The sequence below is a fragment of the Acidobacterium sp. S8 genome (assembly GCF_009765985.1).
In the GTDB taxonomy this organism is placed as follows: domain Bacteria; phylum Acidobacteriota; class Terriglobia; order Terriglobales; family Acidobacteriaceae; genus Alloacidobacterium.
This window is the reverse complement of record NZ_LMUM01000028.1, coordinates 57,672-101,456: the sequence shown is the minus strand read 5'-3', so window position 1 is coordinate 101,456 and position 43,785 is coordinate 57,672. Positions and strand designations below refer to the sequence as shown.

Here is a 43,785-nt window from a genome sequence, read left to right as displayed (position 1 = left end):
TCCTGCCAGTCTCGAAAAAGTAGCGGACCTCGTTGCGATCCTCTTCGCAGTCTTCGATGGCTCCATCCATGGGCGAAGCGGTCCGGATAATCTCGTCGGTCTGGTCGACTGAGAGCAGCTGTTCTGTAGTGTTTGGCATGTCTTCAGCTTCACTTCTTCGAAGCCGAATAACCACGACTTTTTACCGCCTTTTATGCGGTCTTAGAAGGCTGCGCGCTGCGGCCTGAAGGCCTCTGCGTGGCTTCGCTTGCATCGATGCGGCACGACAGGGCTCTCGCCGTCCTGCATTAGCTCAAAGGGCGCCCGCCGCTGCTGTGGTGGCGTCCAATACTCGATCTGCTTTCCGCACCCAGGACACCTGCACATGCCATTGAAGCGGTAGCCAGCCAGTTCAATCTGATTGAAGATTCGTGGGAAATGCATGCCGATTATTGTAAGCAGGGTGTCGAGTGTGACCGGCTGTGGAAAACGCCGAAAAGTACGCGTTTAACATCGACACATCGTGAAATCAAAGAAAACAGCCAAGAACGAAGAACCCAAGAAGGGCGAAGTCAGTTTGAACATCCTCTTTCCCGCTTACCTCGCGGAAAAGCTGGAAAAGATCGGTTTAGAGAATGGATTGGACCACGTCAATACGCTGCGATATCTGGTCGCCACTTATGAACTGAAGTCAGCGCCGCGCGCCGCAGCATCCGATCATGCGAAATAGAGTCGATCCGAAATCATTCAACCTGTCGACGCCCTGCCCTGAGTGCTCGGCCGTCGAGGGGCTGGCAATGAGATAGAGCGCTGAAACGTCGATGCTCAAATTCGTCAAATTGACGAGTTTGATGTTCTCGTACACGCGAATAAAACGTTCCGCTGTCGGTATCGACCAACCGAATTCACTCTTCAACCACGGCAACCACGCGCCGTGCGGCAACCGCCCTTTCACTTCGCTGAGCCACTGCCCGATAACCAAAAGCCAGCAAACAATGGCTCTGGCGATGGTCTATCCCGACACAGAAAGTGGTGCAGGTCGTGGAAATAAAAGCAAAGCTAAAAAAGCTGCCGAAACGGCAGGTTTTAGTTCGCGTCGCTTGAACGAAGCGCGTAGCGTTCTTCGTTATTCGCGAGAACTCGCAGAATCCGTTCTCATGGGCGTGACACCGCTCAACGAGGCACTTGCGGCGGTACAGCAGCAGCAGCAGTACCAGCAGTCTGATGAAGCGAAGCTCACCAACCATTCACGGCGTGACGTGCTATCGATTCCGGCGTTGGCTCGCGATGACTGTTGCAGCGGTGCTGTACGACCGGAGACGTGCCAGTGGGCATCGCGTCGTAAGCTTGGCGCTGTTGCCCTGGCGGTCGCCAGAATTCGATGGCTTTGTTGCAGCCCTGACATACGTTCTGGCCTTCGAAGACATACCGAGCCATCTGCAGCTGATTGTTTTTTTGCCGGAAAGTGCATGCGCGGAATTTTAGCTGCGCGCACCCCGAATCGTCCAAGCGTCGAGTGTTAATCCACCGGAACCTTCAGTGCCAGATGCGCGCATTGTGCCGCGAACACAGCTGCGATTTCATCGCGTCGTTGAATCGCTTTGCGCACCAATCGGGCCTGAACCTTGATCGCTTTGCTGAGGGTGTATCTGGGGTTCTCCGCACGACTCGCGACGAATTCCTGCTCGGCGCGCTGGCAGATTTTAGCGTGACGGTCTTCATACCGCTGACGGTTCGTGATCATCTGCCTCGCCTTACCATGCGCTGATTCGGCGCGCCAGCTGCCCGCTCTGCCTTGGCTGCCAGACGTTTCAACTCGGCAATCACTTCGCGATCGTCGTCGACATTGCTCTTGATCGCCTGAATAACCGCGGCCTGATTCATCGGAAATGTGACGATGCTGCCTTCCCACAAGCGCAACTCCTTCAGGTAGCGAACACTGCCCTCGACCGAGTCCTGAACGATGTCATACCCAATGCTCAAACCGCGAATGATGCCGCTCTTCAAAAGCTGATAGGCCGCCACTGCTGTCGGCAAAGCGAGCAGCAATTGCCCTTGAACGCTCAGGGCGTTTGGACCGTCATTCAGCGTGAGCGTACCGATTGGCTCATCGGTCTTATGCTGCCATAACAGTGGGACCTGTGAGCCTTGGTTCGCAATCGTCCTTGCAAACGCGCCGGGAACGATGATGTCGCCGCCGAGGTCCTGATTGTTATAAACCGCAAGCAGCCCTTCGAATGAGCCGTCTGGATCGTCGCCGCCGTCGAGCGCTTTCACTTTGAATTTGAAATCACGTTTCAGCATGAACTAACTCCCATGACACTACCGCGGCGAAAACCCGCTGCCGTTCGTCGGCGCGCTCAGCGACAATCCTTCGAACGAGCCGGTGACATAGGAACCGGGACGCTTTACGATTAGTGCCAGTCTTTTTTCAGCCCTGATCGCGACAAGGTTTTTGACAAAGAAATCCTGATGCTCTGTCGAAATCTCGACCTGCATTTCCATCCGGTCGCGAATCTCTGAAGCAATCGGCGAACCGTTTCCGACCAAAAACGTATGCTGTGCAATGGACACGGTGCTAACCACCTGTAAGCCAAACAGACTCGGCGATACAACCGTCTGCGGGTCGCCGAGAATGTATTGACCAAACGAGTTTTTCAAAAGCCGCATGCTCGTCCAATCGACAGGATTCAGGACAACGAACGTCGGAGGCAACTCCTTCGCGATGGCGATCTGTCCAATGGCTGCGCCGATGGTGTCGAGCGCGGTCGCGCCTGTTGTTGGCAGAAGACTTGGGTTGAATACCGTACTTTGCGGAATCAAACCATGCAAATGCTCGCCGGTTCCATCACCGGAAAGCAGCTCAAGCTCTTCGCAGAGGTTAACGTAGTAAGGCAGTGTGCTCTGGATGAATGCCATCAGCCCATCCAGATCATCAAGAACCTGTTTCGAAGCAGGAAGCCATGTCGCAAGCAGCTTGACTCGTTCGCTCCCTGAAACGAAGTTGAATGCGTTTTCAGGTTTCAAGCTCGCTTCAGGAACTGGCGAAGCAAGCTGCGGCAGCGGAGGAGCAACATGCACGTAGTCGACGATTTGCATGCTGGTCGGCGCGCTATAGAGCAGATCGCGAATTGTTAAGGCCTGTCGAGCTTCCGGCGTGATCCCTGGCGATCTGTCGATTGGCATAACGCCGGTCGTCATCGCGCCGAGCGCCGTCTCAGTGAGGGTCGCCTTGCGCTGCAAAAACTCCTGCATCGCAACGTCTTTGAATTGAAGAACGGCCTTGCCGCTCTTGTCGTGCTGGAGGCGTCTCAGGCTATCGCAGTCCTCCATCGCTTTCCGGAACGCGCTGCCGTTGGCGAGTGGTGACACCAGACGCTGCGAGGCTTGCAGTGTCAGATCAAGTGCATCGACCTGCTTTTGAAAGCCGCCGAACTTCTGCTCGATGCCGTCGACGCGCTCGCTGATCCCGTCAAGCTTGCCATCGAGACCGGTAATTGCTGACTTAAGTTCTGTTTCCATTGGGTGACACTCCTGAGGAGGAATTTCACAAGCGCGCTTGTCGCGGCTGTGTGCGTGAATGTTGGTATTCAACGGATCCGAGGACGAGTGTCTTTGAGACGAGTCGCACACGGAGTGTCGAGAAGATTATGCGCCCTACTCCGGCAAAAGTTCCAGCAGTTCGTCAGCTCTCTGCTCATCGGCCTCGTTGAACGAGTCGACGCGATCATCGAAATCGCGATTGCAACGTTCGCGGAAGGCGAGCCGCAGAGCGTGGTACAGATTGACGAGCGCTTCACCTTCGCGATGCAGATCCGCTGCCATCACTTCAATGAGTCCCGCGTGAGCAGTGAAGGCAGCAATCCTTCGGTCGTAGTAGGTAGCCATGGGCTTCTCTCAGTTCATCTTTGCCCGGTCCGGCGGGTTACGTTCCTCCGGGTTGCTTGTGAGCTTCAGCAGCATATCTTCCAAGCTGGCGATGCGCTGTTCGTGTGCGATTGACTTCTGTTCGTGCGCGGCCACATCCGAGCGCAAATCACGCACGGTTGTGCTCATTGCCATCAAGAGCCGATTCCAAAGGTCTAACTGTTCGGCGCTCACAACCACCTGCTGTGGCTGCTGCTGTTCAGGATTGGTGTTTTCATTTTCCATGTCGGGCATCTCCTTCAAGAATGTCGGCAATCAACTTTGCGATCGGATCGAGACTTTCGTCGGTCCGCTTCGGAAATCCACGCAGCCGGATAATTGCCCGGCCATGCTTCGTGATTATGATCGGTTCGCCTCTCGCAGCACGCTTTAGCAACTTCGAAAACTGATTCCGCGCTTCTGCAACGCCGATTCGCATTCAAAACCTCGTCAAAAACTGGCTATTTTTTCAGAAAAACTCTAAAACTTGCGATTTTTCGTACGCGGGTGCCGTTGTGGTTCCGGGGGTCGGTCCTTAGAGATTTGAGGTACCCTCCCCCCCTGCTTTGCCTGCTGATCGAAAGCATATGGGTGTCCTCCTTTCGGTCGATGATTGCGTTCACGGTGGCTGCTACGCTCGACCAACCGCAGCAGTCATCTGTTGATCAGCTTCTTAAGCTCTCCCTCGATCCAATCTTGAATCTCTACTAGCTCGAGCTTGATCACTTGCTCTGGATTCCATGGACGCTTTTGTTTCGTGTCGTTGTGCTCCTTCCGGCGGCGCTAGTTAGGACGTCCAGTTCGTTCTCGAACCAGTCGATTATCTTCACCAGATCGTCTTTGTTGACGTTGTCCGGATACCAGATGCGCGCATTCCGGCGTACATTGCTTGCTTTTCTCTTCCTAGTAAGCTCCTTTCGCAAGTCGGAGATAAATTGAACAATTGATCGTAGTTCTCGCTGGAACTCCTCCAGCGCTAGCCTGCAATTCGTGCACAGCGCGTTCGGTGTTGAAGTAATGCGCGGCGTCGATAGCCTTTTCTTCGGCGACGGACCGCTCACCTGCTTTGCGGCTTCGCGCAATGACACCTTGCCCCTGATAACTTCCTTCAGTAACTCTGGCTGCTTCTTATCGACAGTCAGAACCTGCTGCACTTTGCGTTCAGAGACGCCTAGTTCTTTGGCTAACTTCGTGCGGACTGCTGGTGCGCGTTGCGGCTTCGGAACGGCTTGTGATCGATTGGTCACAACCCGCTTTGTCTTTGGTCCACCGTGTACTTTGCCAGCCACGACCTGGTTTAGTTTCGCCGCTTCGGTTTCTTTATGAAGCCGCGCTGCAATGACAAAAGTGATGTGCTGATCTTGCGTTAGGTCGCGGCGCTTTTCATTGACTGATTCGATCCAGTCAGTAACCGTCAGGTCGCCGTGATAGATAGAACGCCATTCAACCTGCGGCGGCGTGAGGTTGAGTGCCTTACATGCTAAGACTCGATTGCGCCCGTCAATTAGTTGTTCTGCATGAACAACGATGGGAACAACAACGCCTTTCTCGCGAATATCGTCACGAAGTCGAGTAAGCGCTACCTCATCCATAAGCGGAAGTAGGTCACACACCGGATGTACCGGCATCCCGTAGTCATGCGCTTGGATATCATTCATCGCTGCACCTCGACCGCGCGTGTCACCGCGCTGCCGCTTCCGCTGCTGCCGTCGTCTCGTTGCGATTAGGACTAAACGGTGACTCAACTTTTTGAGTAACCGTTTTCGGGCGACCGCGACCGCCCTCTTTCCCGTGTTGGCGATTCGTGCCAGTGATCGCTGCCGCTGCGGCTGCTGCCTCGCGCTCGTGCCGATCAGGACTAAAAGGTTCCCCAACTTTTTGGGTAGCCTTGGTGCCGACCTTCTCTCCCGGCTTCGCGCGAGTCGCAGCTTGTCGCTCTGCTGCTTCCTGCTCGATCAGCGGCAGCATTTCGGTCGCGCTCATCGCTGCACCCCGACCGCGCGTGTCTCGCTGCTCCAAATCTCCAATTCATCGATCATCTGCAACAACCGCTCGCCTTCATCTGCCGGCAGCTTCTCGGCAAGCTCAAGCAATGGCAGCCCAGGATGCCGGTCTGCAATCGCATCGATGGCTGCTTCGATCGCGGCACAGCGTTCAAGCCTGCGAGCGTCTTCAGCGAGACGTGCTTCGATGCGCTCTAGGTCCGTCATTGTGGCTTCCTGTCTTCTCCGTTTGCTGCAAAGCGCTTGTAAGACGGCGCTTCCTTCGTGACTGTTACGGTCGACAGTTTCTTCGAGGAACGCGGCTCGTAGTCGCCTTTCAAAACATGACGAAAATTTCCCTTGCCGGTTTCCTTATGCGTTTTGAGCAGCCACGCGAACTTGCCCAGGTATCCGGTCGTTTCGCCGCAGAAATGCGGCGTGGCGGCCATCTGGAGAACGACGGCCCGAAAAAGATCCTGCGTAAGCCCTTCTCTCACTCGGGCTACGAACATGCGCTGGTCATGCGGGCTGAGCTCTTCACTCTTTTCCATCTCTCCGCGATGAGCGTTCCAGAACTCCTGAGCGCTTTTAAGAGAAAAAGACAAACAGGACGACGACGACGACAGTTCATCTCTCGCGCGCGTGTCGTCGTCTTTATCTCTTGCTTCAGTACTTGCTTGAGTACCCATGGTGGGTACAGGTTTGGCCTCTGATGGGTACAGGCCTATACCGATGGTGGATATAGGGCTAGGCCGATGGTGGGCATAGGGCTGTACCTGTGGTGAGTACAGGGCTGTACCTATAGTGGGTACAGGTGATCGCCACAGGTTGGGCAGCATCGGGATCGCGTCGAGGTGGAGAGTGTATGTATTAGCTTTGTTCTCTCGTGCATTGCCAGAACTCCACGAGAGCCACTTCTTGGCGCGAAGTGAGTCCACAGTGCGCTTCACGGTGGAGCGGCTGACTCCGGCCATCTTCGCGATGCGCCGCACGCTGGGATAGCCTCCGCTGCCGTCGGTTCCTCGTCCATGACGAGCGATGGCAAGCAGCACCAGCTTCTCAACAGAAGAGCAGTCGGCGTCAAGCAGGACTTCCACGGCGGAGCGGCTCACGATGCCACCCTCAGCTGCTCACCGATTTTTTTGCAGCGCGGCGCGTGGAAGCGGCGTATCGTGGATGCAGGGTTCATACTTTCACTCCCAAACAAGTGAAGTGACTAAGCCGCCGGGTTATGCCGACGGCTTTTTCATGTGCGTCTACTGTGACGAAATCGGCTGATCGATCATTGCCGTCTTTTTGGTGATCCGTGGTTGAATGCCGTTCACTGCGCCGGGATTGTCGAGCCAACGCATGAAGGCTGATCTCGGAATCAGAATGTTCCGGCCAAAGCGTAGATGTGGAATCGAACCGTCTTCGATACCCTTCCGAATTGCCTTCTCGCCAGTACCCGCAATCAAAGCGGCCTCGGAAATTTTTAGGGTTGCTCTTACCTTGTCATCTTGACGGGCTTTCATCGACCGGACCCTCCTTCATTGAAGTCGGAATAAAAAATAGCATGAAATAGTATTTCACTACAAGCTATTTCTTTCGGTGCTATTATGTGCCTGTATGACATACGACGACAAGGAACGAAACGCCACAAGTAAAGCGCTTGTCCAGCTAAGAAAACATATGGGCATGACGCAACAGAGATTCGCTGTCGAGGTATTGAAGACGGCCATCAGTACGATAGCGCGATACGAAACCATCACTCCGCCGGAAGGGGATGTGCTGCTGCGTCTCTCGAAGGTCGCAGACGAAAACGGTCGGCCCGACCTGGGTGCGAAGTTTCTAGCAATTTACGTGGAAGAGTTCTCGAAGAAACTCGGCGGCGAACTGATCATGGTCCCAAAGACAGAAAGCAGAATTGAGCACGGCTACGTGGTCAAGAAGCTCGAAGGACAGAAACAGCTGCTGTTTATGCAGCGCGCGTTGCTGGTGCTGGGCGCTTTCGACTATTCGGGCGATCCGAAGATCAGCAAGGCTGCCGATGAGCTGTTGGACTCTATCGGAGACTTCGCACAACGTTGTATTCCGAACCCCATCGTCCACAAGCTCACGAACGCTATGACGGCCGCTGTAGCGCATGGCGTCCCAACTCAGAAGGCCATCGGCAAAACCAAAAAGAAAGGAACGAAGAAGTGAAAGGCTCAATCAGAAAAACCAAGTTAAAAGGCAAGCGCATTTCGTGGGCGTATGTGATCAACGTCGGCCGGGACCGCGAAGGCAAGCGCAAGCAGGTTGTGCGCAGCGGATTCACGACCGAACATGAAGCAGAAGCAAAGATGCGCGAAGCGATTGCCACTTTCGAAAAGGGTCACACTGTCCAGAGTGACTCGCGAACGTTCGAATCATTTTTCACGTCATGGCTGAAGCAACACGGCGCTGCTCACTGGGGCAATATGACCGCGGAACAGAACGCGAAACGTGCTGGCTACGCCATCCGCATGTTCGGCGATGTACCCATGCAGAAGCTCACTCCGCAGCGCATTGAGCAGGACCTGCACACGTTGCTGACGAGAGGCGGAATCAAAACGAAGGATCATCCCAAGGGCAGGCCGCTGTCACCGAAGAGTGTGCGCGAGATAGGTGCTCTTATTTCGCAGTGTCTCGATAAGGCGAGACGATGGAAACTGATCGAGAGCAACCCGATGGAGGATGTCGACCGACCCGCCGCACACAGGAAGGAAGTCGAGATTCTGCAGCTCGAGGATTTCGAAAGACTCTTGCAGCGAATCCGCGGCACTCGATACTACGCATTCTGCGTGTTCGCTGCTGACACTGGTTGCCGGCGCGGTGAGCAGCTGGCGCTCAAGTGGTCTGATATCGACCTCGAGACAGGAATGGTCACCATCTCGAAGGCGCTTTCGCAGACAAACGTCGGACGGGAAATCAAAACTCCGAAGTCGAGGAAGAGCCGGTCGTTCCGAATTTCAGAAGATACGCTCACCATCCTGCGTGAACATCGTGAACAGCTCGAGCTCGAAAAAGAGATGTACGGCGAAGACTACCAAAACAACAATCTGGTGTTTCCGACTCCCGAGGGCGACTACTACCAGCCCAATCAGGTCACCAATCGCATCAGCGCCTTCATGAGAGAGGCTGGCGTCAAGGGATCACTGCACAAGCTGAGACACCTAAACGCGTCAACGATGTTGAGCGAAAAAGTGCCTCTCCCGATTGTGAGTAGAAGGCTCGGTCACGCGAACAGCCAGATCACTTTGAATGTCTATGCGCACGTAATGAAGGACGACGATATGACCGCTTCTCTGGCTTGGAATGGAGTCACTTCCGGCATCATTTCGAGGACGAGAAAACCGGCAGAGAATGGGAGTTCCAAGGGAGCGCTAGTGACATTTAGTGACATCAAACGTCCCAAGTTGGCGTAAGTTATTGAATTTAAACACGAAAGATGGTCGGGGAGAGAGGATTCGAACCTCCGACCCCCTGGTCCCGAACCAGGTGCTCTACCAGGCTGAGCCACTCCCCGAACGTGTGGCAGACAGTCAGCGCGAAAAGCGTCCTGGTGAGCGCCTTTCTTTATTGCGCGAACTTCATCCAGTTTATCAGAAGATTTACTTCAGAAGTGCATCACGTCTCGCTTACCGGAAGATACCGACGTCCAACAATCCTGTACTTATTGGAGAGTACACGTGCGATGGCCTCGGCATAGGCAACATGCTCCTGTTCGAGAATGCGAGCGGCTAGCGTGTGTTCATCGTCAGTATCGACTACCGGTACAGTCTTCTGCAGAATGATGACCCCATGATCGAGCTGCTCATCGACGAAATGCACAGTGCAGCCTGCGACTTTGACTCCATAAGCAAGAGACTGTCGCTGAGCGTCAAGGCCAGGAAACGCAGGCAGCAATGAAGGATGAATATTCAGGATGCGCTGCGGAAAGCTGGATACAAATTCCGGCGAGAGCAGGCGCATGTAGCCCGCAAGGCAGATCAGATCTACGCTGTGCTCGCGCAGACAAGCAATGATTGCAGCATCATGCTCTGCGCGTTTGCGCCCGCCGGCTTCGATCGCAACTGCATTCAGGCCTCGTTCGCGTGCCGCCGCAAGCCCAGGGGCATCGGCTTTATTCGAGATGACGACTGCGATTTCGGCTCCCGGTAATTTGCCACCCGAGATAGCGTCAGCGATGGCAACAAAATTTGAGCCGCGCCCGGAAAGAAGAATTCCAAGGCGCTTGCGCGCACTCACTGATAAATCACCTTGCGATCACCCTTAACCGTCTTGCCGATGACATAGAACTTTTCATTTGCCCGCTCCAGCATCGACTTTACCCGCTTGAACTTCTCTGCAGGGACCACGGCAATCAGGCCGATGCCAAGATTGAAGGTGCGCAGCATTTCGTCCTGTGGAACATTACCGAGATCGCGCAGATGATCAAAGATGGGCAGAACCGGCCAGCTGCCAAGGTCAATTTGAGCGGAAATACTCTTCGGCAGTATCCGCGGCAGGTTTTCCGTAATACCGCCGCCGGTGATGTGGGCCATGCCGGTGACGTAGTCGCTTGCAGTAAGTTTCTTGATGATACTCAGGTAACTGCGGTGAGTCTTCATCAAAGCCACGCCCGCCTTTTCTTTGAGCGCATTCACGTATTGTTCCGCCTTATATCCTGCGACCTCAAAAAATAGCTTGCGAGCAAGCGAATAACCGTTCGTGTGCAGGCCAGTCGAGGGTAATCCGATCAAAACGTCGCCCACCTGAATGCTGGCTCCGGTGATAATCTTCTCGCGCTCTACCACGCCTACGATAAAGCCCGCCAAGTCGTATTCACCGTCAGAATAAAAGCCCGGCATCTGCGCAGTTTCGCCGCCGATCAAAGCGCAACCGTTGGCGCGGCAGGCCTCGGCCAGTCCGCTGACGATCTTTTCCGTGACTTCTCCATCCAGCCGGCCAGTAGCAAGGTAGTCGAGGAAAAAGAGAGGAACCGCTCCCTGCACGGCAATGTCGTTCACGCAATGATTCACGAGATCAGCACCCACCGTGTGATGAATACCCAGTTCGAAGGCGACTTTCAGCTTGGTACCGACCCCATCGGCGCTTGAAACCAGCACCGGCTGCTGATACTTGGTCGTATCCAGCTTGAAAAGGCCGCCGAAACCGCCGATTTCGCTTAACACATTCCGGGTAAAGGTTTTTTGCGCCAGATATTTAATTCGTTGCTTGGCGCGGTCGCCGCTGGTGATGTCAACTCCGGCATCGGCATAGGTGACTGGAGAGTGGCTCATGCTGGATTTCTGCTCTGACAAGGCAATTCCATTCGACAAGGTATTAAGACTGGAAAAGCCAGTTTAGCATCCGCCCGGCTGCCGGAGGCCGGGTTTTGGGCGAGGATTCTGGTCTTATCGGCTGCGCAATCCCCAAAGCGGGTGTCGTGATTTGTCGCACATTTGTCTCGGAAAAATTTACCGGGTAGCGCACCTTTATGGATACGCTTAGTGGAGCGCTTCCTGCGCTACTGGAGATTCTCTTGAAACAGTCACTGGTGACCCGCTCTGCAATATTCGCTGCACTACTTGCTTTGGCATCCGCACCCGCAGTGGCCCATGCCGCCAAATTCGGACCCGGCGGCGGTATTCCTTGCCCCATCGGTCAGGGTGGCAAGAATGGTTTTGGACCTGGCGGCGGTATTCCAGTTCCTATTGGTCAGCCAGGTAAAGGTGGTAATTCGTTCGGACCCGGCGGTGGTATTCCTTGCCCTATCGGCCACGGAAAGGGTACAAGACTTTAAAAGATGTTCCATTGTCTAAAGCTTCCCCCCGGGGCGCGCATTTTCTCTATTCAGGATCACTGAAAATGCGCGTACCATGCCCCTATGAAAGTGTCGCTGTTGGATAATGCGCTGTGGGCAGCGAGCTTCGCGGGGAATGCTGTTCTGTTTTTTGTTCTGATTTTCCGCGAGAGATGGCGACAGTTTCCCATTTTTACAGCGTGGATGGGCTATTACGTCATTGAGAATATTGTCGCTTATCTCATCCTGAGCTTTAATCCGGTCTTTTATTCCACAGTTTATTGGGTGATGTTTTCTCTCGATTTTCTATTGCAGATTGCCTTGATATTTGAGATTACCCATGTTGTATTGCGGCCGACCGGGAGTTGGGTGCAGGATGCGCGATCCACCTTTCTTTTATGGGGGTTGGCGGGGGCGTTCCTTGCAGCAGGTCTTACAATTGCTGTACATCCGCTGGTCCATCGCTCGGCTGACACATGGGGAATTCGCGCTTTTCTTTTTACCAGCCTGCTGTTCTGCGAGCTTTTTCTCGTCATGCGGGTTTCTGCACAGCGGCTCGGTCTGGTACCCAGAAACTACGTGATGAGCCTCGGAACCGGGTTGACTTTATGGTCTCTCGTATCAGTTGGGGTCGACGTCGCGCACAGTTATTTTGGGGCGGCGCATGTTGCTGATTTTACGATGCTTGAACATATCCGAACATCAGCCTACATCCTTGCCGTGATGTATTGGATCGCCACCTTTTCAGTCGCCGAGCCGGAACGAAAGCCTCTTTCTCCGGAAATGCAGAATTATCTTCTTGCTTTACATGCACGGGTTCAATACGATTCTACGCAGGTTAGCAGTGCTCAAAATTCTCGCTGAGAGCTGGCCGTGACTTCAATATTTCTTCTTTGTTTCTTTGTTTTTCTCGCCGGCGGCCTGATTTATACTCAGGTCAGCGTACAACGTCTACGTTCTGTTTCATGGGACGATCTTGTGGCTCGCATGCAGCCGCTGCATGCTCGTGGCCTGGAGATTGTCGCTCTGGATAATCTTCAGCCAAAAGCAAATCAGGTCAAGTTAGAACCCGAGCATCTCTGGGGTCTTGTGGGCGGCATGGAAGGCCTGCGCTGCATGCGCCGGAATGCCGATCTTCTGATCGCCCTTGCGGCTTATGTACAGCGCTGGAACTTTGAAGAGGGCGTGATTGTCACTGAGCGTATGCGCCACGACGCCATGCAGCTGAAGCGCGCCATCTTCTGCCTTCGCTTCGACATGATGATTCGCCGTAGTCACATTCGCGCACCTTTCTATATTCAGCAGGCCGCTTCTTCTTATTACCTTATGACGCGTCGGGTGCTTGCGTTATATGAGACGAGCCATGCTGGCTTGCTTCCTCGTTTAGCTGAAGTGATGTAGTTTCTGCAAATGGATAGCATCACCCTATACTGATCGGGTGATGCCTGTTTCCCTCAAACGAAAAATCCAGCGTTCTACTGAACTACAGCAACGCGCCGAAAGGCTCTTTCCCGGCGGTGTTGATTCTCCTGTGCGCGCTTTTCGTGCCGTAGGAGGACATCCTCCTTTCGCAGTCAAGGGTGATGGAGCCTATCTCTGGGACGCAGATGGGAACCGGTATATCGACTACTTCGGCTCGTGGGGACCCATGATTCTTGGGCACGCCTTTCCGCCAGTCGTCGACGCGATTCAACAGGCTGCGGCCAGGAGCGCCAGCTTCGGTGCTTCTACTCCTGCTGAGGGCGATTTGGCTGAACTAGTGGTTGAGGCTTATCCGTCGGTGGAGAAGCTGCGCTTTGTCAGCTCGGGAACGGAAGCAACCATGTCGGCAATCCGCCTGGCACGGGCTTTTACCGGACGCGATTATGTCATCAAGTTTGAAGGCTGTTATCACGGCCATTCCGACGGGCTCCTTGTGAAGGCTGGTTCCGGAGTGGCAACGTTTGGGATACCCGGATCTGCTGGGGTTCCTAACGACGTTGCCCGTTATACACTCGCGTTGCCTTTTAACGATATTTCTGCCGTGGAAGCGGTTTTTGCCGAGCATCGCGGCGAAATTGCGTGCATTATTCTTGAGCCAATTGTGGGTAATATGGGCTGCGTCCCACCCGCGTCCGGGTATTTGGAGGCTCTCCGCAAAATCACCAGGGAAGAGAATGCTCTGCTGATCTTCGATGAGGTGATGACCGGCTTCCGGGTGGCTTATGGTGGAGCGCAGGAGCTGTACGGCATCCAGCCGGATATGACGACGCTTGGCAAGATCGTGGGCGGTGGTTTGCCCTGTGGCGCTTTCGGCGCGCGCGCGGAGATCATGGATATGCTGGCGCCGCTGGGTCCGGTCTATCAGGCAGGAACGCTAAGCGGCAATCCGCTGGCGATGGCCGCCGGCATTGCGACGGTCGGCTATCTGAAAGAGCATCGCACGGAGGTATATGCCAGGCTCGAAAGCCTCAGTGCCGCCGTAGCTGATGGTGTTGCCGCGGAAGCAGCCAAAGCGGGTGTGCCGCTCACGACGAATCGCGTTGGAGCGATGTTTACCTGGTTCTTTACGCAAAACCATGTGACGGATTTCGAATCGGCTTCCACGTCGGATACGGCGGCGTTTGCCCACTTTCATAACGCCATGCTCGACCTCGGCGTGTGGCTGCCTCCTTCTCAGTACGAGGCAGCGTTTTTGAGTGCCGCCCATTCGACGGATGATGTCGAAATTACCATTGCTGCGGCAAGGGAAACTTTCGCGGCTATCGTCGGATGATGTGATTGGGGGGTATCCCCCGGTCTTTTGTACGGAGATTCTTTATTTTCTTTGATTTAGACTGACTCCTGTGTACGGAGATCATTTATTTTCAAGAGTTTGCGCATAACGAAGAGGTGTGATCCGAAAAGGTCACACCTCTTATTCTTATTTTATCAATTTATCCGATAATTCTCTGCAGACATAAGCTATTGATTTTACAATGCTTATCCGCCACTACCACTTGACAAAGACCAAGCGTCCACGGTCACGTAGCGGATGCCTGAAGATTCGGATAGCAGCTGAGCGGTAGCTGCTACGGAATGGCTGCGGTCCTGGCCGATTCCGGCTTGTCCGCCGTCATGCAGGAGCAGGTTGGAGCCTGCTCCGTTCCGCCGATTGCGACGGATGCCCTTTTGCAGATTTGCAAGGACCTGCCCGGCGGTCGTTGGCTTCCAGTCGTATCCCATGGCGTTCCACAGCACCGGAGTCAGTCCCAGCTCGCGCGCGGTACGGAGAACGTCAGGACGGCGTGCTCCGTGAGGTGGTCGAAAGTAACGGACTGGCTCTCCCAAAGCATCTTCGATGGCTGCATTGCAGGCGGTTAATTCGTCACGCACACGCTTTGGCGATTGAAAGAGAAGCACCGGATGCGTCGTGGTATGGTTGCCGACGAGATGTCCTGCGGCTCGGATGGAGCGGGCTATGTCTGGCCGCTGGCGAACAAAGCGGCCTATCAGGAAGAAGGTAGCGTGGACGTTGTTACGCGCGAGGACGTCAAGCAATTGCTGCGTATAGGGGTCGTTCGGGCCGTCATCGTAGGTCAGGGCAAATTCATTGGGGTCGCCGCCCCCGATAATGGCTTTTCCGAATATCTGCGAGGTGGGCCACATGGCTGCGTAGGCGTAGCCTCCGGCCGCGAGCGTGACCGCGGCTCCGGCTGTGGCGATGGTAGCGAGCATTGGGTTTAGTTTAGCCTGTTACCGAAAGGGAAAGGTTCGAGTGGCATCTTCCCGAGTAGCATGATATTTTCGATTTTTATTCGCCCAAGAGATCTATGATGGCCAAAACTTCAGAAAAACCGCGTTTTATCGCCCTGGAAGGGCCGATTCGTGTCGGAAAGTCGTCACTGGCACGCATGCTGGCAGGAAACTTAGAAGCCCAGCACATTGTTGAGCCGGAAAATAATCCATTTCTCGATCGCTTTTATGGGGCTGAGTCGGGGATGGCGTATGCTGCGCAAATGTGGTTCCTGATGGAGCGGTACGAGCAGCTCAAACCGCTCAAGAACGCCAAGGGCACGATTGTTTCAGACTACATATTTGAAAAAGACAAGCTGTTTGCGTATGTGAATCTCAATGACGCAGAACTTGCTCTGTATAACCGCTATTACGAGATGTTTCGCGAACAGGTGCCTGCGCCGGATCTCGTGATTTATCTGCAGGCCACGCCTGAGGTGCTGAAGCAGAGGCTGAAGCGCAAGGGCGCGGCTGGTGAGCGCGACATCAGTGACGAGTACATTGAGCAGATTATCGCTGCTTATGAGCATTTTTTCTTTCACTACTCGGCGAGCGATCTGCTGGTGGTAAGTACGTCGGATATCGATTTTGTGAATAATCCCAAAGACCTGCAACTGCTGATGAAGCGGCTGTCGGAGCCTATCAAGGGGAAGCAGTATTTCTTGCCCCTGGGTGAGAATGCTGCCGGTTGATAACAGGAGAACTACAGGTCTTTTGACTGAGCTCCCTCCGGTCGCTTCGCTCAGGATGACAACGTTTTTCGAGGATTGAATTCATGCTTTCCCACCCTTTAGGGAAGGGCGCTGCGGGTTGATCTACTTATTTTGACGGATTCTCTAGAAACATGAAGCGTTTTTGCGAAGTGATATATTTCATGGATTCTTCCTCCCGTTGGTCGTCAGAATGACGGCATGAGAAAATGGGCAAACAAAAAGGGCGCGAAGATCGCGCCCTTTTTACTGAATTACAGATTGCTTAGGCCGCTGCGGTTTTGCTGAGTGCCGACTTTGCCTGCTCGACGAGAGCGGTAAAGCCCGGCGCGTCGTTGACCGCGATGTCGGCGAGGATCTTGCGATCCAGATCAACACCGGCCGTCTTGAGGCCATGGATGAACTGCGAGTAGCTGATACCGTTCTGCAGGGCGGCAGCATTGATGCGCACGATCCAGAGGGAGCGATACTGGCGCTTTTTCTGCTTACGGCCGCTGTAGGCAAATTTCAGGCCGCGTTCAACGGCTTCCTGGGCTGCCTGGTAGAGCTTCGATTTTGTGAGGAAATAACCACTCGCGCGCTTCAGGATCTTTTTGCGGCGGTCATTGCGTTTTGTTCCACGTTTTACGCGGGGCATTGCTTTGGTTCTCCTTTGCGTGTTTCGTTTAGCGGCTGGAGGCAGGAGGCTCGGGATATCCCGGCTTTAACCTCTTCACTCGCTTTCAAACCTGAATCGCTCGGCCATTGCTGGCCGGGGCCCCAACCGGAACGCTTTACCGGGGAACCTCATTCCCGAGGGAATGGATCAGGCGTATGGGATCATGCGGGCTACCTTCGCGTAGTCGGCATCCGAGACGTAGGCGGTGTGAGCTAACTTCCGCTTGGTCTTGGTTTCCTTCGACGTGAGGATGTGGCGCATCTTGGACTGACCGCGCTTGATTTTGCCGGTGCCAGTCTTTTTGAAGCGCTTGGCGGCGCCCCGATGTGTCTTCAATTTGGGCATGGTTTTCCCTGCTTAGAAAAACAGTAAGTACAACATCACCCAGTATACGGGAAGTATCGGCTTTCTGCTACCGGAAGGGATGCCGAACCATTCACATTTCGTTTACATTTAATTCTATGACGAAAGCGTCGAAAGTGGACCTGGTGGGCGTCGGGTTGAACGCCACGGACACACTTATCCCCCTCACTACCTTTCCCAAGGCGGGTGCCAAGATTGAATATCGCACGGCGAGCGTGCTGCCCGGCGGGCAGGTGGCTACGACTGTGGTTGCCTGCCAGCAATGGGGGCTGAAGTCGCGGTATATCGGCAAGCTTGGCGATGACACGGCAGCAACACTTCACCAGGAGGCATTTGCACGGGCCGGGGTGGAGTCGCACCTGTTGATTGTTCCGGGTGGCGCGAGCCCACAGTCGCTGATTCTGGTGGACAGCGATGGCGAGCGGACGGTGCTCTGCCGCCGCGATGAACGCATGGTGCTGCAGCCGGGCGATCTGAAGCGTGAATGGGTGGTACAGGCGCGGGCTCTCCATGTGGATGGCCACGACACGGCGGCAGCGACACTGGCGGCGCGGTGGGCACGCGAGGCGGGGATTCCGGTGATTGGCGATCTGGACGAGCCGTATCCCGGCGTGGAAGAGCTGCTGGAGAACATTGACTACCTGATTGTGAGCCGCGATTTTCCTGTTCGATTGATGGAAATGGATGATCTGGAAGATGCGCTGCGCAGTATGCACGAGCGTTTCGGCTCCGTTCTGGCGGCGGCGACACTGGGGCAGGATGGCGTGCTGGCGTGGGATGGCAAGGAGTTCCATCACGCGGCAGCTTATTGCGTGCCGGTAGTGGATACGACGGGCGCCGGAGACATCTTTCATGCCGGGTTTATTTACGGCCTGCTGCAGGGCTGGCCGCTTGAGCGGCAGATGGATTTTGCCTGTGCGGCGGCGGCGCTGAACTGCATGGCATCGGGCGCGCGCGGCGGGATTCAGCCAGTTGAGGCGATCGAGACACTGATGGCGACGGGAACGCGGTATCGGGCGGCCTATTATGTTTCGGACCGGATGCGGTAGGGGTTTTGCGAGCCATCTATCTGCCAGCCTAAAGTTCTACCTAAAAATTTCTGATTGTTTCGCTGTTGCAGCGCTTCGATGATGGCTTTGCGGTGGATGCTAGATTTATCTTCGCGATGAAACGACGGAATTTTCTCAAGTCAGCTTTACAGGCAGGCATGGCGGCAGGAATTGCTGAGAACGCCGCCGCACAAATCACAGACAGCAAACAAAACGGCACGCCAGTGCACAGCGAGATGCCCTCCACCCTGATCGGGCCCGAGGCGGAGGCCGGATATTTTTCCGAAAAGCGGATGCATGCGGCTCTGGGAACGGCGGAGCTGAGCAGGCCTACTGATATTCAGGTGGTGGTCTATAACTTTCCAAGCTGGCATGCCTCACCGTATATGGAGGCGCGCTTCGGCAAGGGCTGGACTGAGTTTGATGCGCTGCGCAATGCGCGGACGCTCTTTCCTGGACACACGATGCCGCATTATCCGCTCTGGGGGTATTACGACGAGGCCGATCCGGCGTGGGCGTCGCGGGAGATCGATTTGGCTGCTGATCATGGCGTGGATGTCTGGCTGATTGACTGGTACTGGCATAACGGAACGCAGTTCTATCAGGAGCAACTGGAGCAGGGATTTTTAAAGGCTGACAATCGCGCACGATTAAAATTTGCCGTGATGTGGGCGAATCATGATTGGAAGAATGTATATCCAGCCCGTTCACCGAACGATGCTGCGATTCTGCTGGCGCAGACGCATTCGATCGAGGATTTTGAGAAGGTCACGAATTATTGCGCGGAGCACTATTTCAATCAGCCGAATTATTTCCGCATCGATGATGCTCCACTCTTTGCCATCTTTGACGCGGGCAAGCTGGTAGAGCAACTGCAGGTAGACGGGACGCGGCGTGCTTTGGATCGCATGCGAGAGCGAGCCATGAAGCTTGGATTTGCGAAGCTGCATCTGCAGGTCTGCAATGGATATGACCGCTATGCGAAGCAGTTGAAGCAGCTTGGCTTCGATAGTGCGACGCAGTACGGTACGTTTGGCTGGACCTATGGATTAAAGCCGGCTGGATCGCGGATTCCTTATGGCGTGGGGGCGGCGGAGGGGATTGCTGCCTGGAAGAAGATGCGGGAGACGCTGGAAGTCCCGTTCTTTCCCTGCTGCTCGGTTGGATGGGATGACAGTCCCCGCTTTGGGGAGTTTGCTGCGATTGCCATCAACCGGTCGCCAGATCAATTTGAGCGCGTAGTGCGCGCAGCTCGGCATGTGGTAGCTTCGGATGCCCATACAAAGCTGGTGTATGTTGCCGCGTGGAATGAGTGGACCGAAGATCACGTACTGTTGCCGGATTCTTATTGGGGATACAGCTATTTGGAGGCACTCCTACGAGCGGTGAAAGATTAGCCGCCTGTAGCAGATACATTTTCTTGCTCTTCGGGCAGATGCCACCTATTCTGTGCAGGCGGAGGAAAGACCTGTGGCGCACGCAATCTTCATCAGCTATCGCCGTGACGATACGGAAGGCGAAGCTGGACGACTTTTTGACGATCTTACGCGGGCTTTTGGCGGAGACGCCGTTTTCATGGATGTGGCCGGTATCGGACCGGGAACGGATTTTCGTAAGGCGATTGATGACAATGTCTCGAGCTGCGGGGTTCTACTGGCGGTCATTGGACCGGAGTGGACGACGATTACGGGATCAAGCGGTGAGCGGCGGCTTGACGATTCGAATGACTATGTAAGGCTGGAGATTGCTTCTGCGCTGCTACGCAATGTTCCGGTCATTCCTGTGCTGGTACACGATGCGCGCATGCCACATGCTGACCAGCTTCCAGACAATTTGAAAGACTTCGCGTATCGCAATAGCGTCGAGATCACGCATGCGCGGTGGAATTCAGATGTGCAGCTGCTGGTTCAGGCGCTGACGCAGTATGTGCACGCGACAAAGGCTACGGAGACCGATACTGTTCATGCGACAGTGCCGGTACAATTGCCAGCGCCTCATCCAGCTGCGGACGCCGCCCCGGCGAAGAGAAAATCGAAGATGCCGCTAATTGCCGGAGCAGCCGCCTTAGCTGTAGTCGTCATCGGCCTGGTTATCTTCTTTGTGCTGCATAAACCGTCCGGCGGATCGGCGCTCAACGGACACTGGACCGATACGAATCCGAATGGGCTTGGCTCAGTCGCGGAGTTAGACATTTCGGGTGAAGGGAATCAACTCGCCGTTCATGCGTGGGGTGTTTGCAAGCCGGCTAATTGCGACTGGGGCACACAGAATGCCACGTTCGATGGACAGACGGCCAAGGCGACCTGGAGCTTTCTGTCGAATGACAGCGGACAGGAAAAAGGCCGCGTGGCCACGTTGTCGATCTCGGCAGGAACCGACGGGAAGCTCAATGTGACGATCAACAACGCGTATGCTCAACGCCCCGGGACAGTTCACCAGTTTGAATTCGTGCGTGCACAGTAGCGGGTTCGTTAGAGATCAGTGCGCCTGCCCGAGCTTGTAGGCTGCGGTTGCCACTGCAGATAAAACGCCAGCCAGGGCTCCCAGAAGTGCCCAGAGCTGTCCTACCTTCAGGCTTCCGAGAAGGTCTTTGATAGAAAGCTCTGCTGCGGAGACGGCAGGAGGCGCAGCAGGGGCGTTCTGAGCTTCGGTGCAACGGGCTTTCCAATCACTGAAGACCTGCGCGAATTCCGACGAAAGCAGTGATGATTGATTTAAGTTCACGTGCTGGACCCACCAATCGTATCCAGTCTGGAGAAGGCCTTCGAGTTTCAATCCGTTTTCGACGAGGACGAGCAAAGGGCGATGTGTTGCGTAAGCCAGGGCTGCTTCGATCTGGTTCCAGACGGTTGGAAAATTGATCTGCGAGAGTTCGGTTGCGTCTGGACTGCCGCGCTTTTCTGAACCCTTGTCCACATGGATACGCTCGAAAGCGATGACAATGGCACCGGCGCACTCCTGCATGCATTCGGTTACGGTTTTCAGAGGCTGATCGTTGCGAAAGTAGTTTCTGCCGATGGTGCGTGGTTCGAGTCCCTGGGCGTGCAGGTAATTTTCAACTGCCGTAACGAAAGCTTCCTGCTCGGGGGTGAAGGTCTTTCCCACGCTGATGAAGATAGGTTTTAGCATGACGGTCTCTCTCGGAGATCATGGATAAAGGGTGGCGATCACTTGGTCGTTCCTTGTGTTTTAACGCTTTGTTGTTGAATATTGGTCCACTGCGAATGCTCCTGTGAAACCAGGGATTCGACACGCTCAGCAAGCATGGCATCGGGTGTCGCAGCTTCAGCATAAGGCCCGGCATGGCTCAGGTAGAGGTACTTTTCGTGCTTGAGGGCTTCGGCAGTCGAGCGGTAGTTGGTCCAGTTTTCCTGGTACTGATTCAGGTGCAGGATGCCTTCGAGGATCGTGATGAGAACGCCGAGTGCACCTGTAATCAGGACCAGATGAGGCTTCAGCCAGTCGAAGGGCAAACTGCCGAGGAAGGGGATTAAAGCGGCGGAGAGAATCTCGGTAACTTTAATCCGCTTGAAAGCGCCACGCATTTTGCGGCTCTTGCTGCCGTACCAATTGATCTGGTCTTCGAGGCGCCCGAAGGCCGGAGTATCGGGAAGAGCGGCAGGGTTAGCCATTGGTGACATTGCTTTGCGATGTTAAGCCGCTCTCAAAGAGATCTGTCTCGGCCTGGCGGCGGCGCAGCAGTCCTGCTACGACCTGGCCTCCGGCGTGATCCCAGGCATCGAATTGGGCGGCAGCGGCGGTGAAGTTGCCGGCGTTGAGCTCTCTGAGAAGAGTGGACCCGGCGAAGGCTCCGCGACCGAGGTTGAAGACGAAATCAACGAGGGCATCGAACTCTTCCTGAACGAGAGCGATACTGACGACTTGATTCACATAGGCGCATGCGGCGGCTACATCGCTCAATAACAGGGCATCGGCCTGATCCTGGGTAATGGTGAGTCCTGCGGCAACGCCGCTGCCGGTGTGTCCATAGCCGATTGTCCATACGCCGACCTGATCCTGATAGGCGGTGTACTCGCAGCCTTCGAACTGCTCGGTGAGTGTGAGCCCATCTTTGCTGTAGGTGAAATTGTTGACGCTCATGCGTGATCCTTTCCGCAAGGGTTTGTCACTATGGGGGAAGTTGGCAGCCAGCATAGCATGCTGGTGAATGGTGTGCTATCGTCTTGCGATCGTATCCTTAGTGTCTGTTTAAGCAGCCTCTGATTGCCAAAAAGTTGTGTCGGTCTTCTTTCCGGTTAGGTTTCGGTGCTCAAACACGCGCGTGAATGAAGGGGGAATCAAAACTGACACATGAAAAATGCGGAGAGCATTAGCATTTTGCTCATCATCTGTTCTTTACTAACGATGAAAGGTACAACGTGTACGCAGCGTTTTTGCTGGCTGAGTGCATCGAAGTATCCGGTATCCCCTCAATGAAGGATCTGTGACATGGCGACCAATCCGTACAACCCAGCGCCGGAAAAATACCTTGTAGCGTTTGTGATTGAAGGCGACGACGTCTTCAAAGTCACGATTGATAATGTTGTGCAGGCCGCTAATGGCGCGGGCTCCGCAGCATTTGAAGGCGTGGCGAAGCTGAAAGCTGCAGTGGCATTGTTCCAGTTAACCAACATCCATAACGAACGTCCGAATGAGCTGCGCAAAATGGCGCGCGAACTGGCTCAGGAGGGCATGCAGTTGTTGGCGAGAGCCAGTACTGCGCCGCGGCTCACGGCTGCTCCTGAAAGTTCAGTAGCGTAGCGCCTGTTGATAAAACAGGATATTGCTCATTTTCTTCTTTTTTCCCTGCCTGATCCGCCGTTTGCGTGAGGGTGCCGAAGCGTGCCCGCGCATGGCCACGTCTCGATACATACGAACGAAATTCATAAAGAGAGATTGCCGTTTTGTGGAGTGATTTTGAGTCTGACGTTGTAGAAGGCCGCTATTCGCTGGGGAAGCTGGTGCGTTCCGAGGGAAGATGCGGATGGTTTGAGACGAAGTTCGATGAGCAGCCGGCTGTCATCAGCCTGACCGAGTCGTTGAACGATGAAGCGGCGTTGCTGGAAAGGCTGCGGGCTGCGGAGAAGGTCAAAGACAGGAACGTTGCCGCGATCCTGGAAGCGGGGACTACGAGCCTGCGTGAAACGCCGCTAGTGTATGCGGTGATGGAATTCACCGAGGAAAATCTGGACGATGTGCTGCGAACTCGCGCTCTGACTGCGGAAGAAACAAAGGAAGTTGCCGAGAGCGTGGTGGGCGCACTGGTTGCGATTCACAAAGAGCGGCTGGTTTGCGTGCGTCATGAAGGCGAACGCATTGAAGCGGCGAGCGTACTGGCGGCCGGCGACACAGTGAAGCTGCGCAGCGATCACCTGCTACTGATTGCTCCGGATGCTGCTTTCACACAGCATGCCGCGCGTGATGTGCAGGGACTGGGTAGTTTGATTTACCAGTGCTTGACGCAGCGTGTTCCCCGGCAACCACTGGATGCCAGCGATTCTTCGCTGCAACAACTGCCGCGTACGTTTGTACAAGTGGTGCGGCGGGCGTGGAGCGGGCTGGCGACACTGGATGAGATTGCCGCTTTGCTGCGTCCTGCTGTTGCACCGGCGACATCTGCGCCTCCTGTACGGCCTGCCACAACTGAGAAGCAGGAAAAACCCGTAGTGGCGACGGCGCCGGTGGCGAAGCCTGTGGTGAAAACCGAGGCTGTGCTGGAGGACGAGCCGTTGCCTGCGCGTAGAAGCCTGCCAAAAAGCACGGCATGGATCGTGGGCGGCTTTGTTGTGCTCCTGCTGATTGTGGCGTTCGTCGTGCATGGGATGATGCACAGTTCCGAAGCTCCGCGGCAAATTGTGGTGGCGCCTCCGGATGCGGCTCCCCTGGCTTCATCCACTCCTGAGAAGACGGTGACCAAAAAAGCTGCAGTTCCGACTCCGGCGCCCGCTGTCCCGGTCGCGGCTGCACCGGCTGCTGCGTCGACGACAGGGAATTGGCGGGTAGTGGCGTACACCTATAACCACCAGGATCAGGCGGAGCACAAGGCGAAAACGATCAACGATAAGCACTCTGATCTGCAAGCCGGCGTCTTCTCGCCGAAGGGGAATGGAGCGCCGTATCTGGTGACTCTGGGGTCGCCCATGGAAAAGGAAGATGCTTTTCGATTGCGAAGTAAGGCGGTGCATGAGGGATTGCCGGGCGATACATTTGCGCGAAATTATTCGCACTGACGTCGTAATGAGGGGGTCATCCAAGCGCGAATATTTTTCTGAGATCCTTCGCGCCTCGGCTCAGGATGACTTCGATTCTCTGGATGTTTAAGGACAAAAGGGGCGCGATTTCGCGCCCCTTTTCAATTGCGAGATCGAATTACGACTGCGCCGTGGTGGTATTCGGAATGGCTCCCTGCGCAACAGGCGGTTTGGGAGCGGCTGGCCTCTTCGGCGCTTCCTTTTTACCAGGAGCAAGAATTGCGTGAAGCGTCGTGCCTTCCATGCGCGGCATGAACTCCACTGAGCCGGCATCGCCGATGTCCTGGATGAGCCGGTTGATGATCGCGTACCCAAGCTCACGGTGGGCCATCTGGCGGCCTTTGAAACGCAGCGAGGCTTTTACCTTGTCGCCTTCAGTCAGGAAGCGGACAGCCTGATTCTTCTTCGTCTGATAGTCGTGCTCGTCGACGGTGACAGAGAACTTGACTTCCTTGACGACAATAATTTTTTGTTTTTTACGCGCAGCTCGCTCGCTCTTGTCTTTCTCGTAGAGAAATTTGCCGTAATCCTGGATGCGGCAGACAGGCGGGACTGCAGTGGGTGAGACTTCTACCAGGTCGAGACCGCGCTCGCGCGCAATCTTCAACGCGTCGAATGGCACCATGATGCCGAGCTGCTCGCCCTTGTCGTCGATCACGCGCACTTCACGGGCGCGGATTCTTTCGTTGATACGGATAAACTGCTTAGCCGAACGTTTATCTAACTGTGCGATGGTTTTCCTCCAAAGTTTGTGGCAGCGCCACGTACCTACTCAGTATAACAAGCGGGCCCATTATTTTGAGATGCTGCTTGCAGGCAAGAAGAATCAGGGGAAAATCGACGAGATTTTAGATTCAGCCCCATCCCGTACCTGGCCTTAATTTTTTACCGGGTTCGCATAAAGACCGGCTTCGCTTAAGCCCGTGACCTGCACCGGAATAGTGTGATTGGGCGGGCAGAGCGTTGCAACCTCTATTTTGATGAAATTACTGGAAATCGCTGGGGTGGTATCCCGGTGACCGCCCTTGAGTGTGACGGCTGTCAATTTTCGTCCGATAAAGCGCTGGCGGAACGCCAAATTCTTCTGATCGGCGAGAGAACGAAGGCTCGCCATGCGTTCCTCGACTATGCGCCCCGGAACAGGCGGCATGGCCGCGGCCAGAGTTCCGGGACGCGGAGAAAATGGAAAAAGATGCAGATATGTCAATGGCTGTCTGGCGATGAAGTCGTAGCTTTCCTGAAAGAGCGCATCGCTTTCGCCTGGGAAACCCACCATGACATCGGCTCCGATGGCGGCATCGGGCAGCAGATTGCGAATCTGCCGTATTTTCTCCGCGTAGTGCCAAGGACGATAGCGCCGGTACATGCGCCGGAGGATCGTGTCAGATCCTGACTGCAGCGGCAGGTGCGCGTGATGGGCGAGGCGCTCCGGATACATGGCGTAGAGCGCGAGCAGCTGCGGCGTCCAATCCATTGGTTCGATAGAGCTTAGGCGCAGTCGAGGCAGCGCGGTTTTCTCAAGAATGGCGGCGACCAGATCGGTGAAGGGGTGTACGGGCTTCAGATCCCGGCCCCATCGGCCGAGGTTAATGCCGGAAAGCACTAATTCCTGTCCACTGTTGGCGACGAACCGCTGGACGGAGGAAAGGCATTCCGTCAGAGAGACTGACCGGCTGGGTCCGCGGGTGTCTGGAATGATGCAGAAGGAACAGCGGTTGCCGCAGCCATCCTGCACCTTCAGATTTGGCCGGGTCTGGCCAGCGTCCTCGGCAAAGGGGAGCGTCGCCAGATCGGCATGGGCGAAATTTTCGTCGGCGAGGACCGGAATGTTGTTGACGAGACGGGCGAGCGGGATGAAACTCGATGGTTCTGTAATGCCTGGCGCAACCAGAGACTTGTGGCTGTTACCGATGACCGCACTTACGCCATTTAACGCGACAAGCTCCTCGGGGGCGCGCTGAGCATAACATCCAGTTACCACAATTTTTGCCTGCGGATTCTGGCGGTGAACGCGGCGAATGAACGCCCGGGCCCCGCTATCAGCGTCTGCGGTGACACTACAGGTGTTGACGATGACGACATTTGCCTCAGAAAAGCCCGTGGCAGGGCGCAGTCCGCGCTGGCGCAGTCCGGAGGCGATGGCTTCGCCGTCCGAACGGCTGGATCGGCATCCAAAGTTCTCGACATGGTATTCTGCCACGTTGTTTAGTGTAACAATGGCAGCTTGGCAGCCCCTCATGTAAGCTGACAAAACGTGGTTTGCGGTCGGAGCTGTATTCTTTTCCCAGATGTGAAGTAAAGGTTAGGAGTGTGTATGAAGCGGCGCATTTTATTGGTAGACGATGAGGTTGCGATTCTGCTGACATTGAAGGCGGTGCTGGAGATTCATGGATTCGAAGTAGAGACAGCGGCCTCAGCGCGGGAAGCAAAATCGAAGATCAAGAACGGCACCTACCATATGGTGATGACCGACATGCGCATGGAAAGCGAAAGCGCAGGTCTGGAAGTGGTACAGGCGGCGAAGAAGGCTCCGTATCAGCCGGCGGTTGCGATGTTGACAGCGTTTCCGATGCCCGGTTCAGACTGGCGGGAGCAGGGCGCTGACGAGATGCTGGTGAAGCCGATGAATACGCAGGACCTGCTGGTGCAGATCGAGGCCCTGCTGGTGACGCACGAGGACAAGAAGCGCAAGGCGGAAGACAAGGGCCTGGAGCTGGTCGGCGCATCTTCCGAGGCTGAGCCCAAAAAGAGTCGTCCTCCCGCGCGCAAAGCAGCAGCCGCGCGCTGATCCCTAGAATTCAGCGAAACTCTAAACTTACAGAACTGCCGGTGGCTGAGCAGCTACCGGCACGATCCGTTTACGCTGAAAGCACTCACGGCAAAGCACTGGACGTCCCTGTGTCGGTTTGAAAGGCACGGTCGTCTCCTGGCCGCACTCCGAGCACGTGGTACGTGTTTCCGCGCGCACGGAGGAACCTCCGGCAGCGCGTTTGGCTTTGCAGAGCTTGCACCGTTTGGGATCATTCCTGAATTGCTTGTCATGAAAAAACAGCTGCTCACCGGCGGTGAATACGAATTCATTCCCGCAATCGACACATTTAAGAATTTTATCGACGAATTCCATCTCGCGTTCCCCAGTCGCGCTGCAGAGCTACCGCAGCAGCGGCTCAGTACCCAATTCACAGGCATAGTGAATTAAAGCTACGAATCGTAGCGATTAACCTCGGACAACAATAGGAAAAAGGGGCCCGGCCGCGGTGAGGAGCGGCGACTACCGGTTTTTCAAGGGGAACCGGTATGACGTACCGAGAGGCACGCCGATGGGACTGCGACAGGTCGTTCTTGAAGTTCAGCCCCGCCATAGTAACTCATGACGGGGCTGCAATGTTTGAAAGAGGTGATTAGTCCTGTTCTTTGCGAGCTTTTTTACGATTCCGCTTGCGTGCCAGCGCCTCTTTTACACGACGCTTTTCACCGGGCTTTAGATAAAAGGAGTGACGCTTGACTTCCTTGATGATGTCCTCCTGCTGTACCTTCCGCTTAAACCGGCGTAACGCATTTTCCAGCGGCTCGCCTTCCTGCACACGAACCTCTGCCAACTGAACTACACCTCCAAACCGACCCAGTTAGGGTTCCTCTAGAATATCAGGGTTTGATATCGGATTCTCCTAATAAGTTAAATGCTTTAAATTGAACAGCTTGTGAGTGTCTTGATTCATTAAGACAGGCCAAGACGCTGGGGAAATTCATCCAAATCGAAGTCTTCCGGGAGGCTGGCGCGCTCATCGACTATGCTGCGCTGCCAGCGCTGAAGCAGGGCATGGGCAATCAAAATGAGAGCTGCAGCGATGAGAAGATGCCACAGCCTCTGCTCCATCCAGAAACCCGCGTCGACAACTGTGAAGATAAAAGGCCCGAATAATGCCAGGAAAGCTCCCGCATAAAAGGCCAGGTTTCGTTTGGAGTAGATCAAAGGCACGGTAAACGGCACGGATAAAAAGCGGAGAAAGAAGATGTCGACGAGCAGGAGGCAAAGTCCCTGGGCTACGAGCAATTGCGCGGCGATGGGCAAAGCGGCCGGAAAAAGCGAAGGGCTGAGCAGCACAATCACAAGCAGGGTGGCAACGGTGAGGAAGATGGTTCGCAGCAAAGTCCACCGCAGTGTGGCGGCAATGTGGTTGCGGTCAGGCCGGGTGCCGATGGCGGAAAACAGCCAGCTCGCCTTCAACTCCACCGGTGAAAGAAATGCAGCTTTGAGGCCGGAGATGGCCAGAAATGCCACTACCGGAATGGTGGAACGCAGGCCGTAGCTGGAAAAAGCAAGAGCGATGTGACCGTTATGCTGCTGGAGCTGAATGGTAGTGGCCAGCAGGAGGGCAAGTCCGGCGCCTCCGTAGAGCGAGAGATAGACGCGGTGGTGCGGGGCTTGTTTCAGCGTCTGGCTGACAAAGTGATAGACGGCCCGCTGCGGTGGCCGAAGGATGAGAATCTTGTGCAGGATATAGTCCTTTGCCTCGGCGATGCGGTTGCGCCCGGTTTTCTGTACGAGGCCTTCGATAGCCCGGCGCATCTTTGTCCAGTAAGCCAGGGGATAGCTGAGGCAGGTAAGGGTGAGGATGATCAGCAGCGCCCATGCGCCGGTTGCCGCCAAATGGCCGAAAACAGGCAGCGCTTGTCTGCCTTCGAGAATCACCTGATACAGCCCGAGGAACCAGAAAGGCGGGAACCAGTGGGCTGTCGCATTGCCGGAGGTGAGGAGTAGCTGCAGGTTTTGCGAGATCAAGGGAAAGAGAAAGACGATGATCAGCAGGCTGGCCAGCGAGACTGCCTGCAGGAGGGGTGATATCCAGCGAAAGAGTTTTTCTCCCAACAGGCTTAACAGAATTCCCTGCAGCGAGATGAAAAAGCAGGCAGTGAAGAGACCGCCCGCTGTGATGGCGATGATATGGGCCGCCAAGTGGCGTATAAGGCTGGGCTCGTCTGCGATTAGCGGAAGAAAGATTGTGCCCAGGCAGCCGCTGGCGATGAGGAACAATCCGAGAAACTTGCCGAGTGCGGCGATCTTGGCGGTGAAAAATCTGCGCGCAGGAACGGGTAACGGCGTCAGGACCAGAATGTCGAGAAAATCGGGAAAGAGCATGTCCCACTCGAAGACAGTTCCTGCACCCAGTGCCATGCTGGCATACATGACATAGAAGTAGTGATCGCTTACGCGCGGCCAGTAACCACGCGGGGCTGTATTCGGTGGAAAGATAAAGTACGACGGAATGAGCGTGAGAGCGAACAACAATGCCGGTACTGCGATGATGCAGAGTATCTGCGCGATGCGGGTAGCATTTTCGCCTTCGAGCGAAGTGAGCGGGTTATCAAAGAAGCGGTCAAAGAAATGCCGAACCAGGACGGAGAAGCTGTCCATCTGGACAACTTCTTTCTGCACCATGTTGGCCTGCACAGTGAGTGAGAGAACGGGGTGCTCGGGTTCGTCGATTCTTCGCAAGACGTTAAGCATGGTTTGCCCTTATGACCTCGACCATTTCGCTGGCCACGGTTTTCGTGTCTTCCTGCTGCACGAGTTGCGCAAAGACTCGTTCGAGGCTGGGTAGTTGCATCAGCGAGGTCAGCTCGGAAGGCGCGGCATTGGCGCGGATATTGCCCTGCGCGATGACGATGACGCGGCTGCAGATCTGCTCAACGACCTCGAGGACGTGCGAGATATAAAGAATTGCCTTGCCTTCGGCGGCCAGAGCCGAGAGCAGGTCTTTGAAGAGGCGCGCCGAAACTACATCAAGACCGGAGAGCGGCTCGTCGAAGATGAGCAATTGTGGATTGTGCATGAGCGCGGCGGCGATGAGGACGCGCTGCTTCATCCCCTTGGAATAGAGCGAGATGGGCGAGTATCGCCAGGATTCGAGCGCCAGCAGCTTGAGCAGAGTGTTGGCTTTGAGCGCGATCAATTTCTCCGTCATACCGCGCAGACGGCCTACGAGCTGCAGGTATTCGAGGCCGGAGAGATGGGTATAAACATGCGCTTCTTCCGGTACATAGCCGAGTCTCGCACGGTAAGCCACGATGTCGTCGTGAATCGGGTGACCCTCAAAGAGCACCCTGCCGAGGTTGGGCTGCAGCAGGCCGGTAATGATCTTGACGGTGGTCGATTTGCCGGAGCCGTTGGGGCCGAGATAGCCGGTGATTTCGCCCGCCTGAAGCTGAAAACTGACGTTTTCTACGGCGGCGATGCCGCGGTAGCGCTTGGTGACATTCTGCAATTCGAGGACGGGAACAGCATTCATGATTACCCTATGTAGCAAACTACTTAATAGCTTGTCAAGTAGCATGCTACATAGGTAGAATGCCGGGCATGGGCGCAGAGGCAAAACTTTCGCATACCGCGGCGCTGATTCTGCGTGCCATCAGCGCCGGGTATATCTACGGCTTCAGCGTGATGGAGATGACAGGGCTGCCGAGTGGCACGGTGTATCCGGCGATGCGCAGGCTGGAGCGCGACGGACTGATCCAATCGAAGTGGGAGGCGGAGTCGATTGCCACAGCGGAGCAGCGGCCGCCGCGGAAATATTACAAAGTGATGCGCGCAGGGAAGGCGACGCTCGACGCTTCTATAAAGCGCTATCCGCTGCTCGAGAAGATGATTCCGCTGCCCGAGGTGGAGCACGTATGAGACGCCTCTATGCTTTGGCTCTTCGTTGTGTTTCGGGGATGGTACCCAGGAGTGAGCGGGAGGCCTGGCGTAAAGAGTGGATTGCGGAGCTCTGGCACGTTGCAGGTGAAAGCACGATGCGAACGACGGCTGCCTTTGTGGCCGGGGCTTTTCAGGATGCCTACCTGTTGCGAAAGGATCTTGGGCAGGCGCCCGAGTATCGAACACATACGCTGGCTTCTTCCCCGGTGATTTGTCTGCTCATCCTCCTGGTTGCCGCAGCGGGCAGCCTTGGAATTGCGTTTCTAATTCCCGCGGTGCGCGTATCTCTGCTGCCTGAGCCATACAGCGATGCACGCTCATTGGTGATCGTCTCGCGAGATGGCTCTTCGCACACTCCAGCTCCGAGCATTACGCTGGGCGAGTTCCGCTACTGGCAGCAGGCAGCGCAGAAGGTTTTCTCTGATCTGACGTTTTACCAGGTTGTGCGCAAGCGGCTTCATCCCGGACATGGAGCGGAGATTGAGATTTCCGTTATCCGTGGGTCGGATGGATTGCTTTCCGTATTGCAGGCGTCGGATTTCCCGGCGCGATTGCGCACGGCGGACGACGTTTCACCGAGGCTTATCTTGAGTCGTGCAATTTGGCGAGAATATTTCCACGCAGATCCGCATATTGTGGGACGCACCGTATTCGTGATGGGAGAGAGGGCAACGATTATCGGAGTCGTATCTGCGGAGGCATGGCGTCTTCCAGGTAAAGCGGACGCATGGCTGCTTGAAAACGACAGCCGGGTCAAGAGCCTTGCGCCTTCTGCCATGGGCTATGTTGCGGCGCGCATGCAGCCATCGCTTACGCGGGATACGTCAGAGAATCGATGGCATATGAGCGTGCCGCAAAAGGACGGCGATATCGACGGCTTTGGCTGCGTGTCAGTCAATCGTTATGATCGTGAGCCCTTTGTTCTGTTTGCATTTGCTGCGCTGTTAGCGCTGTTGGCTCTGCCAGCTACTACTTCCTTGCCGCTGGGAGAATATCCATACAATCCGCACCAGCAATCGTTGTCTCTGCGCTTGCGGCGATGGCTTTTCTTTACCGCGAAGATTGCATTGATTGTGCCGCTGGTGTGCTTCGCTTCACTGGATGTTGCGCAGTTGTTTTCGGACGCGCAATCGGTACAGCTCTTCGTTGCGTTTGGGGGCATGTTGGCGTCGCTGCGGTGGGTTTTGCGCGATCAGCGGCGGCGGTGCCCGGTGTGCCTCGAAATTTTGCGTCACCCGGTGCATGTTGGCCAGCCTTCTAGGAATTTCCTGGCGTGGAATGGCACCGAGCTGATCTGCGTTGTGGGGCATGGCTTCCTTCATGTGCCGGAGCTGCCGACAAGCTGGTTTGCCACGCAGCGCTGGCTCTATCTCGATGCCTCCTGGCATTCGCTTTTCCGGCCGCCGGAGGTAGCGCGCACCTGACCGCATCTTTGGCTACACTGGAGTATGCGGAGGTTTGAGCCATGATCCGTTCCTATCAGGGACATACGCCGGTGATTCCTGAGAGTTGTTACGTCGATGTTTCCGCCCAGGTGCTGGGCGATGTGGAGCTTGGCGAGCACTCGAGTATCTGGATGAATGCCGTCGTGCGCGGCGATGTGAATTCCATTCGCATCGGCTCACACTCGAATATCCAGGACTGCGCGGTGTTGCATGGCATGCGGTATGTCTATCCAGTAATTGTGGGCAATTATGTGACGATCGGCCACAATGCGACCGTGCATGGATGCACGATTGAGGATGCGTGCCTGATCGGAATGGGCGCGGTGATCCTGAATAACGCGCATATCGGCGAGGGGTCGATTATTGCGGCAGGTGCGGTGATTCCGGAACAGACGAAGATTCCGCCGCGTTCGCTGGTGGCCGGTGTTCCGGGAAAAGTGCGGCGCGAGCTTACTTCGGATGATCGTGATGAGATTCTGAAATATGCGCGGAATTATCTGGACTACACGAAGATTTATCTCGAGGAGCAGAAGAACTGGTAAGCCACTCCTTGATAAGCTGAAGTAAGGGCCTATCCGCAACAATGAGTACATTGAAAGCCGTTCGCGGCACACGGGATTTACTGCCGCCAGAAACCGAACTTTGGAATTTTGTGGAAGAGACGGCGCGCCGCGTTTTTGCGCGCTACAACTTCGGCGAGATTCGCACGCCTGTTTTTGAAGACACTCAGCTGTTTGCGCGCGGCGTGGGTGAAGAGACCGACATCGTTTCGAAAGAGATGTATACGTGGGAAGACCGCGCGCGGGCGCAGTCAGAAAAGGCGCAATCGCTGACACTGCGGCCTGAGAATACGGCTGGCGTGGTGCGCGCCTATATCGAACACAAGTTGGGTGAGACGGGGCTGCTGCAGAAGCTCTATTACATTGGGCCGCAGTTTCGACGCGAGCGTCCGCAGAAGGGGCGCTATCGGCAGTTCTACCAGATTGGCGCGGAGGTGATCGGGCCGCCGAGTGCGGGGTCTGAGTCGCCGCTGCGCGATGCCGAAGTGCTGGAGATGCTGGCGACGCTGCTGGATGAGCTTGGCATTACCGGCTGGCATCTGGAAATCAATTCTGTCGGCTCGGCTATGGATCGCCCTCGCTATGTCGCGGCTTTGCGCGAGGCGCTTGGTCCGGTCAAGCACCTGATGTGTGAGGACAATCAGCGACGGGCGGAGACGAATCCTTTGCGGGTGCTTGACTCGAAAGATCCGGGCGATCAGGAGATCATCGATAAGCTGCCGAAAATTGCGGATTTTCTGGATGAGTCGTCGAAGGCGCATTTTGCGGCTGTTTGCGCGGCGCTCAATGCCTGCGGGGTGCCGTATACGGTGAATCCGCGGCTGGTGCGTGGACTGGATTATTACACCCGCACGACCTTTGAATTTACGCATGGTGGACTGGGCGCGCAAAATGCTTTGCTTGGCGGTGGGCGCTATGACGGCTTGTCGGAGATTATCGGCGGCCCGAAGGCTCCGGGCATTGGATTTGCCATGGGTGAAGACCGGCTGATTCTGACGTTGGAAGCACAGGCGGCTGCTCGCACCAATCTGGCGGATGCTTATGTTGCGCCGATGGGTGAGGGGCTGAATCCGGCGGCGCTGAAGCTGGCGCGTGAATTGCGGCGTGCTGGATTGCGCGTGGAGTTGGGCGATGGTGGATTCCGTTTGAAGAAGTCGTTCGAAATGGGGAACAAGCTGGCGCGGAAGATTGTGCTGTTTGGTGAGGATGAACAACAGTCGGGTATCTTGACTGTGAAGGATTTTGCAAGCGGTGAGCAGGTGAAGGTGCCTCGTGCTGATATTGTCCCGGTGCTGAGAAAATAAAAGCAGGTCCTTCGACTGCACGCCTTCGGCGCTGCGCTCAGGATGACAATGATGTTTGAGTAGTGCAGTGGATACTGTGCTTCTTTGAGATAAGGAAGAAATCTTGCTGGACTTTTTAGGAACGTTGCAACGTACACACACCTGCGGCGAGCTTCGCGCTGAAGACGCCGGGAAATCTGTTGTTCTGCTTGGATGGGTCAACCGTCGCCGCGATCATGGCAATCTGATCTTTCTCGATCTGCGCGATCGTTACGGGATTTCGCAGGTGGTGCTGGATAAGGATTTGAGCCCGGCGGGCCACGCGAAGGCAGAGCAAGCACGGCCGGAGTATGTGGTCGCTGCAATTGGCAAAGTGCGGCTGCGCGGCAAGGATGTCATCAATCCGAAAATGGTGACTGGCGAGATTGAGATTGTCGCAGATAAAGTTCGCATTCTGAACGATGCGAAGGTGCCTCCGTTTTCGCCTGCGGAAGATGCGATTGGCAACGAAGAAGTGCGGCTGAAGTATCGCTATCTGGATCTGCGTCGCGCGGAGATGCAGCGCAACTTTGAGGTGCGGCACAAGATTGCACTCGCGGTGCGGCAGTATCTTTCGGCACAGAGTTTTTACGAGGTAGAGACGCCGTTCATGACACGCTCGACGCCTGAGGGTGCGCGCGATTACCTCGTTCCGAGCCGTGTGCATGCCGGGAATTTCTATGCGCTGCCGCAGTCGCCGCAGCTGTTCAAGCAGATTCTGATGATCTCCGGCTTCGACCGCTATTTTCAGATTGCGCGCTGCTTCCGCGATGAAGACCTTCGCGCGGACCGTCAGCCGGAGTTTACACAGATCGATCTCGAAATGACGTTTCCGCAGCAGGAGACGATCTTCCGTGTGGTGGAAGGTTTTCTGGCGTCGTCGTTTGCGGCGGTGGGGATTTCGTTGCCTGTGCCGTTTCCGCAGATCACCTATGACGATGCGATGCGGCAGTTCGGTATCGATAAGCCGGATTTGCGGCTGCCGGGGTTGACCGATGTGAAGGCCGCGTTTGCGGAGAGCGATCTTACAACGCTGGCCATCGATCCTGCGCTGCCGGTTGTCGCGCTGCGTATTCCAAAGGTGGGCGAGCTTTCGCGCAAGGAGCGCGACGACAATAAGCCGCTCTTCGATACGCGCAAGGGTGCGAAGTATATCGACGATTTGAAGCGGCTGGAGAAGTCGTTCCCGGATGCCGTGGTCAAGCTGCGTGAACTGGCAAAGGCCGAAGAAGGCGATCTGCTCATCATCGTTGCCGGCGATGCGGCTACGCACATCAACGCCAGCGATACGAAGGTCGAGGGAAGGCTTTCAGAACGCGAGATTGCGGTGTATTCGGCTGCCGGAAACTTCCGCGTGGAGCTGGCGAAGAAGTATGCCGATCGGCACGGTGCTTTCGCGGTCACAGATGCAGTGGTTGGCGCGGAGGAGCGCAACACCGGAATCGTCGATGGCTCGGCGGCATTTCGCCCGATCTGGGTGACGGATTTCCCGATGTTCGAGCACGATCCGGAGACGGGCAAGTGGATGCCTGCGCACCATCCCTTCACTTCGCCGCACGAGGAAGACATGGACCGGCTGGTTTCCGATCCTGCTTCAGTACGTGCGCGTTATTACGATCTCGCGATGAATGGGTTGGAGCTGGGTTCGGGCTCGATCCGTATTCACCGGCAGGATGTGCAGAAGCAGATATTTTCGGCACTCGGCATGTCAGAGGAAGAGGCGAAGGAACGCTTCGGGTTCTTCCTTGAGGCGCTGCAGTATGGCACGCCTCCGCACGGCGGTATCGCGCTGGGGCTTGATCGCCTGGTTATGATTCTGGCCGGTGCGACGAGTCTGCGTGAGGTCATTGCTTTCCCGAAAACGGCCAAGGCCATCGATTTGATGGTAGACGCTCCTACTCCGGTGAGTGATGTGCAACTGAAAGAGTTGCATATTCGCACTGCATTAAAGAGCTAGCGCTACACTGGGCAGGCTACGCCATGCTCAGACTTGCTGCATTTCTTTCTCTCTTCGTAACGATGCTTCCGCTCTATGGAGCGGAGGCATCCCCCGAAAAATTGAAGCTGGTTGTGGTCATCAGCCGCCACGGCGTACGTGCGCCGATTGCCAGCGAGATGCGTGACAACCTATATAACGCGCAGCCCTGGGCAAAATGGCCGGTTGCGCCGGGCGTGCTGACGCAGCATGGAGCGGACGCCTTGCGTTTGATGGGCTCCTTCTACCGCGAGCATTATGCGGGTCTACTTGGCGGTACTGAGTGTGACCATGCAGGTGTCTTTGCTATCGCGAACAACTCACAGCGGACGATTGCTTCGGCACATGCATTACTGGCGGGGCTGGCTCCAGGTTGCCCGGTTGAAGTGCATGCGCGACAAGGGCGGGAGCGCGATCCTCTGTTTGGGCAGGCCACTTTCAGCGATGCCGCAGATCACGACAAGTTGGCTGCGGCGATCCTGGGGCGGCTGGGCGGACGTATCGACTGGTGGCCTAACGGCTATCGGCAGCAGCTAGGTGATTTGCAGGCTATTCTTCTCGATTGCGCCGGACCCGATTGCGATAAGAACAAGCAGAAATTGCTGGATTCGCCTTCGGAGATAAAGGCTGTTCCCGACGGGGAGATTGTCAGCATCGAGACGCCGGTGAGTATCGGCGCGGATTTCGCCGAGCACTTTCTGCTGCAATACACCGAAGGTCTGCCGATGGAGCAGATGGGGTGGGGACGTGTTTCGCGAGAAAAACTGGATGATCTGATGGCGATGAATACGAGCTATCACGATTTCATTTTGCGAACGCCCTATTTTGCGCAGATTGCGGCTTCAAATGTTGCATATCGGCTGGATGCCACGCTGGAGCAGGCTGCCTCCGGTAAAAAAGATGCTGACGCGCTGGCGCCTCTCGCAGACCGCTTCGTGCTACTTGCCGGGCACGACAGCAATGAGACATGGCTTGGAGGTTTGCTGGGGCTGTCGTGGCTGTTGCCCGATCAGCCGCGAGACGCTACGCCACCGGGAAGCGGTTTTGTCTTCGAGCTGTACCAGAATACTGCGACTGGACGGGATACGGTGAGGGTCTTATTCGCGAGCCAGACGCTGGACCAGATGCGTTTTCTGATTTCGCTTGAAGGAAAAGAACAGCCGTCGCTGGTGCCGGTGTTCGTTCCCGGCTGCAGCGAGGCGGCTCCCGGGTATCCCTGCGATTTGAAGGTATTCAGCAGGATCGTGCGTGGCGCGATCGATGAGAAGTTCGTCGATCACTCGGGCAAACCGTAGAGTGCCGTGACTGAATATAGGGCGAGACCATGAATCATGCGTCAGGAACTCCCGTTCTGTTGCATTTCATGGATTCTTCGCTGCGCTCAGAATTACGGCTCTCGGGTAGGTAGCAATCGTTAGCGCAGTGATCCGAGCTTGTAGACTACGCCAGCGGTTCCGGCAAATTCGTTCTGATATGCATAGCCATAGTGCGTCGGCTGCCAGTCTGCGGTGAAGCGCACTGCCCACCTGGGATTGAGGTTGTAATCGGCCCATCCGCCGACGGCTGCGCCAAAGGCGAGCTTGTTGTTATAGATGCCAACCTGGTAAGGCTGTGCGCCCGTGTCTTTGAATCCTTCATCGAAGGAGCCGTTGGCTGCGCCGATCAGCGCGTGAAAGCCTGCGGCGTAATTCTCCCTGCGGTAAAGGCGAAAGTTTGGTCCGACGAGGAAGAGATGTTCGGACATATCGGATTTGGTTACGTTGTAGGCATTCGGAGGCACCTCGATGGTGCCGTAATAGCCGCGCGCTGAGAATTCGAGGCCGAAAAGCTGCTTGAACCATGCAGTTGCATCGCCATTCCAGCCGGTGAGGTTGTTGGCATGCACGCCTGTGCCCGCACCGGGGTTGAAGTGCGAATAGGAAAAGCCGCCGTAGAGGTCCCACCGCTGCTGATATTGCGGCAGAGTGGTGACGGGCGCTGTGGCCTGCACCTGAGCGCTAAGTACTGGGGACGCGGCAAAGGTTACAAAAAGTGCCAGGGCTGCATAGACGGAGCGAATTCTTGAAATCACGCTGCTTTTTTCAAACCTCATTCTTCAAACATCACAAAAGGCTGTAAGTATTCACGATACACGGTTAGACGGACATGTGTCAGTGCATGGAAGCGTACCGTCAATTCATCCAGCGGCGATCGTTGGGATCTTTTTCCGAGCCTTGATAGCGGCCGTCTTTGTCGAAGTGCACATCCCGGTTCTGCTTGCGCATGTAGACTTCGAACTTTTTCGCGGCGCGACGGCGCTTCCAGCGGTAGTAGTTGTTGCGCACTCCGAAATACTTTTCGCTGGTGGCGAATGCGTATCCGCGGCGCGGCGCGGCCTTGACATAGAGATAGCCGGCGAGCGCTCCGCCTAACTGAGCGAGCGCATAGACGCGGCTGGAGGAGAAGACCATGGCCACAGCAATAAGCATGTAGACGATGACGAGGTATTTCGCCTTCATCGTCATCGGCAAGGGGAAGAGCATGAATTCCATGTTGCCGTACAGAACGCCGAAGGCGACCAGCAGGCCGAAGATGCCGCCGAAGGCCCCGGTGATGGCGAAGGTATCTGCGTGCAACACGAGGCTGAGGCCGACAGCTGTAAGGCCGGCTCCGATGACGCTGGTGAAAAAGAGTTCCGCCAGCCAGCGCGGTCCGTGGATTCCCTCAAGAAAGCTGCCAAGGAACCAAAGCGAGAGCAGTTCAAGTGCGGTGCCGAGAATTCCGACATGGATGAAGCAGTAAGTTACGATCTGCCACAGGAAGCCGTGCAGGAAGAGCGGCGGAATGAGCGCGCCGAAGCGCACGACATCATTGGCAAGTGCCGCAGAGACCACCTGCAGCAGCAGCAACAGGAAGTATGCGCCGACATTCCAGAGGATCAGCGCGCGGGTGAATCCGCGGAAATCGGGAAAATTTAGTATTCCGGCAGAACGTGGCATACAGGCTGTCCTATTTTCTCAGAAATAGACAGCCAGCGCCTTTGTTTAACGCTCCGGCATGGGAGCGACTGCGGGGCTGCGGTGCCCCTCGGCATCGACGGCGCGTACCCCGAAGATGACATTGTCCTTTGAAATGGGAAGAGTGACGGCATATTCGCCGGGAGCCTGGTTACTCGGATTGATTCCTTTGTTGGTGGAAAATTGCCAGGTCGGAGCTGTCAACTCTCGCCAGACAATTTCGTATTTTGTGCCAGAAGGAGCATCGGAGCCGATCCAATGAAGCGTTGTGTTGTTATCAAGGTCTTTTGTTACGACACGCACATTTTCCGGAGCGGGAGGCGCGTAGGCCAATGTAGCCAGCGTCGCGGCGTTCAGAGCCGCGACATGGGCGACATACTGAAAATCGACGAACTTCAACAGATCACCGTATTCGATGCCGTTTTCAGTGCGCACATTCTGGTGCTGGTGGTTGAAATCCTCGCGCCATTCGGTAAAGCGGACGGCTGGAAATCCCTCCTGGTTGAAAGAAGTGTGATCGCCTCCGCGGAGGAAGCGGTCACGCCGGAATTCGAGAACCGGACGGAAATAAGCTGATCCGCTGGAGGATTTCCGGGCATTTCCGATGCCGTGATAGGTCGTACTCAGATCGAGAATCATCCGCGCCAGCTCGCGAGATGAGGAATCGCTCTCGTAGCCGAGGCCCTGGATGAGCCGCGCCTGCTCAGGCGTAGCTGGCGCCGGGATGCTCTCAGAGAATACGCGGACCAGCGATTTGTTCTGCAGCGTGTCGCCGGGCGTGGTGTTGCCCCCCACGATGTCGTTATTCAGCACGCCTTCCAGCTGCCAGCCTTCGGATTTTGCCAGCTTTGCCAGGTGGCGGCTGCCGTTCAGCCCCTGCTCCTCACCGGCAACGGCAGCGAAGATGATGGTGGCGCGCGGCTTGAGCCTGGAGAGCACGCGTGCGCATTCCAGGCTTACGGCCACACCGGAGGAGTCATCGTTGGCGCCTGGGGCGAAGCCATGCGTGTCGAGCACATCGGTGTTGCGCGAGTCGTAGTGGCCGGTGACAAGGTACATGCGTTTTGCCTGTGAGGGATCCGATCCGCGCAGAATGGCGTATACATTTGTGATCGTTGTCGGCTGCGGTACCCGGCCTTGTGGACTTTCCGTAAAGGTGTCACGTCTCACCTCAAGGCAACCGGAACAGTCAGCTGAGTAGCGTTTGAGCTCGGACTCGATCCAGTCGGCGGCGGCGCTTACACCCTGCCCGGCTGGCAGGTCCCTGGTCATGCTGGAAAGCGTGTTGCGGGTATGGAAGCTGACCAGAGTTTCGATGGTGTGCTGAACCTGCTGGGGGGAGATTTGCTGCAAAGCATGTGCAATGGCAGGATCCACGGGCGCAGGACGAATGGGCGCTCCGATGGCATCCAGATCGCGCTTCAGGTCGTCAGAAAAAGCATGAACGCCAGTTGCGGAAGTCATTGCAGTGAGAACGACGGCTATTGCAAGCGGTCTGAGACAGGCTTTCATTAGAATCTCCGGAGCGAGGGATCGTATGAGAAGAATTTGAATTCAAGGGAAACGGCTTGACGTGCGCGCGCTTCTCTTAAAAACTAACGAAGTTGCATCCTGCAATTTGTTGTAATCATCCTAATACTCCACTTGGCCTGGAGGGATTTATGCCGATTTGTCCTGAATGTGAGAGCGTACTCGATTTCGATGAGGAAGAAGTAGACGAAGGTGACGTGGTCGTCTGCGATGAGTGCGGAACCGAATTTGAAATTGTTGCCACCGATCCTCTGGAGCTTTCCAAGGTGGAAGAAGGCTATGAGGATGAAGACGAAGAAGTGGAAGACGAGGAAGAAGAATGAAGCAGTTTTTCTGTAGTCCTGCCCGCCTGAAACGTGGGCAGGTAGCAGTTTTCGCTCTAACCGCTATTTGCCTGCTGGCTCCTGCAGCAGGCCGGGCGCAGAGCAACGCAGTGCGGTCGGTCGAAGGCAAGGTCTATGAGGCGAGCGCGCCGCTGAACAGCGCAGTGGTCTACCTGCAGGACTCGAAGACGAATAACGTCAAGAGCTTCATTTCCACGCAGGATGGCAGCTATCGCTTCGGCCAGCTTTCCAGTGATATCGACTACGAGCTGTGGGCCGAATACAAAGGCAAAAAGAGCGATAAGAAGACGATCAGCTCATTCAACTCAAAAAAGCAGCTCTTTATCGATCTGCACATCAAGTAACGCGCAGTTTATTCGACGCTGCAGATCAGGCACTTGAGGTATTCCGTCTCTGGAATGGTCAGGACGACGGGATGATCTGCAGCGGCGCCGCGCCTTTCGATGAGGCGTACACGACGTCCGGCATCTCCCGCAGCCGCCGCTATGATCTGCTGAAAATCAGCCAGCGAGACGTGGTGCGAACAGGAATTAGTGACGAGTATCCCGCCGGGACGTAGCATCTTTATAGCGCGCAGGTTCAGTTCCTTGTAGCCGCGCAGCGCTCCTTCGACTGCCCGCTTCGATTTCGCGAAGGCTGGCGGATCGAGCACTATCGTGTCGTACGTGGCTTCGGATTGGCTCCAGTCGCGAAGCAGGTCGAAGGCGTTCGCCTCGATCCAGTCCACCTGTGAGTTTTTGAGCTGTGCTGCGTTCGCGGCAAGATTCTTCTCCGCAGTTTCTAGAGCGGCGCGTGAGATATCGACACCCGTAACGCGAGGACAACTCTGTGCCATATGCAGCGCGAATCCACCCTGGTAGGTGCAGATATCGAGGGCTTCTCCGTGTGCGTAGCGTGCAGCGGCGGCATAGTTTTCTCGCTGGTCGAGAAAGGCTCCAGTCTTCTGGCCAGTGTTGGCATCGTAGTGAAAGCGTAAGCCGTTGAGCTGGAAATCGGTGCTCAGAAGTGGCTGTTCAGGGTCGGCTGCGTAGAGCGGAGTTGTTGCGGGAGCGCTGAGTTGTTCCAGTTCGCGGATGCGCGGGTCGGGACGCTCGATGATCGTACTCGAGTTGAGTTCTTCCCTTACAACGTCGACGACGGCTGTGCGGGTTTCAGTGTTATCCAGTGCTTTGGCGAGCAATTGCAGAATAACGAGGTCGCCGTACTTGTCGATGATGATGCCGGGGAGTGCGTCGGCTTCGCTGAAGACCACGCGGCAGGCATTCGTTTCTGCGTTGAGCATCGGACGCCGCATCCGGATGGCATGTTGCAGGCGCGTGCGTAGCAGTTCGAGCCACTGCGCCGGGTCGATGATCTCTGTTGATATGAGACGAAGAGAGATTTGCGAGGCCGGGCTGTAAAGGGCTGTTCCAAGCGGGATGCCGCGATGATCGGCAACCGGCATCAGGCCGGAAGGCTCGCCAACAATCTGCTCGACGTCGGATTGATAAACCCAGACATGCCCGGCGCGAAGGCGGTCGGCTGCGCGCCTGGAGATGATTGCCGCGGGTGCTGCGATTTCCACCTGAGACGCGGCAGGCTGGTGAGATCGCTTCTGCTTTGCGTGTATTTCTTGTTTGCGTCCGGGCATAGTCTCATCTTCGCATGGATGATTTAACGGGAAGTTGCATCGGAATGTGGAAGATACGCTGCAGGCTGATTCCTTTATGACCGATTTGCATCGAAAGCCTATAATCAAGTATGGCAACTGCGCAAAGTGCGTCAGTGCAACCCGCGAAACCTCTCCCTGTTGCTGATCCTTTTGCGCTACGGGTAGAGAAGCTGATCGCGACCGTCCGCGCCAACCGGCCCAGCGACGATACCGAAATCATCCGTAAAGCCTGGGAATTCTGCCTGGAACATCACAAAGGGCAGCTGCGGGCTTCGGGCGAGCCGTATGTGCTTCATCCGCTGGAGGTGGCGATTGTTCTCGCGGAGATGAAGCTGGACTCTACCGCTATTGCCGCGGGCCTTTTGCATGATGCTGTCGAAGATACTCCGGTCACAACTGCCGATATCACTGCCAAGTTCGGCGAGCAGGTGGCGCATATCGTCGAGGGTGTCACCAAGATCGACAAGATCCAGTTCGCCAACAAGGAAGACCGTCAGGCAGAGAATGTCCGCAAGATGCTGCTGGCGATGGTCAGCGATGTGCGCGTCGTCCTGATCAAGCTGGCCGACCGGCTGCACAACATGCGCACGCTCGAACACCTTCCAGTAGATAAGCAGCAGATGATCGCTCGCGAGACGCTGGATATCTATGCACCGCTGGCGCACCGCCTCGGCATGGGTAAGGTGCGTGGAGAGTTGGAAGACCTAGCCTTCCGCTTTGTCGATCCTTACGCGTATCAGCAGGTGCAGGATGCGGTCGAAGAGCGGCGCAGCGAAGGCGAGCAGTTCCTTGTCGGCGTGGATGCGCTGTTGCAGGAGAAGCTGCG

General features: G+C 55.8%; 55 protein-coding genes and 1 tRNA gene (1 of these 56 cut by a window edge). 25 read left to right on the top strand and 31 right to left on the bottom strand.

All coding sequences use genetic code 11. The features are described 5' to 3' along the window. Positions 1–502: 502 nt before the first annotated feature. Positions 503–709 carry a hypothetical protein gene (locus GSQ86_RS22845; RefSeq protein WP_174239963.1) on the top strand — a complete coding sequence of 69 codons (207 nt, stop codon included), beginning with the start codon at positions 503–505 and terminating at the stop codon, positions 707–709. Here GSQ86_RS22845 and GSQ86_RS23925 read toward each other — a convergent pair. Next, positions 671–904 (bottom strand): hypothetical protein, encoded by a 234-nt coding sequence (locus GSQ86_RS23925; RefSeq protein WP_371720652.1) that lies wholly within the window; start codon positions 902–904, stop codon positions 671–673. The two genes, GSQ86_RS22845 and GSQ86_RS23925, sit on opposite strands and share 39 nt — an antisense overlap. Between GSQ86_RS23925 and GSQ86_RS23490 the strand changes: the two genes are divergently transcribed. Next, entirely contained in the window at positions 801–1,502 is a 702-nt protein-coding gene (locus GSQ86_RS23490) for a hypothetical protein (protein WP_254062337.1), read from the top strand. The genes GSQ86_RS23925 and GSQ86_RS23490 overlap by 104 nt on opposite strands. Here GSQ86_RS23490 and GSQ86_RS12270 read toward each other — a convergent pair. The 11 genes from GSQ86_RS12270 to GSQ86_RS12220 all read right to left on the bottom strand — a co-directional run bounded on the left by GSQ86_RS12270 (position 1,499) and on the right by GSQ86_RS12220 (position 7,381). Next, complete coding sequence (locus GSQ86_RS12270) at positions 1,499–1,723, bottom strand: hypothetical protein (RefSeq protein ID WP_158750236.1); 225 nt, start codon at positions 1,721–1,723, stop codon at positions 1,499–1,501. The genes GSQ86_RS23490 and GSQ86_RS12270 overlap by 4 nt on opposite strands. Continuing rightward, positions 1,720–2,283 (bottom strand): HK97 family phage prohead protease, encoded by a 564-nt coding sequence (locus GSQ86_RS12265; RefSeq protein ID WP_158750235.1) that lies wholly within the window; start codon positions 2,281–2,283, stop codon positions 1,720–1,722. The genes GSQ86_RS12270 and GSQ86_RS12265 overlap by 4 nt, the downstream gene beginning before the upstream one ends. A gap of 18 nt (positions 2,284–2,301) precedes the next feature. Next, positions 2,302–3,501 carry a phage major capsid protein gene (locus GSQ86_RS12260; RefSeq protein ID WP_158750234.1) on the bottom strand — a complete coding sequence of 400 codons (1,200 nt, stop codon included), beginning with the start codon at positions 3,499–3,501 and terminating at the stop codon, positions 2,302–2,304. Between the two features lie 135 nt (positions 3,502–3,636). Continuing rightward, positions 3,637–3,867: a hypothetical protein gene (locus GSQ86_RS12255; RefSeq protein WP_158750233.1), complete on the bottom strand. Its 231-nt coding sequence runs from the start codon at positions 3,865–3,867 to the stop codon at positions 3,637–3,639. A 9-nt stretch (positions 3,868–3,876) separates the two neighbouring features. Next, entirely contained in the window at positions 3,877–4,140 is a 264-nt protein-coding gene (locus GSQ86_RS12250) for a hypothetical protein (RefSeq protein WP_158750232.1), read from the bottom strand. Continuing rightward, positions 4,121–4,324 carry a type II toxin-antitoxin system prevent-host-death family antitoxin gene (locus GSQ86_RS23920; RefSeq protein ID WP_158750231.1) on the bottom strand — a complete coding sequence of 68 codons (204 nt, stop codon included), beginning with the start codon at positions 4,322–4,324 and terminating at the stop codon, positions 4,121–4,123. Before GSQ86_RS23920 ends, GSQ86_RS12250 begins: the two co-directional genes overlap by 20 nt. Before the next feature lie 283 nt (positions 4,325–4,607). Continuing rightward, complete coding sequence (locus GSQ86_RS12240; protein ID WP_158750230.1) at positions 4,608–5,543, bottom strand: ParB N-terminal domain-containing protein; 936 nt, start codon at positions 5,541–5,543, stop codon at positions 4,608–4,610. 22 nt (positions 5,544–5,565) lie between these two features. After that, positions 5,566–5,868, bottom strand: a complete 303-nt coding sequence (locus GSQ86_RS12235; protein WP_158750229.1) for a hypothetical protein — start codon at positions 5,866–5,868, stop codon at positions 5,566–5,568. Beyond that, on the bottom strand, positions 5,865–6,095 hold the full coding sequence (locus tag GSQ86_RS12230) for a hypothetical protein (protein ID WP_158750228.1): 231 nt from the start codon (positions 6,093–6,095) through the stop codon (positions 5,865–5,867). The genes GSQ86_RS12235 and GSQ86_RS12230 overlap by 4 nt, the downstream gene beginning before the upstream one ends. Beyond that, positions 6,092–6,979 (bottom strand): helix-turn-helix domain-containing protein, encoded by an 888-nt coding sequence (locus GSQ86_RS12225; protein WP_158750227.1) that lies wholly within the window; start codon positions 6,977–6,979, stop codon positions 6,092–6,094. Before GSQ86_RS12225 ends, GSQ86_RS12230 begins: the two co-directional genes overlap by 4 nt. Positions 6,980–7,123: 144 nt before the next feature. Beyond that, entirely contained in the window at positions 7,124–7,381 is a 258-nt protein-coding gene (locus GSQ86_RS12220; protein WP_158750226.1) for a helix-turn-helix domain-containing protein, read from the bottom strand. 163 nt (positions 7,382–7,544) lie between these two features. Between GSQ86_RS12220 and GSQ86_RS12215 the strand changes: the two genes are divergently transcribed. Then, the gene (locus GSQ86_RS12215) at positions 7,545–8,051 is read left to right on the top strand and encodes a hypothetical protein (protein WP_158750225.1); all 507 of its coding nucleotides are present in this window, start codon (positions 7,545–7,547) and stop codon (positions 8,049–8,051) included. After that, entirely contained in the window at positions 8,048–9,295 is a 1,248-nt protein-coding gene (locus tag GSQ86_RS12210) for a tyrosine-type recombinase/integrase (protein WP_158750224.1), read from the top strand. The genes GSQ86_RS12215 and GSQ86_RS12210 overlap by 4 nt, the downstream gene beginning before the upstream one ends. A 24-nt stretch (positions 9,296–9,319) precedes the next feature. Here GSQ86_RS12210 and GSQ86_RS12205 read toward each other — a convergent pair. The 3 genes from GSQ86_RS12205 to purM form a co-directional block, all read right to left on the bottom strand. Beyond that, a tRNA-Pro gene (locus tag GSQ86_RS12205) sits at positions 9,320–9,396 on the bottom strand. 101 nt (positions 9,397–9,497) lie between these two features. Next, positions 9,498–10,118: a phosphoribosylglycinamide formyltransferase gene (gene purN / locus GSQ86_RS12200; protein ID WP_158750223.1), complete on the bottom strand. Its 621-nt coding sequence runs from the start codon at positions 10,116–10,118 to the stop codon at positions 9,498–9,500. Then, entirely contained in the window at positions 10,115–11,152 is a 1,038-nt protein-coding gene (purM, locus tag GSQ86_RS12195; protein WP_158750222.1) for a phosphoribosylformylglycinamidine cyclo-ligase, read from the bottom strand. The genes purN and purM overlap by 4 nt, the downstream gene beginning before the upstream one ends. A 242-nt stretch (positions 11,153–11,394) precedes the next feature. Between purM and GSQ86_RS12190 the strand changes: the two genes are divergently transcribed. The 4 genes from GSQ86_RS12190 (at position 11,395) to hemL (ending at position 14,410) form a co-directional block, all read left to right on the top strand. Then, positions 11,395–11,655 (top strand): hypothetical protein, encoded by a 261-nt coding sequence (locus GSQ86_RS12190; protein ID WP_158750221.1) that lies wholly within the window; start codon positions 11,395–11,397, stop codon positions 11,653–11,655. A gap of 204 nt (positions 11,656–11,859) precedes the next feature. Further along, on the top strand, positions 11,860–12,519 hold the full coding sequence (locus tag GSQ86_RS12185; protein WP_158750220.1) for a hypothetical protein: 660 nt from the start codon (positions 11,860–11,862) through the stop codon (positions 12,517–12,519). Positions 12,520–12,528: 9 nt separating this feature from the next. Further along, a complete protein-coding gene (locus tag GSQ86_RS12180; RefSeq protein ID WP_254062336.1) occupies positions 12,529–13,056 on the top strand; it encodes a hypothetical protein in 528 nt (175 codons plus the stop codon). A gap of 40 nt (positions 13,057–13,096) precedes the next feature. Beyond that, positions 13,097–14,410, top strand: coding sequence for a glutamate-1-semialdehyde 2,1-aminomutase (gene hemL / locus GSQ86_RS12175; RefSeq protein WP_158750219.1), 1,314 nt, complete (start codon positions 13,097–13,099; stop codon positions 14,408–14,410). 206 nt (positions 14,411–14,616) lie between these two features. Here the strand turns inward: hemL and GSQ86_RS12170 are convergent, their stop codons facing one another. Then, a complete protein-coding gene (locus GSQ86_RS12170) occupies positions 14,617–15,351 on the bottom strand; it encodes a polysaccharide deacetylase family protein (RefSeq protein ID WP_158750218.1) in 735 nt (244 codons plus the stop codon). Positions 15,352–15,446: 95 nt separating this feature from the next. Here GSQ86_RS12170 and GSQ86_RS12165 point away from each other — a divergent pair, with 95 nt between their 5' ends. Beyond that, positions 15,447–16,100, top strand: a complete 654-nt coding sequence (locus GSQ86_RS12165) for a deoxynucleoside kinase (RefSeq protein ID WP_254062335.1) — start codon at positions 15,447–15,449, stop codon at positions 16,098–16,100. A gap of 283 nt (positions 16,101–16,383) precedes the next feature. On the opposite strand, the gene rplT is transcribed toward GSQ86_RS12165, so the two are convergent. Beyond that, positions 16,384–16,755, bottom strand: a complete 372-nt coding sequence (gene rplT / locus GSQ86_RS12160; RefSeq protein WP_158750217.1) for a 50S ribosomal protein L20 — start codon at positions 16,753–16,755, stop codon at positions 16,384–16,386. Between the two features lie 168 nt (positions 16,756–16,923). Then, positions 16,924–17,121 carry a 50S ribosomal protein L35 gene (gene rpmI / locus GSQ86_RS12155; RefSeq protein ID WP_158750216.1) on the bottom strand — a complete coding sequence of 66 codons (198 nt, stop codon included), beginning with the start codon at positions 17,119–17,121 and terminating at the stop codon, positions 16,924–16,926. A gap of 116 nt (positions 17,122–17,237) precedes the next feature. Here rpmI and GSQ86_RS12150 point away from each other — a divergent pair, with 116 nt between their 5' ends. The 3 genes from GSQ86_RS12150 to GSQ86_RS12140 all read left to right on the top strand — a co-directional run bounded on the left by GSQ86_RS12150 (position 17,238) and on the right by GSQ86_RS12140 (position 20,651). Then, positions 17,238–18,188 carry a carbohydrate kinase family protein gene (locus GSQ86_RS12150; RefSeq protein ID WP_158750215.1) on the top strand — a complete coding sequence of 317 codons (951 nt, stop codon included), beginning with the start codon at positions 17,238–17,240 and terminating at the stop codon, positions 18,186–18,188. 116 nt (positions 18,189–18,304) lie between these two features. Beyond that, positions 18,305–19,585, top strand: a complete 1,281-nt coding sequence (locus GSQ86_RS12145) for a glycoside hydrolase family 99-like domain-containing protein (RefSeq protein WP_158750214.1) — start codon at positions 18,305–18,307, stop codon at positions 19,583–19,585. A 73-nt stretch (positions 19,586–19,658) separates the two neighbouring features. Next, the gene (locus GSQ86_RS12140; RefSeq protein ID WP_158750213.1) at positions 19,659–20,651 is read left to right on the top strand and encodes a toll/interleukin-1 receptor domain-containing protein; all 993 of its coding nucleotides are present in this window, start codon (positions 19,659–19,661) and stop codon (positions 20,649–20,651) included. 15 nt (positions 20,652–20,666) lie between these two features. On the opposite strand, the gene GSQ86_RS12135 is transcribed toward GSQ86_RS12140, so the two are convergent. The 3 genes from GSQ86_RS12135 to GSQ86_RS12125 are packed head-to-tail and all read right to left on the bottom strand — an operon-like array spanning position 20,667 to position 22,289. Continuing rightward, entirely contained in the window at positions 20,667–21,317 is a 651-nt protein-coding gene (locus tag GSQ86_RS12135) for a hypothetical protein (protein ID WP_158750212.1), read from the bottom strand. A 38-nt stretch (positions 21,318–21,355) separates the two neighbouring features. Then, on the bottom strand, positions 21,356–21,820 hold the full coding sequence (locus tag GSQ86_RS12130) for a DUF4231 domain-containing protein (RefSeq protein WP_158750211.1): 465 nt from the start codon (positions 21,818–21,820) through the stop codon (positions 21,356–21,358). After that, a complete protein-coding gene (locus tag GSQ86_RS12125) occupies positions 21,813–22,289 on the bottom strand; it encodes a lysozyme (protein WP_158750210.1) in 477 nt (158 codons plus the stop codon). Before GSQ86_RS12125 ends, GSQ86_RS12130 begins: the two co-directional genes overlap by 8 nt. Positions 22,290–22,637: 348 nt before the next feature. On the opposite strand from GSQ86_RS12125, the gene GSQ86_RS12120 reads away from it, so the two are divergent. Together GSQ86_RS12120 and GSQ86_RS12115 are read left to right on the top strand one after the other, a co-directional pair. Further along, positions 22,638–22,949, top strand: coding sequence for a hypothetical protein (locus GSQ86_RS12120; protein ID WP_158750209.1), 312 nt, complete (start codon positions 22,638–22,640; stop codon positions 22,947–22,949). 143 nt (positions 22,950–23,092) lie between these two features. Next, the gene (locus GSQ86_RS12115; protein ID WP_158750208.1) at positions 23,093–24,418 is read left to right on the top strand and encodes a hypothetical protein; all 1,326 of its coding nucleotides are present in this window, start codon (positions 23,093–23,095) and stop codon (positions 24,416–24,418) included. Positions 24,419–24,557: 139 nt separating this feature from the next. On the opposite strand, the gene infC is transcribed toward GSQ86_RS12115, so the two are convergent. Together infC and mtaB are read right to left on the bottom strand one after the other, a co-directional pair. After that, positions 24,558–25,172, bottom strand: a complete 615-nt coding sequence (gene infC / locus GSQ86_RS12110) for a translation initiation factor IF-3 (RefSeq protein WP_158750446.1) — start codon at positions 25,170–25,172, stop codon at positions 24,558–24,560. Positions 25,173–25,316: 144 nt separating this feature from the next. Continuing rightward, complete coding sequence (gene mtaB, locus GSQ86_RS12105; RefSeq protein ID WP_216841128.1) at positions 25,317–26,678, bottom strand: tRNA (N(6)-L-threonylcarbamoyladenosine(37)-C(2))-methylthiotransferase MtaB; 1,362 nt, start codon at positions 26,676–26,678, stop codon at positions 25,317–25,319. Between the two features lie 75 nt (positions 26,679–26,753). On the opposite strand from mtaB, the gene GSQ86_RS12100 reads away from it, so the two are divergent. Continuing rightward, complete coding sequence (locus tag GSQ86_RS12100; protein WP_158750207.1) at positions 26,754–27,227, top strand: response regulator; 474 nt, start codon at positions 26,754–26,756, stop codon at positions 27,225–27,227. 27 nt (positions 27,228–27,254) lie between these two features. On the opposite strand, the gene GSQ86_RS12095 is transcribed toward GSQ86_RS12100, so the two are convergent. Then, entirely contained in the window at positions 27,255–27,491 is a 237-nt protein-coding gene (locus GSQ86_RS12095) for a CxxC-x17-CxxC domain-containing protein (RefSeq protein ID WP_254062361.1), read from the bottom strand. Between GSQ86_RS12095 and GSQ86_RS23485 the strand changes: the two genes are divergently transcribed. Next, positions 27,480–27,638 carry a hypothetical protein gene (locus tag GSQ86_RS23485; RefSeq protein ID WP_254062368.1) on the top strand — a complete coding sequence of 53 codons (159 nt, stop codon included), beginning with the start codon at positions 27,480–27,482 and terminating at the stop codon, positions 27,636–27,638. The genes GSQ86_RS12095 and GSQ86_RS23485 overlap by 12 nt on opposite strands. A 202-nt stretch (positions 27,639–27,840) precedes the next feature. Here the strand turns inward: GSQ86_RS23485 and rpsU are convergent, their stop codons facing one another. The 3 genes from rpsU to GSQ86_RS12080 form a co-directional block, all read right to left on the bottom strand. Then, a complete protein-coding gene (gene rpsU, locus GSQ86_RS12090; protein ID WP_129207262.1) occupies positions 27,841–28,038 on the bottom strand; it encodes a 30S ribosomal protein S21 in 198 nt (65 codons plus the stop codon). A 119-nt stretch (positions 28,039–28,157) separates the two neighbouring features. After that, positions 28,158–29,948 carry a hypothetical protein gene (locus tag GSQ86_RS12085; protein WP_158750205.1) on the bottom strand — a complete coding sequence of 597 codons (1,791 nt, stop codon included), beginning with the start codon at positions 29,946–29,948 and terminating at the stop codon, positions 28,158–28,160. Beyond that, a complete protein-coding gene (locus tag GSQ86_RS12080) occupies positions 29,941–30,729 on the bottom strand; it encodes an ABC transporter ATP-binding protein (protein WP_158750204.1) in 789 nt (262 codons plus the stop codon). The genes GSQ86_RS12085 and GSQ86_RS12080 overlap by 8 nt, the downstream gene beginning before the upstream one ends. A gap of 68 nt (positions 30,730–30,797) precedes the next feature. Between GSQ86_RS12080 and GSQ86_RS12075 the strand changes: the two genes are divergently transcribed. From GSQ86_RS12075 to GSQ86_RS12050, 6 genes are all read left to right on the top strand, one after another. After that, the gene (locus tag GSQ86_RS12075) at positions 30,798–31,115 is read left to right on the top strand and encodes a PadR family transcriptional regulator (RefSeq protein WP_158750203.1); all 318 of its coding nucleotides are present in this window, start codon (positions 30,798–30,800) and stop codon (positions 31,113–31,115) included. A 116-nt stretch (positions 31,116–31,231) separates the two neighbouring features. Then, positions 31,232–32,560 carry an ABC transporter permease gene (locus tag GSQ86_RS12070; protein ID WP_216841127.1) on the top strand — a complete coding sequence of 443 codons (1,329 nt, stop codon included), beginning with the start codon at positions 31,232–31,234 and terminating at the stop codon, positions 32,558–32,560. 41 nt (positions 32,561–32,601) lie between these two features. Then, on the top strand, positions 32,602–33,123 hold the full coding sequence (locus tag GSQ86_RS12065) for a gamma carbonic anhydrase family protein (RefSeq protein WP_158750201.1): 522 nt from the start codon (positions 32,602–32,604) through the stop codon (positions 33,121–33,123). Positions 33,124–33,164: 41 nt separating this feature from the next. Beyond that, the gene (gene hisS, locus GSQ86_RS12060; protein WP_158750200.1) at positions 33,165–34,445 is read left to right on the top strand and encodes a histidine--tRNA ligase; all 1,281 of its coding nucleotides are present in this window, start codon (positions 33,165–33,167) and stop codon (positions 34,443–34,445) included. A gap of 103 nt (positions 34,446–34,548) precedes the next feature. Then, complete coding sequence (gene aspS / locus GSQ86_RS12055; protein WP_158750199.1) at positions 34,549–36,420, top strand: aspartate--tRNA ligase; 1,872 nt, start codon at positions 34,549–34,551, stop codon at positions 36,418–36,420. Between the two features lie 23 nt (positions 36,421–36,443). Then, positions 36,444–37,733, top strand: a complete 1,290-nt coding sequence (locus GSQ86_RS12050; RefSeq protein WP_158750198.1) for a histidine-type phosphatase — start codon at positions 36,444–36,446, stop codon at positions 37,731–37,733. Positions 37,734–37,852: 119 nt separating this feature from the next. On the opposite strand, the gene GSQ86_RS12045 is transcribed toward GSQ86_RS12050, so the two are convergent. The 3 genes from GSQ86_RS12045 to GSQ86_RS12035 form a co-directional block, all read right to left on the bottom strand. Next, positions 37,853–38,509: a hypothetical protein gene (locus GSQ86_RS12045; protein WP_158750197.1), complete on the bottom strand. Its 657-nt coding sequence runs from the start codon at positions 38,507–38,509 to the stop codon at positions 37,853–37,855. 100 nt (positions 38,510–38,609) lie between these two features. Beyond that, positions 38,610–39,416, bottom strand: coding sequence for a rhomboid family intramembrane serine protease (locus GSQ86_RS12040; RefSeq protein ID WP_158750196.1), 807 nt, complete (start codon positions 39,414–39,416; stop codon positions 38,610–38,612). A 45-nt stretch (positions 39,417–39,461) separates the two neighbouring features. Then, positions 39,462–40,946: a M20/M25/M40 family metallo-hydrolase gene (locus tag GSQ86_RS12035; RefSeq protein ID WP_158750195.1), complete on the bottom strand. Its 1,485-nt coding sequence runs from the start codon at positions 40,944–40,946 to the stop codon at positions 39,462–39,464. 149 nt (positions 40,947–41,095) lie between these two features. Between GSQ86_RS12035 and GSQ86_RS12030 the strand changes: the two genes are divergently transcribed. Then, on the top strand, positions 41,096–41,287 hold the full coding sequence (locus tag GSQ86_RS12030; RefSeq protein ID WP_158750194.1) for a hypothetical protein: 192 nt from the start codon (positions 41,096–41,098) through the stop codon (positions 41,285–41,287). Further along, positions 41,284–41,652 (top strand): carboxypeptidase-like regulatory domain-containing protein, encoded by a 369-nt coding sequence (locus GSQ86_RS12025; RefSeq protein ID WP_158750193.1) that lies wholly within the window; start codon positions 41,284–41,286, stop codon positions 41,650–41,652. Before GSQ86_RS12030 ends, GSQ86_RS12025 begins: the two co-directional genes overlap by 4 nt. An 8-nt stretch (positions 41,653–41,660) precedes the next feature. Here the strand turns inward: GSQ86_RS12025 and GSQ86_RS12020 are convergent, their stop codons facing one another. Next, entirely contained in the window at positions 41,661–42,938 is a 1,278-nt protein-coding gene (locus GSQ86_RS12020) for a class I SAM-dependent rRNA methyltransferase (RefSeq protein WP_158750192.1), read from the bottom strand. A 110-nt stretch (positions 42,939–43,048) separates the two neighbouring features. Here GSQ86_RS12020 and GSQ86_RS12015 point away from each other — a divergent pair, with 110 nt between their 5' ends. Continuing rightward, a protein-coding gene (locus tag GSQ86_RS12015; protein ID WP_158750191.1) for a bifunctional (p)ppGpp synthetase/guanosine-3',5'-bis(diphosphate) 3'-pyrophosphohydrolase crosses the window boundary here: on the top strand, positions 43,049–43,785 show its start. Its footprint extends 1,513 nt past the window's final position; 737 of the gene's 2,250 nt are visible here — the first part of the coding sequence; the start codon lies at positions 43,049–43,051; its stop codon lies off the right edge, out of view.

Excerpts from the sequence above, each read along its gene's own strand:
- GSQ86_RS12120 (WP_158750209.1), top strand. The coding sequence starts at position 22,638 with ATGGCGACCAATCCGTACAACCCAGCGCCGGAAAAATACCTTGTAGCG.
- mtaB (WP_216841128.1), bottom strand. The coding sequence starts at position 26,678 with ATGAGGGGCTGCCAAGCTGCCATTGTTACACTAAACAACGTGGCAGAA.
- rpmI (WP_158750216.1), bottom strand. The coding sequence starts at position 17,121 with ATGCCCAAATTGAAGACACATCGGGGCGCCGCCAAGCGCTTCAAAAAG.
- GSQ86_RS12255 (WP_158750233.1), bottom strand. The coding sequence starts at position 3,867 with ATGGCTACCTACTACGACCGAAGGATTGCTGCCTTCACTGCTCACGCG.
- GSQ86_RS12170 (WP_158750218.1), bottom strand. The coding sequence starts at position 15,351 with ATGCTCGCTACCATCGCCACAGCCGGAGCCGCGGTCACGCTCGCGGCC.
- GSQ86_RS12040 (WP_158750196.1), bottom strand. The coding sequence starts at position 39,416 with ATGCCACGTTCTGCCGGAATACTAAATTTTCCCGATTTCCGCGGATTC.
- GSQ86_RS23490 (WP_254062337.1), top strand. The coding sequence starts at position 801 with ATGCTCAAATTCGTCAAATTGACGAGTTTGATGTTCTCGTACACGCGA.
- GSQ86_RS12265 (WP_158750235.1), bottom strand. The coding sequence starts at position 2,283 with ATGCTGAAACGTGATTTCAAATTCAAAGTGAAAGCGCTCGACGGCGGC.
- GSQ86_RS12080 (WP_158750204.1), bottom strand. The coding sequence starts at position 30,729 with ATGAATGCTGTTCCCGTCCTCGAATTGCAGAATGTCACCAAGCGCTAC.
- GSQ86_RS12030 (WP_158750194.1), top strand. The coding sequence starts at position 41,096 with ATGCCGATTTGTCCTGAATGTGAGAGCGTACTCGATTTCGATGAGGAA.
- GSQ86_RS12220 (WP_158750226.1), bottom strand. The coding sequence starts at position 7,381 with ATGAAAGCCCGTCAAGATGACAAGGTAAGAGCAACCCTAAAAATTTCC.
- hisS (WP_158750200.1), top strand. The coding sequence starts at position 33,165 with ATGAGTACATTGAAAGCCGTTCGCGGCACACGGGATTTACTGCCGCCA.
- GSQ86_RS12025 (WP_158750193.1), top strand. The coding sequence starts at position 41,284 with ATGAAGCAGTTTTTCTGTAGTCCTGCCCGCCTGAAACGTGGGCAGGTA.
- GSQ86_RS12020 (WP_158750192.1), bottom strand. The coding sequence starts at position 42,938 with ATGCCCGGACGCAAACAAGAAATACACGCAAAGCAGAAGCGATCTCAC.
- GSQ86_RS12070 (WP_216841127.1), top strand. The coding sequence starts at position 31,232 with ATGCGAACGACGGCTGCCTTTGTGGCCGGGGCTTTTCAGGATGCCTAC.
- GSQ86_RS12250 (WP_158750232.1), bottom strand. The coding sequence starts at position 4,140 with ATGCCCGACATGGAAAATGAAAACACCAATCCTGAACAGCAGCAGCCA.
- GSQ86_RS12065 (WP_158750201.1), top strand. The coding sequence starts at position 32,602 with ATGATCCGTTCCTATCAGGGACATACGCCGGTGATTCCTGAGAGTTGT.
- GSQ86_RS12075 (WP_158750203.1), top strand. The coding sequence starts at position 30,798 with ATGGGCGCAGAGGCAAAACTTTCGCATACCGCGGCGCTGATTCTGCGT.
- GSQ86_RS12185 (WP_158750220.1), top strand. The coding sequence starts at position 11,860 with ATGGGCTATTACGTCATTGAGAATATTGTCGCTTATCTCATCCTGAGC.
- GSQ86_RS12085 (WP_158750205.1), bottom strand. The coding sequence starts at position 29,948 with ATGCTTAACGTCTTGCGAAGAATCGACGAACCCGAGCACCCCGTTCTC.
- GSQ86_RS12125 (WP_158750210.1), bottom strand. The coding sequence starts at position 22,289 with ATGAGCGTCAACAATTTCACCTACAGCAAAGATGGGCTCACACTCACC.
- GSQ86_RS23485 (WP_254062368.1), top strand. The coding sequence starts at position 27,480 with ATGAAAAAACAGCTGCTCACCGGCGGTGAATACGAATTCATTCCCGCA.
- GSQ86_RS23920 (WP_158750231.1), bottom strand. The coding sequence starts at position 4,324 with ATGCGAATCGGCGTTGCAGAAGCGCGGAATCAGTTTTCGAAGTTGCTA.
- GSQ86_RS12230 (WP_158750228.1), bottom strand. The coding sequence starts at position 6,095 with ATGACGGACCTAGAGCGCATCGAAGCACGTCTCGCTGAAGACGCTCGC.
- rplT (WP_158750217.1), bottom strand. The coding sequence starts at position 16,755 with ATGCCCCGCGTAAAACGTGGAACAAAACGCAATGACCGCCGCAAAAAG.
- GSQ86_RS12215 (WP_158750225.1), top strand. The coding sequence starts at position 7,545 with ATGACGCAACAGAGATTCGCTGTCGAGGTATTGAAGACGGCCATCAGT.
- GSQ86_RS12165 (WP_254062335.1), top strand. The coding sequence starts at position 15,447 with ATGATGGCCAAAACTTCAGAAAAACCGCGTTTTATCGCCCTGGAAGGG.
- GSQ86_RS12240 (WP_158750230.1), bottom strand. The coding sequence starts at position 5,543 with ATGAATGATATCCAAGCGCATGACTACGGGATGCCGGTACATCCGGTG.
- GSQ86_RS12260 (WP_158750234.1), bottom strand. The coding sequence starts at position 3,501 with ATGGAAACAGAACTTAAGTCAGCAATTACCGGTCTCGATGGCAAGCTT.
- GSQ86_RS12100 (WP_158750207.1), top strand. The coding sequence starts at position 26,754 with ATGAAGCGGCGCATTTTATTGGTAGACGATGAGGTTGCGATTCTGCTG.
- GSQ86_RS12145 (WP_158750214.1), top strand. The coding sequence starts at position 18,305 with ATGAAACGACGGAATTTTCTCAAGTCAGCTTTACAGGCAGGCATGGCG.
- GSQ86_RS12270 (WP_158750236.1), bottom strand. The coding sequence starts at position 1,723 with ATGATCACGAACCGTCAGCGGTATGAAGACCGTCACGCTAAAATCTGC.
- GSQ86_RS12035 (WP_158750195.1), bottom strand. The coding sequence starts at position 40,946 with ATGAAAGCCTGTCTCAGACCGCTTGCAATAGCCGTCGTTCTCACTGCA.
- hemL (WP_158750219.1), top strand. The coding sequence starts at position 13,097 with ATGCCTGTTTCCCTCAAACGAAAAATCCAGCGTTCTACTGAACTACAG.
- purM (WP_158750222.1), bottom strand. The coding sequence starts at position 11,152 with ATGAGCCACTCTCCAGTCACCTATGCCGATGCCGGAGTTGACATCACC.
- GSQ86_RS12130 (WP_158750211.1), bottom strand. The coding sequence starts at position 21,820 with ATGGCTAACCCTGCCGCTCTTCCCGATACTCCGGCCTTCGGGCGCCTC.
- GSQ86_RS12135 (WP_158750212.1), bottom strand. The coding sequence starts at position 21,317 with ATGCTAAAACCTATCTTCATCAGCGTGGGAAAGACCTTCACCCCCGAG.
- GSQ86_RS12150 (WP_158750215.1), top strand. The coding sequence starts at position 17,238 with ATGACGAAAGCGTCGAAAGTGGACCTGGTGGGCGTCGGGTTGAACGCC.
- GSQ86_RS12235 (WP_158750229.1), bottom strand. The coding sequence starts at position 5,868 with ATGAGCGCGACCGAAATGCTGCCGCTGATCGAGCAGGAAGCAGCAGAG.
- GSQ86_RS12050 (WP_158750198.1), top strand. The coding sequence starts at position 36,444 with ATGCTCAGACTTGCTGCATTTCTTTCTCTCTTCGTAACGATGCTTCCG.